The organism is Luteitalea sp., from assembly GCF_022842525.1.
GTDB lineage: Bacteria > Acidobacteriota > Vicinamibacteria > Vicinamibacterales > Vicinamibacteraceae > Luteitalea.
In genome coordinates, this window is the sequence record NZ_JALHPM010000037.1 from 1 (window position 1) to 43,634 (window position 43,634).

Consider the following 43,634-nt stretch of genomic DNA (forward strand, 5'->3'; position numbering starts at 1 on the left):
GAACGCCGACTTGCGCACCCGTGACGGTGGTGTTCCCGTGAGTGGCGATGCTGGCCCCGCGCTTCATTGTGAACGTTGAATTCTGAATTGTCCCTACGCCTGCTTGGCCCGCCGGGCCCGATCGGCCGCCACGGCGAGGACGATGATGATGCCGATGATGATCTCCTGCACGTAGTTCGGCCAGCCCATCTGCTGGGATCCGTTGCGCAGGAAGGCCATCACCAGCGCGCCGATGAGCGATCCGACGATCGTGCCCTCGCCGCCCGACAGGCTGCCGCCGCCGATGACGACGGCAGCAATCACGTCCAGTTCGGTGCCGATGGCCACCGTCGGGTCACCTTGCCGCAGGCGTGACATCTGCATCACGCCCGAGAGCCCGAACAACAACCCGGCGAGGCCGTAGATCCGGACCTTGAGGCGGTCGGTCTGCACGCCGCAGGCCCGTGCCGCGTTCTCGTTGCTGCCGATGGCGAAGACGCGCCGGCCGAAGACGGTCTGCTGCAACAGGAACGTCGCCGCGATCGCCAGTCCGAGGGCGATCCACACGCCGGGGGCCACGAGCAGCCACGACGGTGTCGGAAAGGTCACTGCCAGTTCGTTGACCCACGTCTCCGGCGCGTTGACCGTCTGCTGATTGGCCAGCCACTTGGCGACGCCGCGCGCGATGCCGAGCATGCCGAGCGTGGCGATGAACGGCAGCACCTTGAGCCGCGTGATCGCCAGGCCGTTGACCACGCCCACCACGCCACCGGTGACCACCCCGCCGGCGATCGCCATCACCGGGGGATACCCCTCGCGCAGGCCGAGCGCCGTGACCACCCCCGCCAGCGCGATCGTCGACCCCACGGCCAGGTCGATGCCACCGCTGATGATGATGAACGTCATCCCGATGGCCCCGAGCGCCACGATGACCGTCTGCGCGAAGACGATGCGGAGGTTGCGCGGCGACAGGTACTGCGCCGGGTCATCACTCATCACCGCGAACACGGCGATGACGAAGACCAGGCCCAGCACGGGCGCAAGGGCAGAGAGTCGTTGACGGATATCGGCGTTCATCGTTCGACGGTCACTCTTTCAGCTCGCCTCGACCTTCGACCTTCGACCTGGGCCTTGGGGACTGGGCCTTGGGCCTTCGACATTCCCGCATGCCGGCATTCCCGGCATTCTCGGCATTCCCGGCATTCTCACTGTGGTGCCCCGATCGCCGCCGCCATCACCGACTCGGGCGTCCAGTCGGCCAGTGGCGCCGACGGCGTGAGCTGCCCGCGGCTCATCACCGCCAGCGACGTGCACAAGCCGAACAGCTCCGGCAGGTACGAGCTGACGATGATCACCGCGCAGCCGGCGTCGGCGGCCTCGGCAATCGCTTCGTAGAGATGCACCTTGCTGCCGACGTCCACGCCGCGCGTCGGCTCGTCGAGCAGCCACACGGTCGCCTCCTGGTGCAGCAGGCGGCCGAGCGCGATCTTCTGCTGATTGCCGCCCGACAGCGTCCGCACGGCCTGGACCGGCGTGCGCGCCTTCACCTTGAGTCGCTCGAGCCAGCGCTGACCTTGCGCCCGCTGCGCCCGACCGTCGATGACGCCATGCTTGCTCACCGTGGCGTACCGCGTGCAGGTCAGGTTGTCGGCCAGCGACATCTGCAGGGTCAGGCCCTCGCCCTTGCGGTCCTCGCTGAGATACCCGAGCCCCGCCTCGAGACGCCCCCAGGGGGTCTTCGCCTCGATGGCGACCGGGCGGCCGTTGACGGCGAGCCGGCCGCGGACCGGCCGTTCCTCGAGCCCCATCAGCCCGCGCAGCAGCTCGGTGCGGCCCGCGCCCACGAGGCCCGCGATGCCGAGGACCTCACCGGCCCGCACCTGCAGCGACGCCTCCCTGACACGGCCCTCGACCTCGACCCCATCGGCCTGCAGACGCACGGCATCGCCGGGGGCCTGGCGCCTCACCGGAAACAGCTCGGCGACGTCGCGACCGACCATGTGACTGATGATCTGCGGGTCAGTCAGGGCGTCCGCAGTCCCTGTCCAGACCGTCCGGCCATCGCGCAGGACGGTGAGGTCGTCGGCGATGGCCCGGACCTCCTCCAGGAAGTGGCTGATGTAGACGACGGCGACGCCCTGGCTGCGAAGCCGGCCGATGAGGGTGAAGAGACGCTCGACGTCCTCGCGCGGCAGGCTGCTCGTCGGCTCGTCCATCAGCACCACGCGTGCGTCGGCGGAGATGGCCCGACAGATCTCCACCACCTGCCTGGCCGCAATCGGCAGACCGGTCACGCCGCGGTCCGGATGCAGTTCGGGGTGGTGGAACGGCTCGAGCACGCGCGCCGCTTCGGCCCTGGCGGCGACGCGGTCGTAGCGACCCGCCCGCCGTGGCTCGCGGCCGAGGAGGATGTTCTCCGCCACGGTCAAGTGATCGCAGAGCGAGAGCTCCTGATGGATGAGCGCCACTCCCGCCACCCGGGCCTCGAGCGGCCCATCCGGCTGGTAGGCCGCCCCGCCCATCGTCATCGTGCCGGCGTCGGCCCGGAGGCCGCCGGCGATGACGTTCATGAGGGTGCTCTTGCCCGCGCCGTTCTCGCCGACGAGGGCGTGGACCCGCCCGGGCCGGATCTCCAGCGTGACGCCGTCGAGCGCCCTGGTCGCGCCGAAGTGCTTCCGGATGTCGGTCAGCGTCAGCATGGTGGCCGTGGGTAGGGCCGGCTCTCGGAGCCGGCCGTCATCGTCAGTGGGTAGGGCCGGCTCTCCGAGCCGGCCGTCATCGTCCGTGATGGTGACGGCCCGTTCGGAGAACGGGCCCTACCCACCTACTTCAGATACTGGCTCAACGGGGGATTCAGCAGTGCCTTCGAGGCGTCCGTGTCCAGGTTGTCGGGCGTGACGATCGTCACACCGGTATCGACGCGCGGCTGGATGGCCTCGCCCTTGAGATGCGCCACCATCGTCCTGACGCCCTGGTAGCCCATCTCGAAGGGGTTCTGCAGCACCACGCCATCGAGCTGCTTGTTGCGGATGGCGGTGATGAAGGCCTCGCTCGAGTCGAAGCCGACGAACCGGACCTGTCCCGCCTTGCCGACGTCCTGCAGGGCCAGCAGCATGCCCGCCGTCGACGACTCGTTGGGCGTGAAGATGCCGTCGACCTGCCCACCGAACCGGTTGAGGAGATTCTCCGAGGCCCGCTTGGCGGTATCGCGCGTGGGCCCCGCGAACTGGTCCGCCGAGACGATCTGGATGTCGGGGTACTGCGACGCGAGGCGATCGAGGAAGCCCTTCTCGCGCGCCTCGGTGCTCGCCGAGCCTTCCTGATAGCGCAGCACCAGCACGCGCCCCTTGCCCTGCAGCAACTGGCCGAGCCGGTCGGCGGCGAGCGCCCCGCCCTTCTCGTTGTCGGTCGCCACGAAGCTCACGGCGTCGCCCGAGGCAAGGGCCGAATCGATGACGACCGTCGGGATACCGGCCCGCTTCGCTTCCTGGACGGGCCGGACGAGCGCGCTGGCATCGAGCGGCGCCAGGACGATGCCGTTGACGCCCTGGCTGAGAAAGCCTTCGACGACCTGAATCTGCTGCTCGCGGTCGTCCTCGCGAATCGGGCCCTTCCAGGTGAGACGGACCGCCACGCCCTGGGCCTCGTACTCGCGCTGTGCCTTGATGGCCCCGGCGTGAATGCTCTTCCAGAACTCGTGGGTCGTGCCCTTCGGAATCACTGCGAGGTGCAGCGAGCCGTCAGCGGTCGTGCCGCCGTTGCCACCACCACACGCCGCCATCGTGAGCGACAGGGTCAGGGCCATCAGTCCACGTTGGATATGCAGATTCATTCGTTTCCTCTGGCTGCATGCTTCGGACCGTCGACCTGAAGGTCGACGGCTACTGCCGGCGTGTAGCCGTCGGACGCTGTCCGGCGGACCAGATCGCTGAGCGTCGGCCAAGTCCGACGCCTACACCGATGGCAAGTCCGACGCCTACACCGGCGCGTAGACCGCTTTCACGTAGTCGGCGGCCCGGCGGTCCTCACTGCCGAACGCGCGGGGGATGTCCTCCAGCGCGCCATAGCGATGCGTGACGATCCGGCTGACGTCGACCCGTCCCGATTCGAGCAGTTCGAGCGACTGACGATACACCGACGGGCGACCATCCGCGTCGAAGCCGCCCGACGCGCCGACCGGAGAGACGAGTTGCGGCTCCCGGAACATCACGGTGTTGAGCACGCCGAGATCGACGCCGGACTGCCCGTGCGCGTAGAGCAGCACCGTGGCCTGCTTGCGGATGAGCCCGGGCATCTGCACGAAGACCTGCGCACTGCCCGACGCGTCGATCAGGTACTCCACGCGACGGCCTGCGGTGAGCGTCAGCGTGGCCTCCACCACATCGTCGGCCACCGGGTCGATGACGGCATCGGCGCCGTAGTGGCGCGCCAGCCCCTGCCTGGTGGCATTCGGCTCGCTCACCAGGATGCGTCCTTCGAAGCCGATCACCTGTCGCAAGTGCTGCAGGAAGAGCAGCCCCGCCGGACCGGCGCCGGCAATCAGCACCGTGCGCACGCGCGCCGAGGCGTCGCTGGCCTGCAGCCGATAGCGCGCCGAAGCACTCGCGCGGCGGACGGCATCCTGGGCGTGGATGATGCAGGCGAGCGGCTCGGTGAGCGCGGCCTGTTCGGCCGGCAGCGTGTGTCCGCGGCGGACGGCATTCACCGCGGGGATCACGATGACCTCGGCCAGCCCCCCCTGCAGCCCGGTGATGCCGTGCTCGCCGTAGGTCTCGCACTGATGCGAGTCGCCGGTCGCGCAGTACTCGCACAGATGGGGCGCGGCGGCGCTGAGACAGTTGCGGCCCTGATCCAGCACCACCGCATCCCCGGCCTTCAGGTCGCGGACGTCGGCGCCGGTGGCCTCGATGACGCCCGCCACCTCGTGACCGAGCACCTGCGGGGACACCTCGAACGGCACCGGACGCCCCAGGCGGTCGGTGTGGTAGTTGGCGTGCCCCTCGAAGATGTGAAAGTCCGTGCCGCACAGCCCGACGCCCGTGACACGCACCACGACGTCACGCGGCCCGACCTCGGGATCGCCGATGTCACGGATCGCCATGACGCCGGGAGCAGACAGCACCGCCGCTCTCACGAGACGCCTCGCCTTGGCAGAACTTCAGAATGGGAGAATTTCGTAGGTACCGCCACTGGTCGACGCACTGATCCCGGTGATGACATTCCGAAATCCTGCAATTGCCGCAATCCTAGAGACTCACGCTCTGCTCGGCCCAGACCTGGAACTCGCGGTGCTTGGTCTCCTCGGACTTGCCGAGGATCTCGCCGCTGGCGACCTTGCAGACGTAGGCGAACACGTCGAGGCCGACCTGATCGATGCTCGCGGTGCCATCGATGATGTCGCCCGCCGAGAGGTCGATGTCGGACTTCATCCGCTCGTACATCGTGTTGTTGGAGGCCAGCTTCAGCACCGGCGCGATGGCGTTGCCGATGGTCGTGCCGCGGCCGGTCGTGAACACCACGAGCTGCGCCCCGGAGGCGATGAGGCCCGGCGTCGACTCCTGGTCATAGCCCGGCCCCTGCATCAGGTACAGGCCGCGTCCCGTCGGCTGCTCCGCGTAGCCGACGACGCCCTCGACGCGCAGGGTGCCGGCCTTGGCGATGGCCCCGAGCGACTTGATGGTGATGTTCAGCAGGCCACCGGCGACGTTGCCGGGGCTGGGGTTCTCGTTCAGGACGGTGCCGAACTTGGCGGCGTAGTCCTTGTACCAGTCCACCATCTCGTACACGGCGCGTCCGGTCTCGGCGTCCTTGGCCCGTGAGGCGAGGATGTGCTCGGCCCCGCAGAATTCCGGGACCTCGGTGATGAGCACGGTGCCGCCCTGACGAATGAGCTCGTCAGCGGCGCGCCCCAGCGCCGGATTGGCCGACAGACCGGAAAAGCCGTCCGACCCGCCGCACTTGACGCCCATCGACAGCGCACTGATGGGGGCCGGCTGACGCGTGATGGCGTTGACCACCGGCAGCATGGCCTCGACCGCCTCGAGCCCGCGCTTCACCGACCCCTGCGTGCCACCGGCCTCCTGGATGCCGATGCGCGCCACCGGCTTGTTCATCGGGCGGTGCTGATCGCTGAGGTACTGCTCCATCACGGTCAGGTTGGTCTTCTCGCAGCCCAGCCCGATGAAGACGACGCCCCCGACGTTGGGATGCTCGGCGTAGGCGGCCAGCGTGCGCAGCATCACCTCGATGTTTGAGCCATCGGAGCAGCCGCACCCCTTGTTGTGCGGGATGGCGACCACGCCGTCGACGTTGGGGTACTTCGCCTTGTCGAACAGGGTGAACTCGGCGACGGTGGCGATCTGCACTGCCTCGTGCGCCGCACACATGCTCGTCGGCACGATCAGCACCCAGTTGCGGATGCCCACCCGCCCATCCGGGCGGTGGTAGCCCATGAAGGTGGCGCGCTGCGCCTCGGGCACGAAGTCCGGCGCCGGATTCGAGAGGTGCGGATCGAGCTCGCGAACGACCGGCACCTCATTGGACATGTTGGCGCGCGCGATGAGCGCGCCCGGGACAACGCCCTTCGACGTGCCGATGGGTTGCCCGTACTGTCGGACGAACTCGCCCTCGGGGATGGCATGGAGGGCGAACCGGTGCCCGGGCGTGACATCGTCGAGGACCTCGACGACCGCGGGGCCGACCTGGACCTGGGTGCCTCGAGGCACCGGCACGCGGGCCACGGCGACGTTGTCGCGGGGATCGACCTGGATGGCGTACGCCGACAGGGGCGCGGCTGGCGAAGTGGCGGTAGACATGGTGCGTTTCCGTGGCGACGTGAGGGTCGGCCGGCTCGGGGTCGTGCGAGCGCGTATGGTATCGCGAAGTGCGGTGCCGAGGCTCGTCGCAGCGGGGATGGCGACGACGTGTCGGCGCGAGTGGTCAGTCCAGCGGCCCCCTCGTCACGGGCCTCCGATCGGAATTGACAGTCGCCTATCCCTGCCGTACAGTCACCGAAACATCGTTACTGGTAACACCACATCGACGGGCTCGCCGTGCCGCGTGCTGCGGGGCGTGCTACGTCGGTCGAGGGCGGGCGCCGGCGCAGCCGACGGACCGCGGGAGTGGGACACATGTTCACGGCGAGTCGGTATCAATGGTTGGCCTGCGGCGTTCTGGCGCTGGTCGGCATGGCCGCCAGCGTGACGCCCGTCCGGGCGCAGGCAGCGCGGGGCAGCATCCTCGGCAACATCGCAGACACCTCGGGCGCGGCCGTGCCCGGGGCCACCATCACCATCACGGAAACGCGCACCAACATCGCGCAGAACTCCATCTCCAACGAGTCGGGCAACTACACGTTCCCCAACGTCGCCAGCGGCGTGTACCGCGTCGAGGCGGAACTGGCCGGGTTCAAGAAGGCGCTGCGCGACAAGGTCGAGGTGGACGTCAACACGACGATCCGCGTCGACTTCAGGCTCGAAGTGGGCGACCTCTCGGAAACGCTGACGGTCACCACCGATGCGCCGGCGCTGCAGACCGACCGCGCCGACACGGGGCGCATCATCCAGGGCGAAGCGATCGCGGCCATGCCGCTCGGCTTTGGCCGCAACTTCCAGGGCATGTGGGCCACGGTGCCGGGCGCGACGCGGCCGACGCGACCGCACTCCGAGTTCTTCAACTCGCAGGACTCGCTCGAGAGCAAGGTCAACGGCCAGAGCCGTCTCGCCAACAACGTGCAGATGGAAGGCCTCGACAACAACCACCGAACGGGGTTGTTGACGGTGCTGATCCCGTCGGCCGAAGCGCTCGAGACGGTGGCCGTGAGCACCTCCAACTTCGACGCCGAGTTCGGCCGGGCCGGCGGCGCGGTGACCAACGTCACGCTGAAGTCGGGCACCAACAACCTGCGCGGCAGCGCCTTCTGGTTCACCGGCAACGAAAGCCTGAACGCGACGCCGTACTACGCCACCAGCAAGCCCGACGTCAGCTACAACCAGTTCGGCTTCGCAGTCGGCGGCCCGATCCGCAAGAACAAGCTGTTCTACTTCGGCGACTATCAGCGCACCAACGACGACCTCGGTCGCGTGTTCCGCTTCTTCGTGCCCCCGGCCGAGTGGCGCAACGGCGACTTCAGCAGCGCCACCAACACCGTGATCCGCGATCCCCTGACCGGGGACGGGCTCGGCAACAACCGGACGGCGTTCGACAACAACGTGATTCCGGCCACCCGCATCAGCCCGATTGCCCGCCAGGTGCTGGCGCGCGTGCCGCTGCCCAACCTCGCGAACCAGCCGATCGGCCAGCCCAACTACGAGGCCTCGACGGTGCGTGAGCGGCGGACCGACCAGTTCGACATCAAGCTGAACTGGCAGGCCAGCAGCAGCGATCAGTTCTCGCCGCGGTTCAGCTTCATGCGCCCGGTGGTGTTCGACCCGTCGCCCTATGGCGACGTCGGCGGTCCGGCCAACGGCGGCTTCGCCGGCACGGGCACCAACGACACCATCGTCAGCGGCCTGAACTGGACGCGGACGTGGAGCAACAGCCTCGTGATGGAAGTCCGGGGCGGCTTCACCTGGTACCACAACGTCACCAACTCGGCGGGCCAGGGCCTCAATACGGCCCAGGAACTCGGCGTGCCCGGGGTGAACATCAGCGACTACACCAGCGGCATCATGTCGGTGAACATCCAGAACTACAGCAACCCGGTGGTCGGGTTCTCGAACTCGATGCCCTGGGACCGCGGTGAGACGACCTACACGCTCGCGACGACGCTGACCAAGCTGGCCGGCAACCACCAGGTCAAGTTCGGCGCCGACCTGCGCCGCAACCGCGACTTCCTCCTGCAGACGCAGGACTTCGGCGGCCCGCGCGGCACGTTCTCCTACAACGGGTCAGGGACCTCCACGCCGGCCGACGCCGCGGCGATCCGCAACAACGTCGCCAACTCGCTGGCCTCCTTCCTCCTGGACTATGCCAACGACGTGCGCCGCGACGTGCCGTTCGTCGACGAGCCGGGCACCCGGCACCAGCAGTACTTCTTCTTCGTCCACGACAAGTGGCAGGTGCGTCCCAACGTCACCGTCGACCTCGGACTGCGCTACGAGTACTACACGCCGTTCGTCGGCATCCAGGAGCGGGGCGGTCTGTCGAGCTACGACCCGTCGAACAACACCCTGCGCGTCGCCGGCATCGGCGAAGTGCCGACCGACCTCGGCACGAAGACGCGCAAGACCAACTTCGCACCGCGCACCGGCATCTCGTGGCGCATCAGCGACAAGGACGTTCTGCGGGCCGGGTACGGCGCCGCCACGGCCCCGTACCCGGACAACACGTACGCCTTCAACTACCCGACCAAGGGCAACGTGATCCTCCAGGCCACCAACGCCTTCACGCAGGGTGGCAGCCTGAGGGCCGGGTTCCCGACCGTCGGCGGCGTCGACATCCCGAGCAACGGCATCGTGCCGGTGGACCAGCCGTTCCTGCGCAATTCGGGTCTGTTCTCGATTCCCGACAACATCTACGAGGGCTACCTGCACTCGTGGAACGTCGCTTACCAGCGCCAGCTCGGCCTCGGCTTCACCGGTGAGGTTGCCTACGTGGGCAACCGCGGTGTCGGCATGCTCTACGCCATCGACTTGAACGCCGCGACGGTGCTCGGCCTCGACAACGCCGGCCGTCCGCTCTTCGCGCCGTTCGGCCGCATCGCCGGCGTCCCCTCGCGCGTGCCCGGCCGCAGCGACTACCACTCGATGCAGGCCAAGATCGATCGCCGCTTCATGAACGGCATCCTGGTCACCAACAGCTACACGTTCGGCCGCGCGCGCAACTTCGCCGACGACAACGGCGGCATCGCCACGCCGGCCGACCGGGAGCGTTCGTACGGGCTCGCCGGCTTCGACCGTCGCCACACCTGGGTGACCAGCTTCGTGGTGGACATGCCGTTCTTCCGGGATGCCGACAACGCCTTCCTGCGCAACACGCTCGGCGGATGGCAGGCCTCGGGCCTGCTGACGCTGATGAGCGGCACGCCGCTCAGCGTGACGGCTGATGGCGCCCTGCTGCGCGCCCCGGGCAACACGCTCTACGCCGACCGCAACGGCGACCCGGAGATCTTGGGCGGCTTCGGCCCGAACGTGAAGTACTTCGACACGGCGGTCTTCTCGCAGCCGGCGCCCGCCACCTTCGGCAACACGGTGCGCAACGGCAGCGGCGTGCGGGGGCCCGGCTTCACGGCCCTCGACTTCTCGCTGGTCAAGCGCTTCACGTTCGGCCAGACCTACCGCTTCTTCGAGCTGCGGGCCGACGCGTTCAACCTGACCAACACGCCGGCGTGGGCCAATCCCAACACCAACCTGGCCAGCCCGCAGTTCGGCACCATCACCGCCGCGAGCAACCAGCGCATCATCCGCTTCGCGCTGAAGTACGCGTTCTAGAAGCGCCACGCGACACGCAGGACACGGAGGGCCCGTCAGGACGACCTGGCGGGCCCCTCGTGCGTCTGGCGCTACCGCACCACGTACATCAGCGCGACGGCCGCCACGTACACGACGGCGATGCCGGCCGTGTCCCAGGACACGACGAATCGCTTGGTCAGCACCCGGTACGTCAGGGCGACCAGGAACAGCGCCTGCATGGTCACGGCGGCGACGACCGCCACCATGTGCCCGGGTTGCACCGCCGCGAGCAGCGGGCCCCTCACGTACGCGGCATCGTCGATGGCCAGGATGAACATGTTGAAGAGATTGCTGCCGAGCACGTTGCCGACGGCCAGGTCCACGGCGCCGAGCCGCACGGCGGCAATCGAGACCACCACTTCCGGCAAGGACGTCGTGCAGGCGATGAAGAGGTTGCCCACGAACGCTTCCCCGAGCCCGGTCTGGCGCGCCAGGTCGGCACCGAGGCCGGGCAGCAGCAGCGCCGCCCCGACCACGAACGACGCCGCGACCACATAGCGCATGACCGCCGTCCGCAGCGGCACGGCGTCGTACTGCCGTACGTCCGCCACGGCGTCCCGCTCCCTGGCCAGCCGCTGCTGCTCGTAGCGAAACGTCGTTCGCATCGCCACGAGGTACAGCACGAACAGCACCGGTGTCGCGATGCCGACCCAGCCCACCACGGGCGTCCGCGCCCCGGCCTGCAGGGCCAGCCCGACGACGCCGAGCAGCAGCAGGCCGAAGCCGATGGACAGCACGTGCCCCTGGTGCGCGCGCGCCGACAGGGGCTCGGGTTGCAGCGCGTCGAGCATCGACAGGATCAGCAGGTTGAACATGCAGCTGCCGAGCACGTCACCGACCGCGATGTCGGGATGATCGGCCAGGACCGTGGCGCCCAGCCCGGTGAACAGCTCGGGGAGACTCGTGGTCGCCGCCAGCAGCACCAGGCCCGTCCAGCTGCGCCCCATCCCGGACTTCTCGCCGAGCACGTCGCCGTCGTGCGCCAGACGCGCGCCGGCCACGACGATGACGAGGGCCACGGCGAGGAACGCGAGCCACGTCGTCACGACGGATCCTCCGGCACCTCGTGCCCCCGCCAGGCCAGCAGCGCGATGCCCTCGATCAGAGCCCAGGCCAGCAGGGCACCGCCGAACACGATGGGCCAGACAGTCAGCGGCACGGCCGCGTTGCCGAGCAGGTCGGCCATGAACGGGATCTCCCCGGCCGCGACCTGCACCACGATACCGGCTCCGACCGCCAGGTGCAGCCAGCGATTGGGCAGCGGCCGCATCCACGTATGGCGCGCTGGATACGTGAGCAGCAGCTGACCGATCGCCATGAAGTGGAACGCCGCCGCCCGCGCCGTGTCGCGGTCGTGGCCGAGCCACGGGACGAGCCACAGCATCGTCAGCGCCAGCAGGGCCTTGGTCACGCCGGCCGCGACGACGAAGCGCATCGACGACCGGTCGAGCAGCGGCGCCGACGCCGCCCGCGGCGGCAACTGCATCACGCCTGGCGTGCGGTCGAAGGCCAGGGCGAGGGCCGGAAGGCCATCGGTCATCAGGTTGATCCAGAGGATCTGCGCCGCCGTCAGCGGCAGCAGCAGGGCCCCGGTGGCATCACGCAGGCCCCAGGTCCACGCCAGCACGGCCCCCGAGGTGATGAGCAACACCTCGGAGAGATTGGTCGAGAACAGGAAGCGGAGGAACTTCTGGATGTTCTCGTAGATGCTCCGCCCTTCCTCGACGGCGCCGACGATGGTGGCGAAGTTGTCGTCGAGGAGCACGAGATCGGCGACCTCGCGGCTGACGTCGGACCCGCGCTGCCCCATCGCCACGCCGACGTCGGACCGCTTGAGGGCCGGCGCGTCGTTGACGCCGTCCCCGGTCATCGCCACCACGCGCCCCTGCGCCTGCAGGTGCTCGACGATCAGGAGCTTCTGCTCCGGCTGCACCCGTGCGAAGACGGTGACCTCCGCAATGGCGCGCGACAACGCCGCGCCCTCGAGCCGTCCGAGCTCGTCGCCCGCCAGAACGCGAGGATCGTGCACGCCGATCTGCTGGGCGATCGCCAGGGCGGTGGCCGGATGGTCGCCGGTGATCATGACCACGCGTATGCCTGCCGCCTGGGCCCGGGCGACGGCGTCGAACACCTCCGGCCTGGGCGGATCCCAGAACAGCGCCAGACCGAGCCACGTGAGGGCGGTCTCGTCCTCGCCGGCGCCGGTGGCCAGGCCCAGCACCCGATGCCCGGTCGCCGCATGGTCGTCGGCGCGCGTCTGCCACGAGGCGCGCGCCTCGCCGGTGAGCCCGCACCGATCGAGGAGCACCTCGGGAGCGCCCTTCACGTAGCTGGTCAGGCCGTCCGGCCCCTCGACCGTGGTGCGCGTGTACTTCCACGCGCTGTCGAACGGCCGGGTCGACCGCACCGGATGCGCGGCGCGCAGGGCGACGATGTCGAGGCCCTGGGCGTCGGCATACCGCAGGAGCCCGAGATCCAGTGGATCCCCGGCGCCCGTGGCGAGATCGCCATCGTTGGCCAGGACCATGGCGGCGAGCGCCCGCGGGGTGTCGATGACGTCGATGCTGCGGACGTCCATCCGGTTCTCGGTGAGCGTGCCCGTCTTGTCGGTGGCGATGACGTCCACCGAGCCAAGCGCCTCGACGGCCGCCAGACGTCGCACGACGGCGCGCTGCCGCGCCATCCGCTCGACACCGAGCGCGAGGGCCACCGTGAGCACGGCGGGCAGGCCTTCGGGGACGGCTGCCACCGCCAGCGCGACGGCGAAGATGACGATGTGCGACGCCCGGCCGAGGCCTTCGGCCGCCACACCCAGCACCCCGAGCACGAGGGCGAGCCCGAGCACCACGCGCGCGATCTGGCCGCCGAGGGCGTCGACACGCTTCTCGAGCGGCGTCTGCGCTGCCTGGATGTCGCCGAGCATCGTCGCCAGGCGCCCCATCGCACTCGAGGGCCCGGTGCGGGTGACGTCCACGAGCGCATGTCCGCGGAGGAGCAGCGTGCCGCTGAAGGCCTCGTCCGACCGGCCCTTGTCCACCGGGAGCGACTCCCCCGTCAGGACGGCTTCGTCCAGCATGGCGCCGTGGGCCTCGGCGATGACGCCATCGGCCGGCACGCGATCGCCCGCCTCGATGCGGACGCGGTCGCCGGGCACGATCGCCTCCACGGCGACCCGCTGCAGGCGGCCGTCACGCAGGACCCAGGCCTGCGCCCCCGCGAGCACCTTGAGTCGGGCGAGCGCCGCCTCGGAGCGGTATTCCTGATACAGACCGAGGGCCGCATTGAGCAGCAGGATGACGCCGATGGCCGTCGCCTCGACCGGCCACCCCCTGGCCCCCTCGTAGATCCACACCCCGGCGTCGAAGACCAGGGCAAAGAGCAGGATGTAGATCAGGGGACTCGAGAACTGGGCCAGCAGGCGGCGCCACACGGGCACGGGCGGCCGTTCGGGCAGCGCGTTGGGGCCAACCCGGTCCAGCAGTGCCGCCGCCTCGGCGGTGGTGAGTCCCGGCATGTCAGCCGCGAACGGCGAGGACCGGGCAGGTGGCACGCCGCACCACCTGCTGGGTGTTCGAGCCGTACAGCATCAGTTCGATGCCGCCGTGGCCCTGAGTGCCCATCACGATGAGGTCGGCCGGCAGCGACGCGGCGCGGTCGAGAATCTCCTGATAGGCACGATTGACGGCCAACGCCTCGGTGACCGTCTCGGCGTCGGCGCCCGAGGCGGTCACCGCCTCGTGCAGGCGCTGACGCACGTGCGTCAGCAGGTGCGCGCGATACGCCCGGATGTCGATCGGGACGTGCTCGCACGGTTCCTCGGGATCGAGGTACTCGAGCGCATGCAGCACGGTGACGTGGCCGCCGGCTTCGTGCGCGAGCTCGACGGCAAGGGTCAGGGCCCGCCGGGACGAGGCCGAGAAATCAATCGGGCAGAGGATCTGCCGGTAGCTCGGCACCGCGACGCCACCCGCGGCATGCGGCGGCACCGTCAGCACGGGACAGGGCGACAGCCGCAGGACCTTCTCGGCCACCGAGCCCAGCACCAGTCGGTGGAAGCCGCTTCGGCCGTGCGTGCCGACCACCAGCAGGTCGGCGCCGCGCGCCAGCGCTTCGGCGAGGATGACCTCGTGGGGACGCCCGACCGCGACGGTGAGGTCCGGCGCCACCGGGTCGGCGCCGACGCGCGTGACCTCGCGCGCGAGTTCCTCCCGCACCTGATCGAGCGGCGGTGTCAGGGACAGCGCGGGAGCCCAGTCGCCGGGCGCCGCGGCTGGCAGGAACGTGTCGCTCGGGGACGCCGCGACATGCAACACGGTGAGGCGCGCGCGGAACCACGCGGCCAGCGCTGCCGCATGGCGCAGCGCATGGTGGGACGTATCGGAAAAATCAACCGCACAGAGGATGTGCGTGATGGGGATCACGGCAGGACCTCCTTCTGCCTGATCTATACACCCAGCGGTGCTCGGACGCCGTGCCGCCGACCATCCCCGCATCCACCACGGCGCATGCACGCATCGGTGCTACTTCAGGACGGCGTAGGGATCGATCGGGGTGCCGTCCCACCACCGCCGTTCGGGACCGAGCACGAAGATGGCGAAATGCAGATGGGGCGCGTCCGGACGCGCGTTGCCGGTGCTGCCGACGTAGCCAATGACCTGGCCCCGCATGACCGCCTGGCCTTCGGCGAGACCCGCGGCATAGTCGCGCAGGTGCGCGTAGTAGTAGGCGACGCGCTGCGAGGGGTCGAACTGGTACACGGTCAGCCCACCGGCGTCACTCCGGAACAGGCGAGCCACACGGCCGTCGTCGACCGCGACGACAGGCGTGCCTGTCGGCGCCATGATGTCGAGCGCCTCGTGGACCCGTGAGCCACGCGCCTCCGAGAACGACGGCACGAGAGCGCCCGGCTCAATCCCCTGGACCGGCAGTGTCAATGCGCGCGCACGCAGCGTCGCGACCGCGGTGGCGGTCGTGAGTGGGCGCGCCTCTGGCGCGGTGGCGCGGGTGTCGTCGGCGTTGGCGTCGGTCGACGACGAGGGCGGCGCGGTGCGCGGCACCGTCCGCCCCTCGTCCGGCAGCACCGCCGGCGGTGCCGAGGGTGACGCCGACGGCTCGGAGGCCACCCAGCCGTCGCTGCGGTGGATGCGCATCATGAACCTGGTGATGCCGACGAGCGCCACCGTGGCGACCACCAGCAAGGCCATCGTCCACAGCGCCGACACGGCGCGCGTGCGTCTCACGGCTCGAAGTGGACGGGAGTACCGGTGCGCACCAGTGCCGCCACGCGCATGGCGTCCCAGTTGGTGAGGCGCACGCAGCCATGCGACTGCGACACGCCGATGCGCTCCGGCGCCGGTGTGCCGTGCAGGCCGTAGTGCTCCTTGTCGAGATCGATCCACACGAGCCCGACCGGATTGTTGGGGCCGGCGGGAATCCGCGCGCGGGCATGGGCCTCGTCGGCATCCCAGAACAGGTCGGGGTTGTAGTTGAAGACGGGCCGGAGATACACGGCGGTGACCTTCCAGGTGCCGAGGGGCAGCGGGTCGCGCTCGCTGCCGGAGGTCACCGGCGCCACGAACAGGATGGCATCGTCGGTGCCGCGAACGACGAGGGCACCGCTGGCACGCGAGACCCGGACGCTGGCCACCTTGGCCGCCTCAGGCGGATTGACCTCGCGCGTCTCCGTCGTGGCGGGGACGACGAACGGTGTGACGTTGGGCACCTGCACCACGGTGCCGGCCGTCCAGGACAGCCGGGGGTTGAGCCGGGCCAGCAGTTGGGGGGTCGTGTGGAAGCGCTCGGCCAGCATCTCGGCCGGGGTCGCATATCCCAGGACCTCGAGTGTGCGCTTTTCCATCATGTCGTTCGGAATCCGTGCGATGAACGGCCCAGCGAGATCCTCCGCCGTCAGGGTGTAGGGCACCACCGCCGGCTCGGCGGGCAACGCGGATCGTGTCGCGTCGTCGACCTCCCCGGTGACGGGAAGCGCACGGGCTTCCTGGAAGTGCTGCAGGGCGAGGCGCGTGTTGCGCCCCGGGGCGCCATCGATGGCCCCGGGCGAGAATCCGGCACGATCGAGTGCCACCTGCAGCGCGAGTCCTGCCGACGGCGCGGGCGACGTGGACGACGAAGAGGCCGGCTGCGCGGAGGCGACGCCGGCCCACAGGCAGGCCGTGGCGACCACGAGGCCTGCGGGGCGTCGTGGGGCGTGGACGCGGTGGAGCCATGAGGTCATGCACACCACTTCTGCAAGGTCACTGCCGATGTCGAGCAAGAGGTAGAACCAGTCTGATCGAATACTGTGGCACGCTTGCGTGCACCGTCGACTTTCCTGCTATACTCCGCCCGCTCAAATCATCGAAAAGGTCGGTACCACTCGCGTCGGGCCGTGCGGCTGCGCCTGTCCCTGCCATCGGCGGGACTGGTGCGACCACTCGAACGTGTGAGACGACCACAGGGAAAGGGTTTCGGAATGCAGATGCTCCTGCAACCTCAACGTCTGGGCGGCCGACTCGTGGTCGCCCTGATGTGTGTGTTCGGCTTCAGCGCTCTTGCCTCGGCGCAAGACCCCCGCGGCGCGGTGGCCGGCCGCATCGTCGACAGTTCCGGGGGGGCCCTGCCGGGCGTCACCGTCACGGTGACCAACACGGCCAACGGGACCGTGAACACGGCGGTCAGTGACGAGCAGGGCCGCTACTCGATCCCTTTCATTTCCGTCGGCCAGTACGACATCACGGTCGAGCTGACCGGTTTCAAGCGTGTCTCGCAGAAGGCCGTGGAGGTGCGCATCGCGGACCGACTGGCGATCGACTTCACGCTCGAAGTCGGCGGCCTCGAGGAAACCGTCACGGTGGAAGGCGGCGCGCCGCTCCTCGAAACACGGTCGGCTTCCCAGGGGCAGGTCATCGACGAGAAGCGCATCCAGTTGATGCCGCTCTCGGACGGCAACCCGTTCACCCTCACCCGCCTGGCGGCTGGCACGGTCTACACCGGTGACCTCAAGTTCTCGCGGCCGTTCGACAACGCCGGCACCTCCGCAGTGACGGCCAACGGCGCCGCCGGCGGCAACGAGTTCACGATGGACGGCTCCCCCAACATGGCCAATGGCCGTCGTGTGGCCTTCGTGCCCCCGGCCGGCGCCGTGCAGGAGTTCAAGGTCGAGACGGCGACGTTCGACGCGCAGCAGGGCCACACGGCCGGCGCGACGGTCAACGTCACGATGAAGAGCGGCACGAACTCGTTCCGTGGCGACGCGTACTACCACATCCGCGACGAGACGCTCAGCAAGAACGATTTCTTCCTCGAACGCGCGGGGCAGCCCAAGGCCCAGCTCGACTACAAGCGGTTCGGTGGCACGTTCGGCGGCCCGGTGGACCTCGGCTTCTACAACGGGCGCAACAAGACGTTCTTCTTCACGGCCCTCGAGTGGCTGTACGACACGTTCCCGGAGCCCGGCCAGTTCACCGTGCCGACCGAGGCGCAGCGCAACGGCGACTTCTCGGCCCTCCTGCCGCTCGGCATCCAGATCTTCGACCCGGCCACGGCGCGCCTCGAAAACGGCCAGGTCCGCCGCACGGCGTTCCCGGGCAACATCATCCCGGCCAACCGGATCGACCCGGTGGCGCGCGAGATGATGAAGTACTACCCGCTGCCCAATCAGGCCGGCAACGCGCAGGGCCAGAACAACTACCTGAGCACGAACGAGCGTGGCGACGACTTCTACTCGGTCAACGTCCGCGGCGATCACCAGTTCAACAACGACCACAAGTCGTTCGTGCGCTACTCGCGCAACAACCGCACCGAGTATCGCGGCAACTGGACCGGCGAGCAGAACGGCATCATCCCGACGGGCAACTTCCTCTTCCGGATCAACGATGCCGTCACGGCGGACCACGTCTGGACGATGAACCCGACGACGGTCCTGAACCTGCGCGGGAGCTGGTCGCGGTTCCAGGAGCCGAGCCTGCGGCAGAATCAGGGCCTCTTCGACCCGGCGTCGCTCGGGTTCTCGTCCAACACGGCGCGCCTGTTCGGCGACTTCAAGTACTTCCCCCGCATCGAACCCGGCGCCTACAGCGCCCTCGGCGATTCCTACGCCGGCGGCACCACCGCCGCCATCAGCACCTTCCAGCCGACCATCACCAAGTTCTGGGGCAACCACTCGGTGCGGGCGGGCTACGACTTCCGCATCTACACGGAGGTCGGCGAGCCCAGTTACCACGTGGCCGGCGCCTACCGGTTCAACCAGGGCTTCACCAACGGCGGGACGGGACAACCCAACGCCCCGATCGGCCAGGACCTCGCCTCGTTGCTGCTCGGCCTGCCGGCCGGCAACAGCCAGATCGAGATCGCACCGACCCGCGACAACCGCAGCCGGTACCAGGGCGTGTTCGTGCAGGACGACTGGAAGATCACCGACAAGCTGACGCTCAACCTCGGTCTCCGCTACGAGCACGAGGGCGCGCCGACCGACGCCAACAACGCCAACGTCCGCGGCTTCGATCCCACCGCCACGCTCGCGGTGACTGCCGCCGCACGCGCCCGTTACGCGCTCAACCCGCTGGCCGAACTTCCGGCCTCCCAGTTCAATCCGGTCGGTGGCGTCGGCTTCGCCAGCGACAGCACACCGGGCTTCTGGAACACGGACACGAACAACTGGCAGCCGCGCCTCGGCTTCGCGTATCAGCTGAACAACCTCACCGTGCTGCGCGGCGGGTGGGCCATCTACACGGTGCCGACGCTGTTCGACTACGCCATCTTCCAGCCGGGCTACTCGCAGGTCACGCCCGTCGTGGCGACCAACGACAACGGCCTCACGTATCAGGCCAGCCTCAGCAACCCGTGGCCGGGCGGCGTCATCCAGCCGGCTGGCAATTCGCAGGGCGTCAACACCTTCGTCGGGCAGAACCTGAACCGCTACACGACCAACGTCGACCTGGCCAATCCCCAGGCGATGCGTTGGGCGGTGAACGTGCAGCGCGAACTGCCCGGGCAGTGGGTCATCGAGGCCGGGTACACGGGCAACCGCGGCTACGACCTGACGGTCGAAACCGACCTCAACGCGGTGCCACGGCAGTTCCTGTCCACCAGCAACGTCCGTGATACCGCGGTGATCAACAACCTGTCGCAGCCGGTCGCCAACCCGTTCGCCGGCCTGGTCCCGGGCACCAACCTCAACACGGCGACCATCGGGCGCCAGCAGCTGCTGCGCCCGTACCCGCAGTTCACGCAGGTGCAGAGCCGCAACTACGACGGCTCGAGCAGCTACCAGTCCGGGCAGTTCCGCCTCGAGAAGCGCTTCACGTCGGGCTACTCCTTCCTGACCACCTACACCATCTCGCGCTTCGAGGAGCAGACCTTCGCCCTCAACGCCGTCGATGGCCCGGCCGGCATCTACGAGAAGCGCCGCTCCGACGTCGACGTGCCGCACCGCATCGTCGTCAACGGCATCCTGGAGGTGCCGTTCGGGCGCGGCCGCAAGTGGGGATCGAACTGGAACAAGGCCCTCGACCTGATCGCCGGCGGGTGGAACGTCTCGGCGATCTACCAGTGGCAGAGCGGGCGTCCGCTGACCATCGGCAACGTGTACTACAACGGCGACATCAACGCGCTGACGACCAGCTACTCGACCGACACCGTCGGTCAGCCGGTGTTCGACACCAGCGGGTTCTACTTCACCGACATCCCGGAGTCGCAGCGCCGCAACGATCCGCGCATCCAGCTGGCGCAGAACTACCGCACGCTGCCCAGTCGTCCGACCAATCTGCGGGCGCAGGCGCTCAACTACATGGACATGTCGATCGTGAAGCGCTTCGACATCACGTCGCGGGTCCGCGCCCAGCTCCATCTGGAGGTCTACAACGCGCTGAACCAGGTGTTCTTCAACAATCCGGAGCTGAACCCGACCAACGCCAACTTTGGCATCGTCACCAGCCAGAACAACCTGCCGCAGAACCTGCAGATCGGGTTCCGCCTGTTCTTCTAGCGCCCCGCACGCGGGTGCGTCGTCTTCCCCATGGGGGGCGCCGGTGGGAGCCGGCGTCCCCTTTTTTGTCGCCGTTGTCTTTTCCCCCTTTGCACGGCCGGGCCGAGCGAATAGGCTGTGGGGCAATGCCCGTCAATCGACGCGAGTTCCTGTCCTCGGCCGCTGCCCTCGCAGCCGCCTCGTCGTCTCCCCTGCTGGCCGCCCAGCCCGGGGCGCCCGCCAGCCCACGCCGGCGCTATGCCCTCGTGGGCACCGGCGGTCGCGGGTCGTCGATGTGGGGCAAGGGGGTCAAGGACAAGTGGGGCGACACGGTGGAGTTCGTCGCCCTGTGCGACCCGAACGCGAAGCGCGCCGAGGTGGTGCGCGACATCATCGGCGTCACGTGCCCGGTGTTCACCGACTTCGATCGGATGGTCAAGGAGGCGCGCCCCGACGTCGTGGCGATCACCACGGTGGACGTCCACCATGCGGAGTACATCATCCGCGCCCTCGACCTCGGCATCGACGTCATCACCGAGAAGCCGATGACCGTCGACGAGCAGCAGACCCAGGCCGTGATCGACGCGGAGAAGCGCAACAAGCGCAAGATCATCGTCGGGCACAACATGCGGTTCGCGCCGGCTCACGTGCGCATCAAGGAGCTGATGCTCTCGAAGCCGGTGGGCCCGATCCGGTCGGTGGACTTCCACTGGTACCTCGACACGAGCCATGGCACGGACTACTTCCGCCGCTGGCACGGCATCAAGGCGAAGAGCGGGTCGCTGTGGGTCCACAAGGCCACGCACCACTTCGACTACGTCAACTGGCTGCTCGACGCCGAGCCGGTGCAGGTGCAGGCCTACGGTGGCATCAAGCGCTATGGCAGCGCCGGCCCGTTCCGCGCCACCAACTGCCGTCCGTGCACGCACAAGACCGAGTGTCCGTTCTACTGGGACATGACCAAGTCTCCCTCGGCGATGCGGCTCTATGGCGGCGAGGTGGAGAAGGCCGACGGTTACCTGCGTGACGCATGCGTGTTCCGCCCGGAAATCACCTCGTACGACACGATGACGGCCACCATCAAGTACACCAACGACGTCATCCTGTCGTACTCGCTGAACGCCTACATGCCGATCGAGGGCTACTCGCTGGCCTTCAATGGCGACGGCGGCCGGGTGGAGATTCGCGACTACGCCAAGCAGCCGTTCGAGGTGCCGTCCGACCTCGAGGTGTCCGTCATCAAGGCCTTCGGGACCCGCACGAAGGTCGACATCCCGACGGTCGAGGGTGAACACGGCGGGGCCGACGACGCCCTGCGCAACCTGATCTTCCGGCGGCCCCAGGTGCCCGATCACCTGAAGCTGCCCGACTCCCGCGCCGGCGCGATGTCGGCGCTGACCGGCATCGCGGCCCGTCGCAGCTGTGAAGAGAACCGGCCCATTGCCATCGCCGACCTGGTGAGGTTCTGATGTCCATCTCCCGTCGTTCGTTCGTGTCCACGGCCGCCGCTGGTATGGCGGGCGGCCTCGTCGCGGGAACCCGTGCAGACGGATCGGCCGGCGCCGTGGACGGTGCCGCGAGTGCGGCGGACGGCGCGGCAGGCCGTCCCTCCCAACAGACGGCGGCCAGTCGTGCCCGCGTTCGGGGCGCCAACGATCGGATCCGGATCGGGTCGATCGGCGTGGGCGGCATGGGCCGCTCGCATCTGGGCAACTTCCAGCAGCACGACGACGTGCAGATCGTGACGGTGTGCGACGTGTGGGACGTCAATCGCCGGCGCGCGCAACGCATGACCGAGCGGCAGACCGGGGGCGCCGCGACGATGGAAGCCGACTACCGGAAGGTCGTCGAGCGCACCGACCTCGACGCCGTCATCGTCGCGACGGTCGATCACTGGCACGCCATCCCGATGATCCTGGCCTGTCAGTCGGGCAAGGACGTCTACGTCGAGAAGCCGATTTCGCACAACGTCGCGGAGGGCCGCGCCATGGTCGCGGCCGCCCGCAAGTACGACCGGGTCGTGCAGGTCGGCACGCAGCAGCGGTCGGGCCGGCATTTCCAGGAAGCCATCTCGGTGGTGCAGTCGGGCGCGCTCGGCAAGATCCACCGCATCCACGCCTGGAACGTCGGCAACCAGACGCCCGCAGGCCTGGGGCGCCCCGCCGACGTCGCGGTGCCGGCCGGCCTGGACTGGGACACGTGGCTCGGCCCCGCGCCCGTCGTGCCGTTCAATCCCAATCGGTTCATCTTCCAGTTCCGCTGGTTCTGGGACTACGCGGGCGGCATGATGACCGACTGGGGCATCCACCTGCTGGACCTGGCGCTGTGGGGCATGAAGCAGACGGCGCCGAAGACCGTGTACGCCGTCGGCGGCAACTTCGTGCTCGACGACAACCGCGAGACGCCCGACACGATCGACGCGGTGTACGAGTTCCCCGGCTTCATCTGCACGTACAGCAACCGGTCCGGCAATGCCTACAACGGCGCCGGCAAGGGCTACGGCATCGAGTTCTACGGCACCGACGCCACGCTCTTTCTCGACCGCTCGGGCTTCGAGGTCATCCCCGAGACCGGCGGCACGGCCAAGGCGCCGACGCCGTCGTACCTGTCGGAACAGGAACCGGTGGTGCCGGCGTGGAAGCGCGACTGGAACGGCCCGTCCAGGGCCCGCGCCGCGGGCCTGCGCGCCGGGACCTCGGACCAGAACCTGACGCACATCCGCAACTTCCTCGACTGCATGCGCACGCGGCAGCGGCCCAACTCGGACATCGAACTCGGACACTTCTCGACGGCGATGTGCCTGCTCGGCAACGTCGCCTACCGGACCGGCCACAAGCTGACGTGGGACGCCGCCACCGAGCAGTGCGTGGACGACCCGAAGGCCAACGCCCTGCTGACGCGCGAGTACCGCGCGCCGTACACGCTGCCAGCGATCTAGCCGTCGACGGCCGGCTGGGACAGCCGGCCCTACCCCCCCCTCGTGTTCCGCCCATGAGCCGAACCTACCCGCGCATCGCCGCCCTCAAGACCGCCGCCCAGTTCGAGACCCACGTCGCCGCCCTCGGCACCACCCTGCCGTTCGAGGCGGCCGTCGAGGCCGCGCCCGTGTCGCCGCTGGCGGCGGCGATCGACACGACCGCCGGACGCGCAGGCAACCGCTTCTGCATCCTGCCGATGGAGGGCTGGGACGGCACGCTCGATGGCCGGCCCACCGAGCTGACGCGTCGACGCTGGCAGCGGTTCGGGGAGAGCGGCGCCAAGCTGATCTGGGGCGGCGAAGCGTTCGCGGTGCGCCACGACGGACGCGCCAACCCGAATCAGTTGTGCCTCGGCCCGACGTCCGAGGTGGATCTGGTCCAGTTGCGTGAGGATCTGCTCACGGGTCACCGTGCCGCAGGCCTCGCGACCGACGACCTGGTCATCGGCCTGCAGCTCACCCACTCCGGACGCTACTCGCGTCCCGATCCCGACAAGCAGCCGAAGCCGCTCGCCGCCTACGCCCATCCGGTGCTCGATCGGCGGGTCAGCCCCGCAGGGCCGGTGCCGTTGCTGACCGACGATGACCTCGACGACCTGTCGGCGAGGCTGGTGCAGGCGGCAGTGCTGGCCCAGCGCGCCGGCTTCACCTTCGTCGACGTCAAGCACTGCCACGGCTATCTCGGGCACGAGCTGCTGTCGGCACATGCGCGCGACGGCCGGTTCGGCGGCGACTTCGCGGGTCGGACCCGCCTGCTGCGACAGACGGTCGAGGGCATTCGCCGGGATGCGCCCGGACTGGCTATCGGCGTGCGCCTGTCGGCCTTCGACACCTCGCCCTTCCGCAAGGGCGTCGACGACATCGGAGAACCCGAGGCCTCGCAGGCCGAGTACGCCCACGCCTTCAGCCGCTGGGACGGCACGGCGGCGCTCCCCGATCTCACGGATGCCCGGGCGTTCCTCACGTTGCTCGAGCAGCTCGGGGTGGACCTCGTGTGCCTCACCGCCGGCAGCCCGTACTACAACCCGCACATCCAGCGACCGGCGACGTTCCCGCCGTCCGATGGCTACCAGCCGCCCGAGGATCCCCTGATGGGTGTAGCCCGACAGATTGCCGTCACGGCAGCCCTCAAGCACGACTTCCCGGCCCTCAGGATCGTCGGGTCGGCGTACAGCTATCTGCAGGAGTGGCTGCCCAACGTCGGGCAGGCGGTGGTGCGGGAGGGCGGGGCCGATTTCATCGGGCTCGGCCGCATGGTCCTGTCGTACCCGGACCTCCCGCTCGACGTGCTGCGCGGCCTGCCGCTCAAACGCAAGGCCATCTGCCGTACCTTCAGCGACTGCACCACGGGCCCGCGCAATGGCCTGGTCTCGGGCTGCTTCCCCCTCGACCCGTTCTACACGGCCCACCCCGATCACGCGCGGCTGAAGGCCGTGAAGGCGGACGCATGAGTGCGCCACACGAGACGACCAGCCCGGACGAGATCCCGCGGAGCGGGCAGATCACGGCCGCGGCGACCGCCTTTGCCGCGCTCTTTGCCGCCGTCGGCATCGGCCTGTACGGGCTGACGTTCTTCTACGACTTCTTCGTCAAGGACTATGGCTGGACGCGGCAGCAGGTCACGTCGGGCAACGCCTACAGCAAGCTGCTCATCGGTCCGCTGTTCGGCTATCTGGCCGGCTACCTGATCGACCGCTACGGCCCGCGCCGCCTGCTGCTGGTCGGCATCCTCATGGCGGGTGGCGCGATGATCGGGCTCGGGTACGTCTCGACACTCGCGGGCTTCTATCTCTGCTACATCTTCAACGCGCTCGGCTATGTCTTCGGGGGCCCGTTGCCGGTGCAGGTGCTGCTCTCGCGCTGGTTCACCACGGCGCGCGGCAAGGCCATGGGCTTTGCCTACATCGGCATCGGCATCGGCGGCACGGTGGTGCCTGGCCTCGCCTACTGGCTGACCATGAACTTCGGCTGGCACCGCGCCATGCAGGTGCTCGGCTGCCTGATGATCGCGATCGCGTGGCCGCTGGCGTGGATCGTCAAGGACGCGCCGCCGTCGTTTGCCGCCGACCAGGCGGCACGCCCCGCCGCCGCGCCCCTCGGCGAGGTGTTGCGCTCGTCCTCGTTCTACCTGCTCCTCATCGGCAGCATGTGCTCCATCGGCGCCGTGGGTGGCACGATGCAGAACCTGAAGCTGTATCTGAGTCTCGACCAGCAGTACGGGCAGGGCGACGTGGCCCGCATCCTGTCGCTGGTCCTGGCCGGCAGCATCCTCGGTCGCCTGCTCATGGGCTGGCTGGCCGACCGCTGGCATCGCAAGCACGTCATGCTGCTCATCTACGTCATCGTCGCCGCCGCCATCCCGCTGCTGTTGCTGGCCGACTCGTGGACGATGCTGCACGTGTTCGCGCTGCTGTTCGGCATCGGCCTGGGCGGCGACTACATGATCATCCCGCTGATGGCAGCTGACCTGTTCGGCGTGCAGAGGCTCGGGCGCGTCATGGGCTTCGTGCTGACGGCCGACGGCGTCGCCGAGGCCGTGTCACCGATGCTGGTCGCCGGGCTGCGCGATCGCATGGGCAGCTATCGGCCGGGATTCCTGCTGCTCATGGGGCTGGCGGCCGTCGGCGCGGCGGCGGTGGCGCTATTGCCGAAGAGACACCAGACCACGGCGTGACGGCCCGTTCGGAGAACGGGCCCTACCCGTGCCGGCCTCGATGTCACAGCAAGGTGTACCCATGGACAGACGCGACTTCCTCCGTTCAACGCTGGCCGCGGGCACCGCAGGACTCGGGGTCTCCGCCGTGACCTCCGCGGCAGCCTCGACACAGGTGGCGCCCTCCGATCGTCTGCGCCTCGGCTTCCTCGGGACGGGCGCGCGCGCGCACCAGTTGATCGACGCGTGTCGCGCCCTGCCGGGCCTCGAGATCGTGGCGCTGTGCGACGCCTACACGGGACGCGCCGAACGGGCGAAGGCCCGCAGCGGCGGCACCGCGGCGATCCGGCCGGACTACCGCGCGGTACTCGACGACCGCGGCGTGGATGCCGTGTTCATCGTCACCCCGGATCACTGGCACCGCACCATGGCCCTCGCGGCACTGGATGCCGGCAAGGACGTGTACCTCGAGAAGCCGATGACGTACGCGATCACCGAAGGCCGCGAGATCATCGCGGCGGTCGATCGCTCGTCGCGGGTGCTGCAGGTCGGCAGCCAGGGACCGAGTTCCGCCCTCGAGCGCGCCGCGCGCGAGATCGTCAAGAGCGGTCGGCTCGGGCAGATCACACTGGTGCGCGCCGCCTTCAACCGCAACACCGCGGGAGGGGCCTGGCTCTATCCGATCCCGCCGGACGCCAGCGAGACGACCGTCAACTGGGCGCAGTTCCTCGGGTCGGCGCCGCCGCGGCCCTTCAGCCTCGAGCGCTTCTTCCGCTGGCGCTGCTACTGGGACTACTCCGGCGGGCTGGCGACGGACCTCTTCGTGCACCTGGCGACGACGATTCATCACGTGCTCGACGTGCAGGGCCCTTCGCACGTCATGGCGGCGGGATCGACGCACCGGTGGACGGCCACGCACGAGGTGCCCGACACGATCGATGCGCTGCTGACGTATCCCGAAGGCTTCACCGTGACGCTGGGCTGCACGTTGAACAGCACCGGGGGAGAAGAAGGCGTCCACATCCACGGCACGAAGGGCACCCTGCATCTGCTCGGCGATCGGCTGCGGCTGACCACGGAGCAGCCCGGTGACGACAACCGGTGGGTGGTGCGGTCGTGGCCGGAGTCGCTGGAGCGCGCGTACTACGCCGACCCGAAGGTCCAGGCCATCGAGACCGCGGGGTCGCAGCGACAGCAGACCTCGCCCTCCGGCGAGGAGTGGGTCGTCCGTGGCGAGAGCGAGGACGTCGCGCACGTGCGGTCGTTCGTCGAGGCGGTCCGCTCGCGCACCCAGCCTGTCGAAGACGCCCGCTTCGGTCATCGCGCCGCGGCGGTGGCGCACCTGGTGAATCAGTCGATTCGAGAGGGCAAGCGCCTCACCTTCGACGTGTGAGCGGCACGGCCGTCACAGGAGTCGTCGCGCCAGGACACCCCACATCGCGTACGCGAGGCGGCGACGCTGGTGGCGGGCGATGGGACCGTGCCAGAAGGGCGCCTGCACGACCTCGACGCCGGTCGGCATGTCTCCCAGGGGCAGGGGACGCTTGTGCTCGCCGGCATACCGCGCCAGCACCTCGGCCGGCGGCCGCGACGAGTTGAAGAGGACGGTGTCCACGGGACGGCCGATGGCCTCCGCGATGCGGCGCACGGCGTCGGCCGCGGTGAAGTCGGCCATGCCCTGCCCCTCGGTCAGCAGGTTGGCCACCAGCACCACGGGGCCCTGGAAGTCGGCCAGCACGTCGCGCACGCCGCCGACCAGCAGCGGCGGCAGCAGACTGGTGAAGAAGCTGCCTGGCCCGATGATGATGGCATCGGCGCGGCTGAGCGCATCACGCGCCGCGGGGTGAATGGTCACGGCCGGGGACAGCCACACTCGTCGCACGAAGCGCCCTTCGGCCTGCCCCGCGTCGACCTCCACCTCGCCCGTGGTCATCGTGCCGTCGCCGTATTCGGCGCACAGGCTGGCCGACTCGGTGCTGATCGGCCAGACGAAGCCGCGACAGCCGAGCACGGCCCGCAACCCGTCCACCGCCGCCTGGAAGTCGCCGCTGAACTGCTCCATCATCGACAGCAGCAGGTTGCCGCCGGTGTGGCCGCCGAGCCGGCGGTGCTCGAGGGTCGGCAGCCGCGTCAGCAGCACGCGCCGCGCCTCGCCTTCATCGCGCGCCAGGGCGAGCGCGCACTTGAGCACGTCGCCCGGCGGCAGCACGCCGAGTTCGTCGCGCAAGACGCCGGAGCTGCCGCCACTGTCGAACATCGTGACGATGGCGTGCACCTGCAGCCAGGGATTGGTCTTCAGGCCGCCCAGCAGGCTCGGCAATCCCGTGCCGCCCCCGAGGCACCCGACGTGCAGTTCGCGCAGCCGCATCGCGGCCGATTGTGCCCCGCCCCACCCGCCGGAGCAACTCCGGCCGCGCGGGAGGCGTCCTTAGGGGCACATGGCGCCGCTCGTCTCCCTGCTCCTGGCAGGCCTGTTGTTCCTTGCCCTGCTCATGGTGGTGGTGTGGCTGTTGTCGCTGCTCTGGCACAACGCCGGCATTGTCGACGTCGCGTGGTCGGCCGCCTTCACCCCCGTGGCGGCCGCCTACGTGTGGCTGGCCGACGGCTGGCCGACGCGCGACGCCCTGCTGCTGGCCATGGTCACGACGTGGAGTCTGCGCCTGGCGGGCCATCTGTTCGTGCGCGTCAAGGCCGAACATCCGCAGGAAGACTCGCGCTATGCCGCCCTCCGCGCCCACTGGGGCGCGTCGGCCAATCCGCGGATGCTGCTGTTCTTCCAGGCGCAGGCGCTGGCCGCGCTGGTCCTGACCGTGCCTTTCGCCATCGCCGCGCTCAACCCGACCCCGGCCCTGGCTCCTCTCGAGTGGATCGGCGCGCTGGTGTGGGCCCTGGGGCTGATCGGTGAGTCGACGGCCGACCGCCAGCTGGCGCGCTTCCGGCACAATTCGGCCAACAAGGGGCAGGTGTGCCAGGACGGCCTGTGGCACTACTCCCGCCACCCGAACTACTTCTTCGAATGGGTCATCTGGTGCGGCTTCGGCCTGTTCGCGCTGGGTTCGCCCGGCGGCTGGCTGGGATTGCACGTCATTCCGCTGATGTTCTACGTGATGCGCTACGGCACCGGCGTCCCGTACGCGGAGGCATCCTCACTGCGCAGCCGCGGCGATGCGTACCGCGCCTACCAGCAGACGACCAACGTGTTCTTCCCGGGGCCGAGGCGAGCACGGGGAATTTGACATTGGACATGTGAAATGCCCGCAGGGCGAACATCACCCTTCGCCCTTCTTGCTTTCTCCCTTTCCCCTTTCGCCTTCGATTCTGTCTTTTTGCCCTTTTCGCCCTTTTCGCCCTTTCCACTTTGAACACTGCAATGACCCAGTGGCCGTCCATCGATTCGGTGCTCGATCGCGATGTCGTCCCCGACGCGCTCATCCGCGCGGGGATTCGGCGCAACCTCGCCGTCCGCCTCAAGAGCGAGGCGCGTGACGGGGCCGAGTCGGCCCACGCCGCCAAGATGGCCTGGGTCGAGACGCTGCGGCGCTCGCCGATCGCCATCGCGACCGACGATGCCAATGCGCAGCACTACGAGGTGCCGGCGGCCTTCTTCGAAACCGTGCTCGGGCCGCACCTGAAGTACAGCAGCGGCTACTGGCCTGCCGGTGTCACCACCATCGAGGCCTCAGAGGCGGCGATGCTCGCGCTGACGTGCGAGCGCGCGGCGCTGGCCGACGGGCAGCGGATCCTCGAACTGGGCTGCGGCTGGGGATCCCTGTCGCTGTTCATGGCCGCACGGTATCCCGGGGCCCACATCACGGCCGTGTCGAACTCGCGGACGCAGAAGGCGTTCATCGATGCGCGCGCGGCCGAGCGGGGCCTCCGCAATCTGGAGATCGTCACCGCCGACATGAACACGTTCACCTGCGAGGGCGGCATGGACCGCGTCGTGTCGGTGGAGATGTTCGAGCACATGCGCAACTACGCCGCGCTGCTGGAGCGGATCGCGGGGTGGCTGGTGCCGGGCGGCCAGCTCTTCGTGCACATCTTCACGCACCGCGAGCACGCCTACCCCTACGAAGACACGGGGCCGGGCGACTGGATGGCGCGGCACTTCTTCACCGGGGGCCAGATGCCCTCTGACGATCTCCTGCTCTACTTCCAGGATCATCTGCGCATCGACGCGCACTGGCGGGTGAACGGCACCCATTACGCCCGCACTTGCGAGGCGTGGCTCTCCCGCATGGATGCGGCCGCACCGACGGTCCGCCAGCTCTTCGCCGAGACGTACGGCGAGGCCGACGTCACGCGCTGGTGGTCTCGCTGGCGGATCTTCTTCATGGCCTGCGCCGAGCTGTTCGGCTGCCGCGGTGGCGATGAGTGGATGGTGTCGCACTACCGGTTCCGCACGCCCAGCTAGGCTGGGCGCCGCCGCGTGACGGCCGCGCCCCCGGTTGCCGGTTCCCGGTTGCCGGTTGCCGGTTCCCGGTACTATCAGAAGATGACAGCCCTGCAGGCGGCCGGGACCCTCGCTGACGACCTCGCCGGTATCTTCGGGGCGCGACTGCGCGCCGTGCTCGTGTTCGGGACCCATGCCCGACCGCACCCACGGGCCGTGAAAGCGCCGGTGCAGACGCTGGCGCTGGTGGACCGGCTCGAGTACGCGGATCTGGCGGCGGGGGCCGACCGTGCCGCCGGGTGGCAAGCGCGCGGGCTGGACATCCCCCTGCTGCTGCCGATCGACGAGTTCCGCAACAGCCTGGACTCGTTCCCGCTCGAGTACGGCGACATCATCGCGCACCACATCCTCGTGCGCGGCGACGATCCGTTCGCCAGCCTGACCGTGGCGGCCGAGGACCTGCGGCGGGCGTGCGAGGTCAACGTGCGCTCGCACGCCATCCACCTGCGGGAGGGCTTCCTGCTCGCCGGGCAGCGGCCTCGCGAGATTGCCGATCTGATCGTCGCGTCGGCGACGCCGTTCGCCTCGCTCATCCAGACGTTTGCCCTGGTGACCGGGGCGCCTCGCCAGAGCCCGCCCGAGGTCCTGGCGACCCACGTGGGTCGCGTCGCGGGGCTGGATCGGGACCTGCTGGCGCGCCTGCTGGCACTCGAAGAGGACCACCAGCTCGACCAGAGCGAGGCCGTGCCGTTGTATCCGGCCTACCTGGACCTCGTGCAGGGGCTCGTCCACGCCATCGACGGCTGGCACCGCGAAGGGACGCCGACGTGATCGCCTCATGGCCCGGCGTACGGGCCCTCGTGCGGGTAGGCGTAATCATGGTCGCGCTGGTCGTGGCACGGCCTGCCCTCGCGCAGGAGGCCCTTCCACCGCTGACCAAACCCGTCAACGATTTCGCCAACGTCATCGACGCCGCGAGTGAGGCACGGATCGACGACCTGAGCCGTCGGCTCCAGGCAGCCACCGGCGACACCATCATCGTCGCCACGCGCGACGTGATGGCTCCCTTCGCCGACGAGCGCGAGCTGGCCGTGAAGTGGTACGAGAACGGCGGGCGGGGTATCGGCGACAAGGAGAAGGACGCTGGCGTGCTCTTCGTCCTGCTGCCGAAGGATCGCGCGGTGTGGATCGAAGTCGGCTATGGCCTCGAAGGGGTCATCACCGACGGTCTGTCTGGCAGCGTGAGTCGGCAGCTGATGACGCCGCTGTTCCGCGAGGGCCGCTACGGTGAAGGCCTCGTGGCAGGTGTCACGGCCGTGGCGCAGCGCATCGCGAAGGAGCGCAACGTGTCGCTCGGCGATCTGCCGGCCGCGCCGCGGGCGAGCCCGCGCGCGCAGGGGCGCGGCATGCCACTGTGGGCGTTGATCCTGCTGTTCCTGCTGTTCTGGTGGCTGTCCAGCCGCGGGGGCGGCGGGCGGGGTGGGCGCCGCGGACGCTCCTCCATGTGGGGGCCCTCCTGGAGCGGGTGGGGCGCGGGCACGACGCTGGGCGGCATGACCGGTGGGTTCGGCGGTGGCAGCTTCGGTGGGGGCAGTTTCGGTGGCGGCGGCTTCGGCGGCTTCGGTGGCGGCATGAGCGGTGGTGGTGGCGGCGGTGGCCGCTGGTAGTGATTCGGGTACTCTGGTGCCGTTGAGGCACTGGGCCTTGTGGATTCGAGGACGACGATGAACCGACGCACTTTCTGGCAGCAGGGGCTGCTGGTCCTGGCCCTCTTCTCGCTGACGGGCTGCTCCTACAACTCCTTCACCAGTCAACAGGAAGCCATCAAGGGCTCCTGGTCCGAGGTGGAGAACCAGCTCCAGCGACGCAACGACCTGATCCCCAACCTCGTGAGCACCGTGAAGGGCTTCGCGGCACAGGAGAAGGAGATCCTCGATCGCATCGCCGCCTCGCGCGAGAAGCTGGCCGGTGCGCGGTCGCCGGGCGAGACGATCGAAGCCGCCAACGAGCAGAGCTCCGCGCTCGCCCGCCTCCTGGTGGTGGTCGAGAACTACCCGCAGCTCAAGTCCAACGAGAACTTCATGCGGCTGATGGACGAGCTGTCGGGCACCGAGAACCGCATCACGGTGGCGCGGGGCCGCTACAACGAGAAGGTGACCGCCTACAACGCGCTGCGTCGGCGCTTCCCCTCCAACGTCACCGCGAAGATCTTCGGCTTCGACGAGTGGAAGTACTTCGAGGCGCCCGCATCCGCGCGCGAGGTGCCCAAGGTCGACTTCTCGGCCAAATGAGTCGACGTTCCCTGACGGCCGCCGCGTGTGGCGCGGCAGCCGGCCTGGGCCTCTGGGCCTCCCTCGGCTCGGTCGACCGCATGCAGGCCCCGGACGGGGCCGTGCGTGTGGCGATGCTCCCGTCGCTCGCCATGCTGCTGCTCGGCGTGGTCGCGGGCGCACTCCTCTTCGTCGCTCTCCATCGGCTCATCGAGGTCGCCCTCCGTCGGCGGACCGAACGTGCGGCGAGCGCCGACGAGACGGCCCTGGCCCCGCTGCGTGTGCTCGCCGGTGGCGCGGTCCTGGTGTTGCCCTACCTGCCGTGGGTGGCCGACGCGTGCCCGGCGCTGATGGTGCTCGCGGGCCCCGGCAGCCGGCTCACCTGGGGCGTGCTGCTCGCGCTGGCGGTGTGGGCCCTGGTCGTCGAGTCTCGCGCCGATGGGGAGACCCGCACCACCGCGACGCCGGGCGAAGCCCTGGCGCGGCGACGGCGCTGGACGTCCGGGGTGCTGCTCGGCAGCCTGATCTCGTCGGCGATCCTGGCGAGTCAGTTCACGCGCACGCCGCTGTTCCCGGGCGGCGACGAGCCGCACTATCTCGTCATCTCGCAGAGCCTCTGGCGGGATGGCGATCTGCGCATCGAGAACAACCACACGCGGGGTGACTACGAGGAGTACTTCCACCGGACACTCGCGCCGCACTACCTGACGCGCGGCGTCGATCGCCAGATCTACTCGATCCATCCGATCGGGATGCCGGTGCTGATGACGCCGGTGTACGCCCTCGGCGGCTACGACCTGGTGGTCTACGCGCTGCTGCTCCTGGCGGCGATCGCCATGACGTCGGCGTGGCGGCTCGCGTGGGCGGTCACGGGCTCGCCTGCGGCGGCCACCGTCGGCTGGGCGGCGCTGGCGCTCGGTCCCCCGTGGATCTTCAACACCTTCGCCGTCTATCCCGAGGTCCCGGCCGCGTGCGCCGTGGCGCTCGCCTTCGCGTGGACGTCCGGCTGGCATGCCGAGCGTGGCGCGCACCGCGCCTCGCTGGAGCTGCCGGCATGGCGCTGGTGGGCCGCCGGCACGGCCATCGGGTGCCTGCCCTGGTTCAGCACGAAGTACCTCGTGATGGCCGCGGTGCTCGGCCTCCTCTCGCTGCTGCGTGCGTGGCTGCCCTGGCCCGGCGAGCCCGCGGCACGGCGCCGCGCCACCGCCCGCACGCTCTTCGTCTCGCTGCCCAACGTCGTGAGCCTCGCGCTGTGGTTCCTGTTCTTCAAGGTGATCTGGGGGACGTGGTCGCCCACGGCGCCGTACGGATCGCAGCGCGAGACGCGCCTCGAGTACCTCCCGGCCGGCGGCCCGGGCCTGCTCTTCGATCAGGAGTACGGCATCGTCGCCTTCGCACCGGCGCTGCTGATGGTGATCCCGGGCCTGTGGGTGCTGTGGCGGCAGGGCGGCGGGCGACGACGCCTGGCGTTCGAACTCGTGGCGGTGTTCGCCGGGCTGCTCGGGGTGGTCGGGGCCTTTCACATCTGGTGGGGCGGCAGCGCGATCGTCGGGCGGCCCCTGGTCTCGGCCTTGCCGCTGCTCGTGATCCCGGTGGCCGCGCAGTGGGCCGCCTGCGCCACGCAGCCGCTGCGCCGGGCCGCGCAGCACGTCCTGCTGTGCGTGGGGACGGCGCTCACCGTGCTGCTCGCATCCGCGCAGGGTGGCCTGCTGCTCGTGGCGGGGCGTGACGGGGCCTCGCAGGTGCTCGAGTACCTCGCGCCCTCGACGCCGGTCTGGACGCTGCTGCCGACGTTCCTGCGACAGTCCCCGTCGCAGGCCTGGATCGGCGTGCTGCTGTGGGCCGGCGTGGCGCTGCTGATCGGCGCGGCGCTGGGCCGGAGTGCTCGCCTCGCCCACCGCGCCAGCACGCAGCATCTCGTCGCGTGGTCGCTGGTGGTCGCCGCGGCGGCGCTGCTGTCGGGCGTGGCGACCAGGGCCGTCGCGCCGAGCACGGCCGCGCCCTCGCTCGACGAGCGCCCGCGCGTGCGCCTGCTCGACGAGTTCGATGCCGCGCGACGGCCGCTGGCCATCCGTTACGATCCGCTGACGCGTCTCGATCTGTCGACGGTCCCCGAGCTGTTCCCGCTGGTGGTCCATGCCGCGGGTGATCGGCGTGAGGACCGTGCGACCCAGCTCTTCGGCCGCCGCCTGTCACTGCCGGCCGGCACCTACGGCGTGGATCTCATCTTTCCGCCGTCGACGGCCGGCGACGCCCCCCAGGGTCCAGTGGATGGGGCGCTGGCCGTCCATGCCGGGCGGACCAGCCCGGCGTTGCAGACGTGGTCGGTCTCGGTGGAACCGCCAGGATCGTGGGGACGCACGTTCTCGCTGCCGGTGGACATCGGATTCGTCGGCTTCAAGGCCTCCGCGCCGATCACCGACGCGTCCCCCCGCCTGCGCCTCACCCCGCAGACCATCGTCGACGCCAGCGCACGACCGCGGACGCCAGCCGTGCTCGGCAGCCAGGTCTATGCGGGGCTGGCGGTCCTCATCCATGGCGAGGACGCCTGGCCGGAGCCCACGGGACTGTGGCTGCGCGGCAGGACGACGGTCATGCTCACGCTCGTGTTTCCCGATGACGCCTGGCGGACGTTCGATCTGCGGGCGGGGGCCGTGCCCGTCACCGTGACCGCCGAATGGGGAGGCACGACCTTACGGTGGGCCCTCGCGCCCGGCGAAGTGGCGCGGACGATCATCGATGCGCCGGCGCCGACACCGGGGCAGCCGACCCGCACGGCCCAGTTGCGCGTCACGACGTCTGAAGGATTCGTACCCGCCGAGCTGGATCCCGCGAGTCGGGATCGACGTCTGCTCGGCACATGGCTGGAACTCGGCCGGATGCCTCCGGGACCGGTCGTCGGCGGCATACTTGGGGGGCTACGTCATGATCCAGTCGCTGCTCCGCCAGCAACTCGACGCTGAGTTGGCCTGCTCCCGTGAGGTCCTCGTGGCCGCGCAGCAGGCGCCGCTCGGCTGGAAGCCGCACGAGGTGTCGTTCCCGCTCGGCCGACTCGCCATGCACGTCGCCACCATCCCGTCCTGGATGCCGGCCTTCACGCGTGGCGACGGCTACGACATGGGCGCCGGCGGCCCAGGCCCGCGGATGCCGGCCACCGCCGCCGAGATCCTCGAGGCCTACGACGACGCCGTGGTGCGCGCGCATGCCGTGCTCGACACCCTCGACGACAGGGCGCTGGCCGAGCCATGGACGCTCCTGCGCGATGGCGCGCCCATCGCCACCATGCCCCGCGCCGAAGCCGTCTCGCGCTACGTGGTGCGCCACCTCGTACACCACCGCGGCCAGTTGACCGTGTACCTGCGCCTCTGCGGCATCCCGGTGCCCGCGCTGTACGGTGATTCGGCGGACCGTCGGATGCTGCCCCCCGAGGCGGAGGTCGGCGCATGACGTGGCGCCTGGCGACGCGTCTCGCGGCGAGCACCGTCGGTGGCGCACTGCTGGTGGCCCTCGCCATCGCGAACGCGGCAGGGTACCGCTTCGGCGTCTCCGACCAGGCGTTCTACCTGCCGTCCATCCTCTACGCCGGCGATCACGCCTTGTACCCACGCGACGCCACGCTGTTGCAGGCCCAGGGCCGGCTGATGGTGAGCGACGAACTGACCGCCTGGATCGTCGCGCACACCGGTCTGTCGATCGAGGCTCTGTTCCTCGCTGGCCACCTCGCCAGCCTCGCCCTGCTGTTCACGGCCGTGTGGCTGTTGGCCCGGCGACTCGCCGCGTCACGCTGGACCGCCGCGGCGGCGTGCCTCGCCGTCACGCTTCGTCATCGCATCACCGAGACCGGAGCGAACACGTTCGAAGGCTATTACCATCCGCGCGGCCTGGCCTTCGCCTGTGGCGCCCTGGGCGCGGCGGCGATGGCCCGCGACCGGGTCGGCACGGCCTGGGGGCTCGTGGCTCTGGCCACGGTGCTGCATCCGACCACGGGGGTGTGGTGGGCGGTCTGGCTGGTCGCCGCCACGTTCGTGGTGCGCCCGCAGTGGCGCCGCCACCTCACCGCGGCCACGATGGCAGCGGCGGCCCTGGCGGGCGCCGCCCTGCTGTTCACGTCGATGGGCGGCCGCCTGCGCGTCATGGACGCCGCGTGGATCCTGCCCTTCGCGTCGAAGGACTATGTCTTCCCCAACGCGTGGCCACTCGGGGCCTGGTTCGCGAACCTGATCCTGCCGGTGGTGGTCGTCGCCGTGTGGCGCTGGCGGGTGCGGGAGGGACGCGCCGCGCCCTGGGAGGCGGGCATGGCCGCAGGCGTGGTCGTGCTGACGGCCACCTTCCTGTTGTCGCTCCCCTTCATCGCGGCGCACGTCGCGCTGGCGGTGCAGCTGCAGACGTCGCGGATCTTCTGGGTGGTCGACCTCTTCGCTGTCCTGAGCATGACCTGGGCGCTGGCCGAAGCCGTGTCGGCGGCCGCGGCAACGCCTGCGGGCTCTCGCGCGCGGGCCTGGCGGCCCGTCGCGCTCACCGTGGTGCTGCTGGTGGCGTCAGCGGCGCGCGGGCTGTACGGCCTCGGTGTGGAGCACCCAGAGAGAGCATTCGTCCAGGCGACCTTGAAGGAGACGGACTGGGTGAGGGTTGGCCGCTGGATCGCCATACACCGGCCCATCGATGCCCACGTGCTCGCCGATCCGGACCACGACTGGAAATTCGGTCACAGCGTGCGGTTGACCGCGCAGCGCGACGTCCTCGTGGAAGGCGTGAAGGACGCGGCCGTCTCCCTGTACGATCGTGACGTGGCCACGCGGGTGCAGGCTCGCCTCGAGGCGATCGGCGACTTCTCGAGCCTCGATGCGCCGCGCGCCCGCGTCCTGGCGCAGCAGTTCGACCTCGACCTGCTGCTCATCGATCGTGATCTGCCGTTGCCGGAATTGCACCGCGATGGCCGCTTCCGCGTCTATCGATTGCAATGAGCGCAGGCGGCCGGCTCGGCGAGCCGGCCCTCCCGAACGGACGCGCATGCCGATTCCCGATTCCCGATTCCCTCACGTGCACGCGCCTCTCCCGATTCCCGACTACGTCCCGTCGCGCAGGTGGTCCGGCGGCCATCGCATGACAGTATTCGCATGGGCGCGGCAGCGCGCACTGCCGTCGCTGCCCGCACCCGAGGCCTGCTACTTCGACACGGACACGGATGCCCGCGTGCTGGCGCATTGCAACTGGCAACCCCGTCGCGAGGCCGCGCCCGTGCTGCTGCTGCTGCACGGGCTCGAAGGGTCGAGCCTGGCGCACTACATGCGAGGCATCGCCGACAAGGCCTTCGCCGCCGGCTTCAGTGTGGTGCGCCTGAACCAGCGCAATTGCGGCGGCACCGAGCATCTGTCGCGCGGCCTCTACCACTCCGGCCTGACGCACGACCCGCTGTTCCTCCTGCGGCACCTCATCGACGACGAGCACGTACCGGCGGTCGTCATCGCCGGCTACTCGCTCGGCGGCAACCTCACGCTCAAGCTCGCGGGTGACCTGGGCACCGACGCCCCGCCACAGCTCAAGGCCGTCTGCGCCGTCTCGCCGACGATGGACCTCGCGCTGTGCGTGGATGCGCTCGAGCGTCGGACCAACGTCTTCTATCAGTGGAACTTCATGCGCAACCTGCGCGCCAGGATGCGCCGGAAGGCGGCCCTCTTCCCTGATGTGTACGACCTGGCGAAGCTGAAGGGCCTGTGGACGGTCCGCGGTTTCGACGATGCGTACACGGCGCCGATGAGCGGCTTCGGGACGGCCACGCGGTACTACCACGAGGCGTCGAGCCTCCGGGTCGTCGATCGCATCCGCATCCCGGCGCTGATCCTCACGGCCGCCAACGACCCGTTCGTGCCGCCCGAGCAGTTCACGCGGCCCGAAGTGGAGGCCAACCCGCATGTGCGCGTGCTGATCACCGAGGACGGCGGCCATTGCGCGTTCGTCAGCGAGCCCGACCCGGCCCACGACGGCTACTGGGCGGAACACGCGGTGGTCGCGTGGGCGAAGCACCATGCGACTACCTCGTGAATGCCGCGATGCTGGGAATGCCGGAAATGCCGAAGACCTGCCGCGCTTGCATCGCCGGCATTCGGCATCGCGGCATCGCGGCATCGCGGCATTCAGGAGCCGAGCCTGGCCTTGAACCGCGAGGCGAACTCCGGGCCTTCCCTTCGCCCTCGTGCCCCTGCTGCTACGGCACGTCGACCAGGTGACCCGAGAGCACGGCACTGAAGAACGGGAACGAGGCGGCCGGGATGCCGTCGAACCCGACCACCACGTCTGTGCCTGGGTCGGCGTACACGCGCATGAGCCGCGCACCACGGTACGCCATGCCCGGCCCGGGGCGCCCGACGTTGACCCGGACGTCGAAGGGGCACGAGTGCGGCGTCTCCGCGCCGTTCACCCGCGTCCTCACCGCGAGCCCGAGCAGCACGTCGTCGGCGTCGCCGGCGCTGCAGGACGCGTACTCGATCACGAGTCGCTTCCCCGTGGGGACGCGGAAGCGGTTGTTGTCGGGCAGGTTCGATGTGGGCTGGAAGAGCACGATCTGGATTGGTTGCGGTGCGCTGTCGCCGACCACCGACACCGGCAAGGGAACACTGGTGTCGATGGTGACCGGTGTGCCCAGCGACACCGGTACCGGCGCGCTGCCGTCGATGACCACCGGTGCGCCCAGCACCACGGGGACTGGCGCGGTGGGGGCATTGACAACGCGCACGGAGAGGCCCGCTGGCGGGCCGGATTGCGCACGCGCGCCGGGGGCGGCCAGGACGCCGGCGGCGATCAGCGACAGGCCGGTGATGAAGATCCTTGCTGGAGCGAGTGGAGTGCACATCGTTCGGTTCCCTTCGTTGCGGCACACCTGGTGCGCCCGGATCGCTGCCGCAGCGTCCCGGGGGCTCGAGTGAGCGTTCAGTCCTTCTTACCCGTTCCCGACCTACTGGAGTGCCGGCACCAGCAGCCCGATGAGAATCGCGATGATCGCGATCACGACCAGGCCTGCTCCCATGAACACCTGGTCACCGATGCGAATCACGACGGCTGTGGCCTGCCCACGCGTCTCGGCGGCAATCTGCACCGGCAACCCGACGATCTCCGGCATGGCGGCATCGGTCACGACGCCCCACAGCCGGAATCGCTCGCCCTGCGGCACGCGCTCGCGCTCGGTCCGGGTGATGTCGAAGTGCAGGTTCCCTTCCGGATGCACCGGGTCGCTCGCGCTGCCGCCGCCCGTGCCGCTCTCGAGGTTCACCCGAAAGTCGAACGAGAGCTTCAACCGGCCAGCCAGGCCGGGCAGGTCGCGGTTCCACACGGCGCCGTGCGCGTAGAGGGTGTCTGCACGCGGGTGGGCGGCCTGGGCGTCGGTCGCCGTCACGGTCGCGGCGAGCGCGGTGCCGGCAGACGCGAGCAGATGGCGACGGTCCATGCGAAGGTCGAGGGTCGTGTCCATACACAGGTCTCCTGGTTGACTGGTCGCGCGAAGGCGACGGCCCGGCGGCGCGTGAGAGGCGCCTGTCTGGAGATCACCGTGGGACGGCGAGAGATGACAGCCGGTGAGGAAGTGCCCACCGACCCGGAGCTGGGAACGGCAGAGGCGAGGCGGGCGGGCGCGCCGCGGCTAGTCGGCTAGCGCCTCGTGCAGCAGCAGCCGTGCCTTGGCCCACTCGCGGTGCACGGTGCGAACCGACAGTCCGCGGATGGCGGCGATTTCGTCGAACGTGAACCCGCAGAAGAACCGCAGGTCGACCAGTTCGGCGAGCGCCGGGTCGGTCGTGGCCAGCGCGGCCAGCGCGGCCTCGAGCGCGTCGGCGTTGGCCAGCGGCTCGGCGGCAATCGCTCGCTGTTCGTCAAGCGTCGTGAACGTCAGCTCGCCGCCTCGTTTCTCGGCGCGCCTGCCCCGCAGGTAGTTCAGCACCAGCCCGCGCATCGCGCGCGAGGCGTAGGCGAGGAAGCGGTTGCGATCGGGAAAGGCCAGCGAGTCGCGGTCGGCGATGCGGAGGTACGCCTCGTGCAGCAACGTGGTCGCGCCGAGCGTGATGTTGCCGCCGGCGCGGTAGACATGCCCCTCGGCCAACCGGTGCAGTTCGGCGTACAGCGCCGCGAACAGGGCATCCTTCGCCGCCGCGTCGCCGGCCTCAGCGCTGGCGACGAGGGCGGCCAGCGACGGTGTCGAATCCTGCGCCATGCGACCCACGAGAGCGGCGGGATGGTAGCACGGATGGCACCAATCAGGCGCGCTGGTGATCTATGGTGTAGCGCCATGTCCTGGGACCGCGCCCTCTGGCCTCGCCTGAGCCCGCTGCTCGACCGCGCCCTCGACCTCGAGGGCGCCGCGCGCGACGCGCTGGTCGCATCGGTCCGTGCCGACTCGCCCGGGCTGGCCGACGTCCTCGCGCACCTGCTGGCGCAGCACGAGCGGTTGCTGGCGGGCAGCTTCCTCGACGAGCCAGCGGTCGGCACCGACGCCAGCGCGTCGCTGGCCGGTCAGGCCGTCGGCCCCTACACCCTCGAGCGTCCGCTCGGCATGGGCGGCATGGGCACGGTGTGGCTGGCGCGGCGGACCGACGGCCGCTACGACGCGCACGTGGCCGTCAAGCTGCTGAACCTCTCGCTGATCGAGCGAGGCGGCCAATCGCGGTTCCGGCGGGAAGGGACGCTGCTGGCCCGGCTGTCGCACCCGCACATCGCCCGTCTGCTCGACGCGGGCGTGACCGCGGCCGGGCAGCCGTACCTGGTGCTCGAGTACGTGGACGGCGATCCCATCGATCGCTTCGCGGACCAGCGCCGGCTCGACCTCGCGGCGCGCCTGCGGCTCTTCCTCGAGGTGGCCGACGCCGTGGCGCACGCGCACGCCAACTTCATCGTGCACCGCGACCTGAAGCCATCCAACATCCTCGTGGACACAGGCGGGCACGTCAAACTGCTCGACTTCGGCGTGGCCACGCTGCTGTCCGAACATGGGAGCGTGAGCGCCACCGTCACGGGACGCGCGTTCACGCCGGCCTATGCGGCCCCCGAACAGGCCGCCGGCGAGGCCGTGACCGCCGCCACCGACGTCTACACCCTGGCCGTGGTGCTGTTCGGCCTGATCACGGGCCGGCACCCGACGCTCGATCCGGACGCGGCCGCCGAAGTGCCCGCGGCCCTGCGGTCGGTCGTCGATCGCGACCCGTTGCTCCTCAGCGATGCCGCTGCGCGCGCGCCCTTCGAGGCCTGCGAGCGGCGCGCCACGACCCGCAGTCGGCTCGTGCGGGCGTGTCGAGGCGACCTCGACACCATCCTGGCCCGGGCGCTCAAGAAGGCGCCGGCATACCGGTACGCGAGCATCACCGCCTTTGCCGACGACGTGCGTCGTCATCTCGCGCACGAGCCTGTGCTGGCGCGCCCCGATTCCCGGTGGTACCGGCTCCGACGGTTCGCCGTCCGCCGGAGAATCGAAGTCGCGGCGGGCGTCGTGGTGGTGGCCGCGCTCGTGACCGGGACGGCCGTGGCCATGCGGCAGGCCGCGGCGTCGGCCGTCGAGCGTGACCGGGCGCTCGAGCAGATGCGGCGGGCGCAGGCGACCAACGACGTCAGCGCGTTCCTGCTGGCGCAGGCGCGCCCGGCCGACGGTCGCCCGGTGTCCAATGCCGACCTGCTGGCGCAGGGTGAGCGGCTCGTCGAGCGCCGCTTCCCCCGGGGATCCACGGTGCGTGCGCACCTGCTCCTGATGCTGGCCGATCGTTACCAGGAGAATCAGCAGTTCGCCGACTGGCGGCGCGTGCTGCAGCGCGCGCGCGACGAGGCGGCGGCAAGCGGCGACGTCGCGCTGCAGGCCAGGGCCGCGTGCGCGTGGGCCACGACTCTGCTCGAACAGGGTGGGCACGACGAAGCGCTGGCGCTCATCGGCGGCACGCTGGACGGGCTCGCGAGCGACCGGGCCCTCGACGAGGCGAGGGCAGCGTGCCTGCTGGCGCAGAGCATCGCGGCCCGGCAGGGCGGCGCCGACCCGGCACTGGCCGTCGATGCCGCGGGCCGCGCGGTGGCGCTCGAGGCGTCACTCGCCGCGTCCCCGGACCGTGAACTCGAAGCGCTCGTCGCGTTGAGCAGCGCGTACTCGGCCCGGCGGCAATACACCGCGGCCGCCGACACGACGGCCCGAGCCTTGGTGCTGCTCGAGCGCCAGGGACTGACCGACTCGATGGACTTCCCGGCGCTGCTCAACAACCTCAGCGCCCAGTTGCAGGACGCCGGGCGATCGGTCGAAGCGGTGGCGGCCGGTCGGCGGGCCGTGGAGACCGCGCGGCGACTGGACGGCGAACGAGGCGCGTCGCTGACGATGCTGACGACGTACGGCGTCGCCCTCTCGTCAACGGGCGATCACGCGGCCGCCGCGGCGGCGTTCGCCGAAGCGCTCGACAAGGCCCGCGCGGCCGGCTCGGCACGGCGCCTCGTGACGACGCTGGCTTCGGCCATCCTCGACCGCGCGGACGTGGGCGACGTGGCCCGCGCGGACGCGCTGCTCGCCGAGGGAATGCGCACGCTGACCGCCGATCCGTCCGCCTTTGCCCGCGGGCTCATGGAAGCCTCGGCCGCGCGCGTGGCGCTGGCGCGAGGCGACGTGGCGACGGCCGTCGAGCGCGCGCGTGCCTCCGTCGCCACGCTCGACACCGCCACGCCGACGAAGGCGTCGCTGCTGCCCGCGCAGACGTTCCTCGCGCGGGCGCTCAACGCGGCCGGCCGGTTCGACGAAGCGCTGACCTACGCCGGCCGCAGCGTGGCGATGGCCCGTGAACGCCTGGGTGACCAGACGCACTCGTCGCAGCTGGGCCTGGCCCTCGTCGAGGCGACGGCGGCACGCGCGGGACTGGGGCAGACCGACGAGGCCGCGCGCCTGGCCGCCGACGCCGCCGCGCAGCTCACAGCCACCGTGGGTCCGGCGGGACCCGGCGC

At 69.9% G+C, this 43,634-nt stretch carries 31 protein-coding genes; 17 read left to right on the forward strand and 14 right to left on the reverse strand.

All coding sequences use genetic code 11. The features are described from left to right. Positions 1 to 93 precede the first annotated feature (93 nt). The 5 genes from Q0C41_RS10010 to Q0C41_RS10030 form a co-directional block, all read right to left on the reverse strand. Positions 94 to 1,056: an ABC transporter permease gene (locus Q0C41_RS10010; protein WP_291983389.1), complete on the reverse strand. Its 963-nt coding sequence runs from the start codon at positions 1,054 to 1,056 to the stop codon at positions 94 to 96. A gap of 128 nt (positions 1,057 to 1,184) precedes the next feature. Beyond that, positions 1,185 to 2,678, reverse strand: a complete 1,494-nt coding sequence (locus Q0C41_RS10015) for a sugar ABC transporter ATP-binding protein (RefSeq protein WP_291983392.1) — start codon at positions 2,676 to 2,678, stop codon at positions 1,185 to 1,187. 125 nt (positions 2,679 to 2,803) lie between these two features. Further along, positions 2,804 to 3,811, reverse strand: a complete 1,008-nt coding sequence (locus Q0C41_RS10020) for a substrate-binding domain-containing protein (RefSeq protein ID WP_291983394.1) — start codon at positions 3,809 to 3,811, stop codon at positions 2,804 to 2,806. A gap of 144 nt (positions 3,812 to 3,955) precedes the next feature. Further along, complete coding sequence (locus Q0C41_RS10025) at positions 3,956 to 5,080, reverse strand: alcohol dehydrogenase catalytic domain-containing protein (RefSeq protein ID WP_291983396.1); 1,125 nt, start codon at positions 5,078 to 5,080, stop codon at positions 3,956 to 3,958. A 145-nt stretch (positions 5,081 to 5,225) separates the two neighbouring features. Next, a complete protein-coding gene (locus Q0C41_RS10030) occupies positions 5,226 to 6,794 on the reverse strand; it encodes a UxaA family hydrolase (RefSeq protein ID WP_291983398.1) in 1,569 nt (522 codons plus the stop codon). Positions 6,795 to 7,109: 315 nt separating this feature from the next. Here Q0C41_RS10030 and Q0C41_RS10035 point away from each other — a divergent pair, with 315 nt between their 5' ends. Beyond that, positions 7,110 to 10,409 carry a TonB-dependent receptor gene (locus Q0C41_RS10035; RefSeq protein ID WP_291983399.1) on the forward strand — a complete coding sequence of 1,100 codons (3,300 nt, stop codon included), beginning with the start codon at positions 7,110 to 7,112 and terminating at the stop codon, positions 10,407 to 10,409. A gap of 71 nt (positions 10,410 to 10,480) precedes the next feature. On the opposite strand, the gene Q0C41_RS10040 is transcribed toward Q0C41_RS10035, so the two are convergent. The 5 genes from Q0C41_RS10040 to Q0C41_RS10060 all read right to left on the reverse strand — a co-directional run bounded on the left by Q0C41_RS10040 (position 10,481) and on the right by Q0C41_RS10060 (position 16,665). After that, positions 10,481 to 11,476 carry a hypothetical protein gene (locus tag Q0C41_RS10040; protein ID WP_291983401.1) on the reverse strand — a complete coding sequence of 332 codons (996 nt, stop codon included), beginning with the start codon at positions 11,474 to 11,476 and terminating at the stop codon, positions 10,481 to 10,483. Then, a complete protein-coding gene (locus tag Q0C41_RS10045) occupies positions 11,473 to 13,944 on the reverse strand; it encodes a cation-translocating P-type ATPase (RefSeq protein WP_291983402.1) in 2,472 nt (823 codons plus the stop codon). The genes Q0C41_RS10040 and Q0C41_RS10045 overlap by 4 nt, the downstream gene beginning before the upstream one ends. A gap of 1 nt (position 13,945) precedes the next feature. Further along, the gene (locus tag Q0C41_RS10050; RefSeq protein WP_291983404.1) at positions 13,946 to 14,851 is read right to left on the reverse strand and encodes a universal stress protein; all 906 of its coding nucleotides are present in this window, start codon (positions 14,849 to 14,851) and stop codon (positions 13,946 to 13,948) included. Between the two features lie 99 nt (positions 14,852 to 14,950). Beyond that, positions 14,951 to 15,670, reverse strand: a complete 720-nt coding sequence (locus tag Q0C41_RS10055) for a M23 family metallopeptidase (RefSeq protein WP_291983406.1) — start codon at positions 15,668 to 15,670, stop codon at positions 14,951 to 14,953. Then, the gene (locus Q0C41_RS10060) at positions 15,667 to 16,665 is read right to left on the reverse strand and encodes a L,D-transpeptidase (protein WP_291983408.1); all 999 of its coding nucleotides are present in this window, start codon (positions 16,663 to 16,665) and stop codon (positions 15,667 to 15,669) included. Before Q0C41_RS10060 ends, Q0C41_RS10055 begins: the two co-directional genes overlap by 4 nt. 237 nt (positions 16,666 to 16,902) lie before the next feature. On the opposite strand from Q0C41_RS10060, the gene Q0C41_RS10065 reads away from it, so the two are divergent. The 6 genes from Q0C41_RS10065 to Q0C41_RS10090 all read left to right on the forward strand — a co-directional run bounded on the left by Q0C41_RS10065 (position 16,903) and on the right by Q0C41_RS10090 (position 27,417). After that, positions 16,903 to 20,415, forward strand: a complete 3,513-nt coding sequence (locus Q0C41_RS10065; RefSeq protein ID WP_291983410.1) for a TonB-dependent receptor — start codon at positions 16,903 to 16,905, stop codon at positions 20,413 to 20,415. A 125-nt stretch (positions 20,416 to 20,540) separates the two neighbouring features. Next, entirely contained in the window at positions 20,541 to 21,863 is a 1,323-nt protein-coding gene (locus Q0C41_RS10070) for a Gfo/Idh/MocA family oxidoreductase (RefSeq protein WP_291983411.1), read from the forward strand. After that, complete coding sequence (locus Q0C41_RS10075) at positions 21,863 to 23,332, forward strand: Gfo/Idh/MocA family oxidoreductase (RefSeq protein WP_291983413.1); 1,470 nt, start codon at positions 21,863 to 21,865, stop codon at positions 23,330 to 23,332. Before Q0C41_RS10070 ends, Q0C41_RS10075 begins: the two co-directional genes overlap by 1 nt. Before the next feature lie 53 nt (positions 23,333 to 23,385). Continuing rightward, on the forward strand, positions 23,386 to 24,822 hold the full coding sequence (locus tag Q0C41_RS10080) for a hypothetical protein (protein WP_291983414.1): 1,437 nt from the start codon (positions 23,386 to 23,388) through the stop codon (positions 24,820 to 24,822). Next, positions 24,819 to 26,045 (forward strand): MFS transporter, encoded by a 1,227-nt coding sequence (locus tag Q0C41_RS10085; protein WP_291983416.1) that lies wholly within the window; start codon positions 24,819 to 24,821, stop codon positions 26,043 to 26,045. Before Q0C41_RS10080 ends, Q0C41_RS10085 begins: the two co-directional genes overlap by 4 nt. Positions 26,046 to 26,106: 61 nt before the next feature. Continuing rightward, positions 26,107 to 27,417 (forward strand): Gfo/Idh/MocA family oxidoreductase, encoded by a 1,311-nt coding sequence (locus tag Q0C41_RS10090; RefSeq protein WP_291983417.1) that lies wholly within the window; start codon positions 26,107 to 26,109, stop codon positions 27,415 to 27,417. Between the two features lie 12 nt (positions 27,418 to 27,429). Here Q0C41_RS10090 and Q0C41_RS10095 read toward each other — a convergent pair whose 3' ends face one another. Then, positions 27,430 to 28,392 carry a gluconeogenesis factor YvcK family protein gene (locus Q0C41_RS10095; protein ID WP_291983418.1) on the reverse strand — a complete coding sequence of 321 codons (963 nt, stop codon included), beginning with the start codon at positions 28,390 to 28,392 and terminating at the stop codon, positions 27,430 to 27,432. Positions 28,393 to 28,462: 70 nt separating this feature from the next. Here Q0C41_RS10095 and Q0C41_RS10100 point away from each other — a divergent pair, with 70 nt between their 5' ends. The 9 genes from Q0C41_RS10100 (at position 28,463) to Q0C41_RS10140 (ending at position 38,729) form a co-directional block, all read left to right on the forward strand. Continuing rightward, positions 28,463 to 29,260: a DUF1295 domain-containing protein gene (locus tag Q0C41_RS10100; protein ID WP_291983420.1), complete on the forward strand. Its 798-nt coding sequence runs from the start codon at positions 28,463 to 28,465 to the stop codon at positions 29,258 to 29,260. Positions 29,261 to 29,394: 134 nt separating this feature from the next. Further along, positions 29,395 to 30,438, forward strand: a complete 1,044-nt coding sequence (locus tag Q0C41_RS10105) for a cyclopropane-fatty-acyl-phospholipid synthase family protein (RefSeq protein ID WP_291983421.1) — start codon at positions 29,395 to 29,397, stop codon at positions 30,436 to 30,438. An 81-nt stretch (positions 30,439 to 30,519) separates the two neighbouring features. Beyond that, a complete protein-coding gene (locus Q0C41_RS10110) occupies positions 30,520 to 31,248 on the forward strand; it encodes a hypothetical protein (protein ID WP_291983422.1) in 729 nt (242 codons plus the stop codon). Beyond that, entirely contained in the window at positions 31,245 to 32,084 is an 840-nt protein-coding gene (locus tag Q0C41_RS10115) for a YgcG family protein (RefSeq protein WP_291983424.1), read from the forward strand. The genes Q0C41_RS10110 and Q0C41_RS10115 overlap by 4 nt, the downstream gene beginning before the upstream one ends. A 57-nt stretch (positions 32,085 to 32,141) precedes the next feature. Continuing rightward, complete coding sequence (locus tag Q0C41_RS10120) at positions 32,142 to 32,708, forward strand: LemA family protein (protein WP_291983425.1); 567 nt, start codon at positions 32,142 to 32,144, stop codon at positions 32,706 to 32,708. Next, positions 32,705 to 35,650, forward strand: a complete 2,946-nt coding sequence (locus Q0C41_RS10125) for a hypothetical protein (RefSeq protein ID WP_291983426.1) — start codon at positions 32,705 to 32,707, stop codon at positions 35,648 to 35,650. Before Q0C41_RS10120 ends, Q0C41_RS10125 begins: the two co-directional genes overlap by 4 nt. Beyond that, positions 35,613 to 36,134 carry a DinB family protein gene (locus Q0C41_RS10130; protein ID WP_291983427.1) on the forward strand — a complete coding sequence of 174 codons (522 nt, stop codon included), beginning with the start codon at positions 35,613 to 35,615 and terminating at the stop codon, positions 36,132 to 36,134. The genes Q0C41_RS10125 and Q0C41_RS10130 overlap by 38 nt, the downstream gene beginning before the upstream one ends. Continuing rightward, positions 36,131 to 37,651 (forward strand): hypothetical protein, encoded by a 1,521-nt coding sequence (locus Q0C41_RS10135; protein ID WP_291983428.1) that lies wholly within the window; start codon positions 36,131 to 36,133, stop codon positions 37,649 to 37,651. The genes Q0C41_RS10130 and Q0C41_RS10135 overlap by 4 nt, the downstream gene beginning before the upstream one ends. A gap of 139 nt (positions 37,652 to 37,790) precedes the next feature. After that, on the forward strand, positions 37,791 to 38,729 hold the full coding sequence (locus Q0C41_RS10140) for an alpha/beta fold hydrolase (RefSeq protein WP_291983429.1): 939 nt from the start codon (positions 37,791 to 37,793) through the stop codon (positions 38,727 to 38,729). A gap of 163 nt (positions 38,730 to 38,892) precedes the next feature. Here Q0C41_RS10140 and Q0C41_RS10145 read toward each other — a convergent pair whose 3' ends face one another. From Q0C41_RS10145 to Q0C41_RS10155, 3 genes are all read right to left on the reverse strand, one after another. Beyond that, complete coding sequence (locus tag Q0C41_RS10145; RefSeq protein WP_291983430.1) at positions 38,893 to 39,537, reverse strand: hypothetical protein; 645 nt, start codon at positions 39,535 to 39,537, stop codon at positions 38,893 to 38,895. Between the two features lie 102 nt (positions 39,538 to 39,639). Beyond that, on the reverse strand, positions 39,640 to 40,152 hold the full coding sequence (locus Q0C41_RS10150) for a hypothetical protein (protein ID WP_291983431.1): 513 nt from the start codon (positions 40,150 to 40,152) through the stop codon (positions 39,640 to 39,642). Between the two features lie 168 nt (positions 40,153 to 40,320). Beyond that, positions 40,321 to 40,887: an ECF-type sigma factor gene (locus tag Q0C41_RS10155; protein ID WP_291983432.1), complete on the reverse strand. Its 567-nt coding sequence runs from the start codon at positions 40,885 to 40,887 to the stop codon at positions 40,321 to 40,323. Between the two features lie 75 nt (positions 40,888 to 40,962). Here Q0C41_RS10155 and Q0C41_RS10160 point away from each other — a divergent pair. Next, on the forward strand, positions 40,963 to 43,634 hold a 2,672-nt coding region (locus Q0C41_RS10160), incomplete at its 3' end, for a serine/threonine-protein kinase (protein WP_291983433.1).

What these genes read in the sequence shown, in the direction of transcription:
- Q0C41_RS10010 (WP_291983389.1), bottom strand. Translation starts at nt 1,056, where the DNA reads ATGAACGCCGATATCCGTCAACGACTCTCTGCCCTTGCGCCCGTGCTG.
- Q0C41_RS10015 (WP_291983392.1), bottom strand. Translation starts at nt 2,678, where the DNA reads ATGCTGACGCTGACCGACATCCGGAAGCACTTCGGCGCGACCAGGGCG.
- Q0C41_RS10020 (WP_291983394.1), bottom strand. Translation starts at nt 3,811, where the DNA reads ATGAATCTGCATATCCAACGTGGACTGATGGCCCTGACCCTGTCGCTC.
- Q0C41_RS10025 (WP_291983396.1), bottom strand. Translation starts at nt 5,080, where the DNA reads ATGGCGATCCGTGACATCGGCGATCCCGAGGTCGGGCCGCGTGACGTC.
- Q0C41_RS10030 (WP_291983398.1), bottom strand. Translation starts at nt 6,794, where the DNA reads ATGTCTACCGCCACTTCGCCAGCCGCGCCCCTGTCGGCGTACGCCATC.
- Q0C41_RS10035 (WP_291983399.1), top strand. Translation starts at nt 7,110, where the DNA reads ATGTTCACGGCGAGTCGGTATCAATGGTTGGCCTGCGGCGTTCTGGCG.
- Q0C41_RS10045 (WP_291983402.1), bottom strand. Translation starts at nt 13,944, where the DNA reads ATGCCGGGACTCACCACCGCCGAGGCGGCGGCACTGCTGGACCGGGTT.
- Q0C41_RS10060 (WP_291983408.1), bottom strand. Translation starts at nt 16,665, where the DNA reads ATGACCTCATGGCTCCACCGCGTCCACGCCCCACGACGCCCCGCAGGC.
- Q0C41_RS10065 (WP_291983410.1), top strand. Translation starts at nt 16,903, where the DNA reads ATGCAGATGCTCCTGCAACCTCAACGTCTGGGCGGCCGACTCGTGGTC.
- Q0C41_RS10070 (WP_291983411.1), top strand. Translation starts at nt 20,541, where the DNA reads ATGCCCGTCAATCGACGCGAGTTCCTGTCCTCGGCCGCTGCCCTCGCA.
- Q0C41_RS10075 (WP_291983413.1), top strand. Translation starts at nt 21,863, where the DNA reads ATGTCCATCTCCCGTCGTTCGTTCGTGTCCACGGCCGCCGCTGGTATG.
- Q0C41_RS10080 (WP_291983414.1), top strand. Translation starts at nt 23,386, where the DNA reads ATGAGCCGAACCTACCCGCGCATCGCCGCCCTCAAGACCGCCGCCCAG.
- Q0C41_RS10085 (WP_291983416.1), top strand. Translation starts at nt 24,819, where the DNA reads ATGAGTGCGCCACACGAGACGACCAGCCCGGACGAGATCCCGCGGAGC.
- Q0C41_RS10090 (WP_291983417.1), top strand. Translation starts at nt 26,107, where the DNA reads ATGGACAGACGCGACTTCCTCCGTTCAACGCTGGCCGCGGGCACCGCA.
- Q0C41_RS10095 (WP_291983418.1), bottom strand. Translation starts at nt 28,392, where the DNA reads ATGCGGCTGCGCGAACTGCACGTCGGGTGCCTCGGGGGCGGCACGGGA.
- Q0C41_RS10100 (WP_291983420.1), top strand. Translation starts at nt 28,463, where the DNA reads ATGGCGCCGCTCGTCTCCCTGCTCCTGGCAGGCCTGTTGTTCCTTGCC.
- Q0C41_RS10105 (WP_291983421.1), top strand. Translation starts at nt 29,395, where the DNA reads ATGACCCAGTGGCCGTCCATCGATTCGGTGCTCGATCGCGATGTCGTC.
- Q0C41_RS10110 (WP_291983422.1), top strand. Translation starts at nt 30,520, where the DNA reads ATGACAGCCCTGCAGGCGGCCGGGACCCTCGCTGACGACCTCGCCGGT.
- Q0C41_RS10120 (WP_291983425.1), top strand. Translation starts at nt 32,142, where the DNA reads ATGAACCGACGCACTTTCTGGCAGCAGGGGCTGCTGGTCCTGGCCCTC.
- Q0C41_RS10125 (WP_291983426.1), top strand. Translation starts at nt 32,705, where the DNA reads ATGAGTCGACGTTCCCTGACGGCCGCCGCGTGTGGCGCGGCAGCCGGC.
- Q0C41_RS10130 (WP_291983427.1), top strand. Translation starts at nt 35,613, where the DNA reads ATGATCCAGTCGCTGCTCCGCCAGCAACTCGACGCTGAGTTGGCCTGC.
- Q0C41_RS10135 (WP_291983428.1), top strand. Translation starts at nt 36,131, where the DNA reads ATGACGTGGCGCCTGGCGACGCGTCTCGCGGCGAGCACCGTCGGTGGC.
- Q0C41_RS10140 (WP_291983429.1), top strand. Translation starts at nt 37,791, where the DNA reads ATGACAGTATTCGCATGGGCGCGGCAGCGCGCACTGCCGTCGCTGCCC.
- Q0C41_RS10145 (WP_291983430.1), bottom strand. Translation starts at nt 39,537, where the DNA reads ATGTGCACTCCACTCGCTCCAGCAAGGATCTTCATCACCGGCCTGTCG.
- Q0C41_RS10150 (WP_291983431.1), bottom strand. Translation starts at nt 40,152, where the DNA reads ATGGACACGACCCTCGACCTTCGCATGGACCGTCGCCATCTGCTCGCG.
- Q0C41_RS10155 (WP_291983432.1), bottom strand. Translation starts at nt 40,887, where the DNA reads ATGGCGCAGGATTCGACACCGTCGCTGGCCGCCCTCGTCGCCAGCGCT.